67 protein-coding genes, 1 tRNA gene and 2 pseudogenes (1 of these 70 running past the window's edge) are annotated in these 56,958 nt (G+C 38.2%); 60 read left to right on the forward strand and 10 right to left on the reverse strand.

The window, feature by feature from the left end; translation table 11 throughout:
• Both ACTJKA_RS09490 and ACTJKA_RS09495 read left to right on the forward strand, forming a co-directional pair.
• Positions 1-957, forward strand: partial view of an AimR family lysis-lysogeny pheromone receptor gene (locus ACTJKA_RS09490; protein ID WP_440607708.1) — the 3' portion only. 159 nt of this gene lie to the left of the window's left edge; the window shows 957 of its 1,116 coding nt (coding positions 160-1,116); its start codon lies off the left edge, out of view; the stop codon is at positions 955-957.
• 23 nt (positions 958-980) lie between these two features.
• On the forward strand, positions 981-1,106 hold the full coding sequence (locus ACTJKA_RS09495) for a hypothetical protein (protein ID WP_440607709.1): 126 nt from the start codon (positions 981-983) through the stop codon (positions 1,104-1,106).
• A gap of 199 nt (positions 1,107-1,305) precedes the next feature.
• Here ACTJKA_RS09495 and ACTJKA_RS09500 read toward each other — a convergent pair whose 3' ends face one another.
• On the reverse strand, positions 1,306-1,704 hold the full coding sequence (locus ACTJKA_RS09500) for a helix-turn-helix domain-containing protein (protein ID WP_440607710.1): 399 nt from the start codon (positions 1,702-1,704) through the stop codon (positions 1,306-1,308).
• Between the two features lie 156 nt (positions 1,705-1,860).
• Between ACTJKA_RS09500 and ACTJKA_RS09505 the strand changes: the two genes are divergently transcribed.
• The 3 genes from ACTJKA_RS09505 to ACTJKA_RS09515 all read left to right on the forward strand — a co-directional run bounded on the left by ACTJKA_RS09505 (position 1,861) and on the right by ACTJKA_RS09515 (position 2,638).
• Positions 1,861-2,064 carry a helix-turn-helix domain-containing protein gene (locus tag ACTJKA_RS09505; RefSeq protein ID WP_269379470.1) on the forward strand — a complete coding sequence of 68 codons (204 nt, stop codon included), beginning with the start codon at positions 1,861-1,863 and terminating at the stop codon, positions 2,062-2,064.
• Positions 2,065-2,163: 99 nt separating this feature from the next.
• A complete protein-coding gene (locus ACTJKA_RS09510) occupies positions 2,164-2,316 on the forward strand; it encodes a hypothetical protein (RefSeq protein ID WP_350385861.1) in 153 nt (50 codons plus the stop codon).
• 76 nt (positions 2,317-2,392) lie between these two features.
• Complete coding sequence (locus ACTJKA_RS09515) at positions 2,393-2,638, forward strand: hypothetical protein (protein ID WP_440607711.1); 246 nt, start codon at positions 2,393-2,395, stop codon at positions 2,636-2,638.
• An 82-nt stretch (positions 2,639-2,720) separates the two neighbouring features.
• On the opposite strand, the gene ACTJKA_RS09520 is transcribed toward ACTJKA_RS09515, so the two are convergent.
• Positions 2,721-2,912: a hypothetical protein gene (locus tag ACTJKA_RS09520; protein WP_440607712.1), complete on the reverse strand. Its 192-nt coding sequence runs from the start codon at positions 2,910-2,912 to the stop codon at positions 2,721-2,723.
• A gap of 71 nt (positions 2,913-2,983) precedes the next feature.
• On the opposite strand from ACTJKA_RS09520, the gene ACTJKA_RS09525 reads away from it, so the two are divergent.
• From ACTJKA_RS09525 to ACTJKA_RS09730, 42 genes are all read left to right on the forward strand, one after another.
• The gene (locus tag ACTJKA_RS09525) at positions 2,984-3,829 is read left to right on the forward strand and encodes a conserved phage C-terminal domain-containing protein (protein ID WP_440607713.1); all 846 of its coding nucleotides are present in this window, start codon (positions 2,984-2,986) and stop codon (positions 3,827-3,829) included.
• Positions 3,771-4,634 carry an AAA family ATPase gene (locus ACTJKA_RS09530; protein WP_440607714.1) on the forward strand — a complete coding sequence of 288 codons (864 nt, stop codon included), beginning with the start codon at positions 3,771-3,773 and terminating at the stop codon, positions 4,632-4,634. The genes ACTJKA_RS09525 and ACTJKA_RS09530 overlap by 59 nt, the downstream gene beginning before the upstream one ends.
• 108 nt (positions 4,635-4,742) lie before the next feature.
• Complete coding sequence (locus ACTJKA_RS09535) at positions 4,743-4,898, forward strand: DUF6906 family protein (RefSeq protein ID WP_164071250.1); 156 nt, start codon at positions 4,743-4,745, stop codon at positions 4,896-4,898.
• Complete coding sequence (locus ACTJKA_RS09540) at positions 4,895-5,428, forward strand: hypothetical protein (protein WP_440607715.1); 534 nt, start codon at positions 4,895-4,897, stop codon at positions 5,426-5,428. Before ACTJKA_RS09535 ends, ACTJKA_RS09540 begins: the two co-directional genes overlap by 4 nt.
• 108 nt (positions 5,429-5,536) lie before the next feature.
• On the forward strand, positions 5,537-5,677 hold the full coding sequence (locus ACTJKA_RS09545) for a BH0509 family protein (protein ID WP_111292412.1): 141 nt from the start codon (positions 5,537-5,539) through the stop codon (positions 5,675-5,677).
• Positions 5,678-5,683: 6 nt separating this feature from the next.
• Entirely contained in the window at positions 5,684-5,866 is a 183-nt protein-coding gene (locus tag ACTJKA_RS09550) for a hypothetical protein (protein ID WP_440607716.1), read from the forward strand.
• 70 nt (positions 5,867-5,936) lie between these two features.
• Positions 5,937-6,146: an XtrA/YqaO family protein gene (locus tag ACTJKA_RS09555; RefSeq protein WP_440607717.1), complete on the forward strand. Its 210-nt coding sequence runs from the start codon at positions 5,937-5,939 to the stop codon at positions 6,144-6,146.
• A gap of 33 nt (positions 6,147-6,179) precedes the next feature.
• Entirely contained in the window at positions 6,180-6,431 is a 252-nt protein-coding gene (locus ACTJKA_RS09560) for a hypothetical protein (protein ID WP_440607718.1), read from the forward strand.
• 27 nt (positions 6,432-6,458) lie between these two features.
• Positions 6,459-6,920: a hypothetical protein gene (locus ACTJKA_RS09565; protein ID WP_440607719.1), complete on the forward strand. Its 462-nt coding sequence runs from the start codon at positions 6,459-6,461 to the stop codon at positions 6,918-6,920.
• Positions 6,921-6,941: 21 nt separating this feature from the next.
• A complete protein-coding gene (locus tag ACTJKA_RS09570) occupies positions 6,942-7,352 on the forward strand; it encodes a hypothetical protein (protein ID WP_440607720.1) in 411 nt (136 codons plus the stop codon).
• 311 nt (positions 7,353-7,663) lie between these two features.
• Positions 7,664-8,998 (forward strand): AAA family ATPase, encoded by a 1,335-nt coding sequence (locus ACTJKA_RS09575; RefSeq protein WP_440607721.1) that lies wholly within the window; start codon positions 7,664-7,666, stop codon positions 8,996-8,998.
• A gap of 13 nt (positions 8,999-9,011) precedes the next feature.
• Complete coding sequence (locus ACTJKA_RS09580; RefSeq protein ID WP_017360268.1) at positions 9,012-9,542, forward strand: hypothetical protein; 531 nt, start codon at positions 9,012-9,014, stop codon at positions 9,540-9,542.
• A 99-nt stretch (positions 9,543-9,641) separates the two neighbouring features.
• Positions 9,642-9,764, forward strand: a complete 123-nt coding sequence (locus ACTJKA_RS09585; RefSeq protein WP_264188799.1) for a hypothetical protein — start codon at positions 9,642-9,644, stop codon at positions 9,762-9,764.
• 14 nt (positions 9,765-9,778) lie between these two features.
• A complete protein-coding gene (locus ACTJKA_RS09590) occupies positions 9,779-10,264 on the forward strand; it encodes an ArpU family phage packaging/lysis transcriptional regulator (protein ID WP_440607722.1) in 486 nt (161 codons plus the stop codon).
• Complete coding sequence (locus tag ACTJKA_RS09595; RefSeq protein WP_440607723.1) at positions 10,261-10,803, forward strand: site-specific integrase; 543 nt, start codon at positions 10,261-10,263, stop codon at positions 10,801-10,803. Before ACTJKA_RS09590 ends, ACTJKA_RS09595 begins: the two co-directional genes overlap by 4 nt.
• A gap of 246 nt (positions 10,804-11,049) precedes the next feature.
• On the forward strand, positions 11,050-11,562 hold the full coding sequence (locus ACTJKA_RS09600) for a hypothetical protein (protein ID WP_440607724.1): 513 nt from the start codon (positions 11,050-11,052) through the stop codon (positions 11,560-11,562).
• A gap of 5 nt (positions 11,563-11,567) precedes the next feature.
• On the forward strand, positions 11,568-12,224 hold the full coding sequence (locus ACTJKA_RS09605) for a hypothetical protein (RefSeq protein WP_440607725.1): 657 nt from the start codon (positions 11,568-11,570) through the stop codon (positions 12,222-12,224).
• A 41-nt stretch (positions 12,225-12,265) separates the two neighbouring features.
• Complete coding sequence (locus tag ACTJKA_RS09610; protein ID WP_440607726.1) at positions 12,266-12,622, forward strand: HNH endonuclease; 357 nt, start codon at positions 12,266-12,268, stop codon at positions 12,620-12,622.
• The gene (locus ACTJKA_RS09615) at positions 12,615-12,935 is read left to right on the forward strand and encodes a transglycosylase (protein WP_081038962.1); all 321 of its coding nucleotides are present in this window, start codon (positions 12,615-12,617) and stop codon (positions 12,933-12,935) included. The genes ACTJKA_RS09610 and ACTJKA_RS09615 overlap by 8 nt, the downstream gene beginning before the upstream one ends.
• Positions 12,936-13,021: 86 nt before the next feature.
• Complete coding sequence (locus tag ACTJKA_RS09620; RefSeq protein WP_111292185.1) at positions 13,022-13,555, forward strand: phage terminase small subunit P27 family; 534 nt, start codon at positions 13,022-13,024, stop codon at positions 13,553-13,555.
• Entirely contained in the window at positions 13,555-15,267 is a 1,713-nt protein-coding gene (locus tag ACTJKA_RS09625; RefSeq protein WP_440607727.1) for a terminase large subunit, read from the forward strand. Before ACTJKA_RS09620 ends, ACTJKA_RS09625 begins: the two co-directional genes overlap by 1 nt.
• An 11-nt stretch (positions 15,268-15,278) precedes the next feature.
• Positions 15,279-15,461 carry a hypothetical protein gene (locus ACTJKA_RS09630; protein WP_342493612.1) on the forward strand — a complete coding sequence of 61 codons (183 nt, stop codon included), beginning with the start codon at positions 15,279-15,281 and terminating at the stop codon, positions 15,459-15,461.
• A gap of 6 nt (positions 15,462-15,467) precedes the next feature.
• Positions 15,468-16,709, forward strand: coding sequence for a phage portal protein (locus ACTJKA_RS09635; RefSeq protein WP_342493611.1), 1,242 nt, complete (start codon positions 15,468-15,470; stop codon positions 16,707-16,709).
• Positions 16,702-17,334: an HK97 family phage prohead protease gene (locus ACTJKA_RS09640; RefSeq protein WP_440607728.1), complete on the forward strand. Its 633-nt coding sequence runs from the start codon at positions 16,702-16,704 to the stop codon at positions 17,332-17,334. The genes ACTJKA_RS09635 and ACTJKA_RS09640 overlap by 8 nt, the downstream gene beginning before the upstream one ends.
• 40 nt (positions 17,335-17,374) lie before the next feature.
• On the forward strand, positions 17,375-18,556 hold the full coding sequence (locus ACTJKA_RS09645) for a phage major capsid protein (protein WP_440607729.1): 1,182 nt from the start codon (positions 17,375-17,377) through the stop codon (positions 18,554-18,556).
• A gap of 10 nt (positions 18,557-18,566) precedes the next feature.
• Complete coding sequence (locus ACTJKA_RS09650; protein WP_057079386.1) at positions 18,567-18,866, forward strand: hypothetical protein; 300 nt, start codon at positions 18,567-18,569, stop codon at positions 18,864-18,866.
• A gap of 24 nt (positions 18,867-18,890) precedes the next feature.
• Positions 18,891-19,292: a collagen-like triple helix repeat-containing protein gene (locus ACTJKA_RS09655; RefSeq protein WP_440607730.1), complete on the forward strand. Its 402-nt coding sequence runs from the start codon at positions 18,891-18,893 to the stop codon at positions 19,290-19,292.
• Positions 19,293-19,306: 14 nt separating this feature from the next.
• A complete protein-coding gene (locus ACTJKA_RS09660) occupies positions 19,307-19,648 on the forward strand; it encodes a head-tail connector protein (RefSeq protein ID WP_099682788.1) in 342 nt (113 codons plus the stop codon).
• Positions 19,584-19,949, forward strand: coding sequence for a phage head closure protein (locus ACTJKA_RS09665; protein ID WP_440607731.1), 366 nt, complete (start codon positions 19,584-19,586; stop codon positions 19,947-19,949). The genes ACTJKA_RS09660 and ACTJKA_RS09665 overlap by 65 nt, the downstream gene beginning before the upstream one ends.
• Positions 19,942-20,325 (forward strand): HK97-gp10 family putative phage morphogenesis protein, encoded by a 384-nt coding sequence (locus ACTJKA_RS09670; protein WP_322535922.1) that lies wholly within the window; start codon positions 19,942-19,944, stop codon positions 20,323-20,325. Before ACTJKA_RS09665 ends, ACTJKA_RS09670 begins: the two co-directional genes overlap by 8 nt.
• On the forward strand, positions 20,322-20,690 hold the full coding sequence (gene gp17 / locus ACTJKA_RS09675; RefSeq protein WP_440607732.1) for a tail completion protein gp17: 369 nt from the start codon (positions 20,322-20,324) through the stop codon (positions 20,688-20,690). Before ACTJKA_RS09670 ends, gp17 begins: the two co-directional genes overlap by 4 nt.
• Positions 20,691-20,701: 11 nt before the next feature.
• Positions 20,702-21,328, forward strand: a complete 627-nt coding sequence (locus tag ACTJKA_RS09680) for a major tail protein (RefSeq protein WP_110487084.1) — start codon at positions 20,702-20,704, stop codon at positions 21,326-21,328.
• Positions 21,329-21,366: 38 nt separating this feature from the next.
• Positions 21,367-21,702, forward strand: a complete 336-nt coding sequence (gpG, locus tag ACTJKA_RS09685; RefSeq protein ID WP_017367767.1) for a phage tail assembly chaperone G — start codon at positions 21,367-21,369, stop codon at positions 21,700-21,702.
• Positions 21,703-21,704: 2 nt separating this feature from the next.
• Complete coding sequence (locus ACTJKA_RS09690) at positions 21,705-21,899, forward strand: hypothetical protein (RefSeq protein ID WP_034665790.1); 195 nt, start codon at positions 21,705-21,707, stop codon at positions 21,897-21,899.
• Positions 21,900-21,914: 15 nt separating this feature from the next.
• A complete protein-coding gene (locus tag ACTJKA_RS09695; protein ID WP_440607733.1) occupies positions 21,915-25,931 on the forward strand; it encodes a phage tail tape measure protein in 4,017 nt (1,338 codons plus the stop codon).
• Entirely contained in the window at positions 25,931-26,764 is an 834-nt protein-coding gene (locus ACTJKA_RS09700; protein WP_440607734.1) for a phage tail domain-containing protein, read from the forward strand. Before ACTJKA_RS09695 ends, ACTJKA_RS09700 begins: the two co-directional genes overlap by 1 nt.
• A gap of 12 nt (positions 26,765-26,776) precedes the next feature.
• Positions 26,777-28,498, forward strand: a complete 1,722-nt coding sequence (locus tag ACTJKA_RS09705; protein WP_440607735.1) for a phage tail protein — start codon at positions 26,777-26,779, stop codon at positions 28,496-28,498.
• A gap of 38 nt (positions 28,499-28,536) precedes the next feature.
• Positions 28,537-30,489, forward strand: a complete 1,953-nt coding sequence (locus tag ACTJKA_RS09710) for a right-handed parallel beta-helix repeat-containing protein (RefSeq protein ID WP_440607736.1) — start codon at positions 28,537-28,539, stop codon at positions 30,487-30,489.
• Positions 30,490-30,491: 2 nt separating this feature from the next.
• Entirely contained in the window at positions 30,492-31,766 is a 1,275-nt protein-coding gene (locus ACTJKA_RS09715) for a phage baseplate upper protein (RefSeq protein WP_322535917.1), read from the forward strand.
• A gap of 17 nt (positions 31,767-31,783) precedes the next feature.
• Positions 31,784-32,083 carry a hypothetical protein gene (locus ACTJKA_RS09720; protein WP_440607737.1) on the forward strand — a complete coding sequence of 100 codons (300 nt, stop codon included), beginning with the start codon at positions 31,784-31,786 and terminating at the stop codon, positions 32,081-32,083.
• A 213-nt stretch (positions 32,084-32,296) separates the two neighbouring features.
• Positions 32,297-32,716, forward strand: a complete 420-nt coding sequence (locus ACTJKA_RS09725) for a phage holin family protein (protein ID WP_111292142.1) — start codon at positions 32,297-32,299, stop codon at positions 32,714-32,716.
• Positions 32,717-32,762: 46 nt separating this feature from the next.
• Positions 32,763-33,572, forward strand: a complete 810-nt coding sequence (locus ACTJKA_RS09730) for an N-acetylmuramoyl-L-alanine amidase (protein ID WP_440607738.1) — start codon at positions 32,763-32,765, stop codon at positions 33,570-33,572.
• Positions 33,573-33,671: 99 nt separating this feature from the next.
• Here the strand turns inward: ACTJKA_RS09730 and ACTJKA_RS09735 are convergent, their stop codons facing one another.
• From ACTJKA_RS09735 to ACTJKA_RS09750, 4 genes are all read right to left on the reverse strand, one after another.
• On the reverse strand, positions 33,672-34,139 hold the full coding sequence (locus ACTJKA_RS09735) for an SMI1/KNR4 family protein (protein ID WP_251218873.1): 468 nt from the start codon (positions 34,137-34,139) through the stop codon (positions 33,672-33,674).
• Positions 34,140-34,178: 39 nt separating this feature from the next.
• Positions 34,179-35,972, reverse strand: coding sequence for a T7SS effector LXG polymorphic toxin (locus ACTJKA_RS09740; RefSeq protein ID WP_440607739.1), 1,794 nt, complete (start codon positions 35,970-35,972; stop codon positions 34,179-34,181).
• Between the two features lie 304 nt (positions 35,973-36,276).
• On the reverse strand, positions 36,277-36,936 hold the full coding sequence (locus ACTJKA_RS09745) for a hypothetical protein (protein WP_322535910.1): 660 nt from the start codon (positions 36,934-36,936) through the stop codon (positions 36,277-36,279).
• A 189-nt stretch (positions 36,937-37,125) separates the two neighbouring features.
• Positions 37,126-38,100: a hypothetical protein gene (locus ACTJKA_RS09750; protein WP_322535909.1), complete on the reverse strand. Its 975-nt coding sequence runs from the start codon at positions 38,098-38,100 to the stop codon at positions 37,126-37,128.
• A gap of 157 nt (positions 38,101-38,257) precedes the next feature.
• Between ACTJKA_RS09750 and ACTJKA_RS09755 the strand changes: the two genes are divergently transcribed.
• The 10 genes and pseudogenes from ACTJKA_RS09755 to ACTJKA_RS09800 all read left to right on the forward strand — a co-directional run bounded on the left by ACTJKA_RS09755 (position 38,258) and on the right by ACTJKA_RS09800 (position 45,848).
• The gene (locus ACTJKA_RS09755) at positions 38,258-39,781 is read left to right on the forward strand and encodes a recombinase family protein (RefSeq protein ID WP_440607740.1); all 1,524 of its coding nucleotides are present in this window, start codon (positions 38,258-38,260) and stop codon (positions 39,779-39,781) included.
• A 34-nt stretch (positions 39,782-39,815) separates the two neighbouring features.
• Positions 39,816-39,902 (forward strand): annotated as a pseudogene (locus ACTJKA_RS09760) (hypothetical protein); the annotation flags it as partial.
• Between the two features lie 149 nt (positions 39,903-40,051).
• Positions 40,052-40,492: a MarR family winged helix-turn-helix transcriptional regulator gene (locus ACTJKA_RS09765; protein WP_007501606.1), complete on the forward strand. Its 441-nt coding sequence runs from the start codon at positions 40,052-40,054 to the stop codon at positions 40,490-40,492.
• Positions 40,493-40,499: 7 nt separating this feature from the next.
• Positions 40,500-41,318, forward strand: coding sequence for a glutamate racemase (racE, locus tag ACTJKA_RS09770; protein WP_099496659.1), 819 nt, complete (start codon positions 40,500-40,502; stop codon positions 41,316-41,318).
• 101 nt (positions 41,319-41,419) lie between these two features.
• Positions 41,420-42,481 (forward strand): GerMN domain-containing protein, encoded by a 1,062-nt coding sequence (locus tag ACTJKA_RS09775; protein ID WP_125589917.1) that lies wholly within the window; start codon positions 41,420-41,422, stop codon positions 42,479-42,481.
• Positions 42,482-42,632: 151 nt separating this feature from the next.
• The gene (gene rph, locus ACTJKA_RS09780) at positions 42,633-43,361 is read left to right on the forward strand and encodes a ribonuclease PH (protein ID WP_007501599.1); all 729 of its coding nucleotides are present in this window, start codon (positions 42,633-42,635) and stop codon (positions 43,359-43,361) included.
• A 10-nt stretch (positions 43,362-43,371) separates the two neighbouring features.
• The gene (locus tag ACTJKA_RS09785; protein WP_144716601.1) at positions 43,372-43,974 is read left to right on the forward strand and encodes an XTP/dITP diphosphatase; all 603 of its coding nucleotides are present in this window, start codon (positions 43,372-43,374) and stop codon (positions 43,972-43,974) included.
• Positions 43,975-43,988: 14 nt separating this feature from the next.
• Positions 43,989-44,513: a YfcE family phosphodiesterase gene (locus tag ACTJKA_RS09790; protein ID WP_008345914.1), complete on the forward strand. Its 525-nt coding sequence runs from the start codon at positions 43,989-43,991 to the stop codon at positions 44,511-44,513.
• A 120-nt stretch (positions 44,514-44,633) separates the two neighbouring features.
• Positions 44,634-44,707, forward strand: a tRNA-Arg gene (locus ACTJKA_RS09795).
• A gap of 127 nt (positions 44,708-44,834) precedes the next feature.
• Positions 44,835-45,848, forward strand: coding sequence for a tyrosine-type recombinase/integrase (locus ACTJKA_RS09800; protein WP_440607741.1), 1,014 nt, complete (start codon positions 44,835-44,837; stop codon positions 45,846-45,848).
• A gap of 198 nt (positions 45,849-46,046) precedes the next feature.
• On the opposite strand, the gene ACTJKA_RS09805 is transcribed toward ACTJKA_RS09800, so the two are convergent.
• A complete protein-coding gene (locus ACTJKA_RS09805; protein ID WP_440607742.1) occupies positions 46,047-47,192 on the reverse strand; it encodes a DUF3800 domain-containing protein in 1,146 nt (381 codons plus the stop codon).
• An 824-nt stretch (positions 47,193-48,016) separates the two neighbouring features.
• Here ACTJKA_RS09805 and ACTJKA_RS09810 point away from each other — a divergent pair.
• The gene (locus ACTJKA_RS09810; RefSeq protein ID WP_048003343.1) at positions 48,017-49,357 is read left to right on the forward strand and encodes a helix-turn-helix domain-containing protein; all 1,341 of its coding nucleotides are present in this window, start codon (positions 48,017-48,019) and stop codon (positions 49,355-49,357) included.
• 164 nt (positions 49,358-49,521) lie between these two features.
• Positions 49,522-51,117: an RNA-directed DNA polymerase gene (locus ACTJKA_RS09815; protein ID WP_048003344.1), complete on the forward strand. Its 1,596-nt coding sequence runs from the start codon at positions 49,522-49,524 to the stop codon at positions 51,115-51,117.
• Positions 51,118-51,480: 363 nt separating this feature from the next.
• Here the strand turns inward: ACTJKA_RS09815 and ACTJKA_RS09820 are convergent, their stop codons facing one another.
• Together ACTJKA_RS09820 and ACTJKA_RS09825 are read right to left on the reverse strand one after the other, a co-directional pair.
• Positions 51,481-52,908, reverse strand: a complete 1,428-nt coding sequence (locus ACTJKA_RS09820) for a HEPN domain-containing protein (RefSeq protein WP_048003345.1) — start codon at positions 52,906-52,908, stop codon at positions 51,481-51,483.
• 329 nt (positions 52,909-53,237) lie between these two features.
• Positions 53,238-54,779, reverse strand: a complete 1,542-nt coding sequence (locus tag ACTJKA_RS09825; protein WP_053070151.1) for an HNH endonuclease — start codon at positions 54,777-54,779, stop codon at positions 53,238-53,240.
• A gap of 878 nt (positions 54,780-55,657) precedes the next feature.
• Between ACTJKA_RS09825 and ACTJKA_RS09830 the strand changes: the two are divergent.
• A pseudogene (locus ACTJKA_RS09830) lies at positions 55,658-56,259 on the forward strand (recombinase family protein).
• A gap of 293 nt (positions 56,260-56,552) precedes the next feature.
• Here the strand turns inward: ACTJKA_RS09830 and ACTJKA_RS09835 are convergent.
• Positions 56,553-56,720 carry a hypothetical protein gene (locus ACTJKA_RS09835; protein ID WP_230677061.1) on the reverse strand — a complete coding sequence of 56 codons (168 nt, stop codon included), beginning with the start codon at positions 56,718-56,720 and terminating at the stop codon, positions 56,553-56,555.
• Between the last annotated feature and the right edge of the window lie 238 nt (positions 56,721-56,958).

A 56,958-nucleotide genomic window follows, 5' to 3' on the forward strand; every position in this document is an offset into this window, starting at 1 on the left:
GAAATAGCTTTTTGGATGGTCATAGAAACAGTGAGGAAAATTTTACCTAGTAAAGAAAAACAATTGATGAAAGAATACTCTAAAAGTGGCTTCGATAAGAAATACATTTATAGTGCTTTGGAATATTATTACAGCAATCAGATGTTTAATGAAATAAGGTATATTATTGATAATTATTCTTCTGTAGCACCAGACGCTTGTAATGCGTATCTCTTTGCTTTGAATTTTAGAGAATCATTTAAACCACTTGATCACCAAAGAGCATTAAAAAATCTTAATTCAAAAACTATAGAAGGTAAAACATTACTTGAAATATTTGAATCATATGTCTATTACAATATCGGAAAGTACGATTTGAGTTTGCTTTCAATTGATAGAGCCAAGGAATTTTTAAAAGGAATAAATGATCCATTTCTAAAGAAGAGCTTTAAAGCAAGAATTGATGAAATTCTTGCAAACACGTACCTTAAACAAGAAAATAATATTGAAAAAGCAAGAGACGCTGCAATGTCTTTAATGAATACAGGTATTAGCAAAAGCCATATCATGACCGCAACATATTTACTTGGCTTATCCTATTTTTTTGAGTCGTATAAGAAATCATTAAATTACTACAAGCAACTTTTGAAATTATATGAAGAGTTTCCAGAGAGAGAAAAAGAAGTTATCCAAAACAAAGAAGAGATTGCTATTCTTCAATATTACTGGTGTAAAAAGGTTGATGAAGATTATAATGTTACAAATTTCACACAGGTTCTAAGTGAAGGCAATTCACTTAGTTTGTATTACTTAGATAAATCCTTACGCCCCTATGCATATTTATTTGATGGAATTAGAGAGGTAAGGACAGATAAAATTTTATTATCTTTACATTTTTTTTCTGAACAGCGTGATTACTTTAGAGCAAATATCCCGAAAATCCAGTTGAAAAAAATGGATTTAGATCTTACACTTTAAAGGTCAAAGAGGGAGGTGAAAGTATGAAAGTATTGACTAGCTTATTTATAGTAACAATTTTTCTTTTACCAGCCGGAGTGCAGGACGCTGATATGAAGAGTGAAAAAGAAATGATTTTTCAAACAAAAGAAGTAAGAGTAGGGATGTAAAAAAAGACGTTACCAGAAAAATGGTATCGTCTTTCGTGTTTTAAAGAGGTGTTTCCTGTTTTGGGAAAACAACAAAACAGGAAACACTAGTTAAATTAGGGGGGAAGTATATTGTCTAGTTACGAACAACTTATTGAAAAAATAGAGAGAGAAATATCTAAGATAAAGAAACTTGAAGAAGAAAGCAAAAAAAAATAAATTATTCTTTTCCTTTTAAATAATTTTCTCTTAATTCTCTTAGTTCCTTTAGGCGATCAATTACATAATTAATTTCTTCTTTTGTGATTTTAGAGCCGTTATCATGAACAATGTTTAATTTTTCAAGGTCGTTTATATTAATATGTTTGCTTGAGAATAATTCGTTCTCTTTTTCAGTAAAGCTATTTATGCTTTCTTCATCAAAAAATAAATATGAACTATGTACATCAAAATAATCTGCTATTTTATTTATAACTTTAACGGAGGGAATTTGTGAGTTATTCTCAATTCTAGATAAATAGCTTTGAGATATACCAATTTCTTTAGCTGCCTCTTCTACAGTTTTCTTCTTTTTTAAACGTAGACGCTTTACAGCAAAACCAATTTTTCTATTCTCCATTTTTAAACCACCTTTGATCGTAACAGTTTAACCAAAATTACATAATAATTATAGCATACTGACTTTCCAGACGGGAATATTTCTTTTGGAAAAGACTTGCCAACGATATTCCTGTGTGGTATATTCATTCCTGACAGGAATATCAGGAGGTGCTGTGTGATTGATCTTAATGAACTAGCTAAAATGTTGAAAACGAAAAGAAAAGAGAGTGGTCTTTCTCAAGAAGAATTCGCAGAAGTTATGGGTTTTACGGGTTCTTATATATCGAGACTAGAAAACGGAAAAATTTCTCCTACTTTTAAAAGCTTAGAGAGAATTTCAGAACAAGTTGGCATAAAAGCCAAGCTTTTTTTTGAATAGTTTAATACCTGTCAGGAATAACGTTTGCGTTTTTTAATATTCAAATTTGATGGGTAGTCCTACTGTCCACACTGCATATTATGTGTCGAGGTGATTTTTATGGCTAAGAAAAAGCAAAAGAGGAAAAGCAACCTGTTTATCGGAGAAGTTTACTTTGGAACAGAAGACAGAGAAAAACTTTTTACTGAGGCTGTGGCTCCTTATTACACACCAGTTAAAAAAGAGAAGAACAAAAAAAATAAAGAGGCTTGAAACTTTTGTTTCACCTTTTTTTGAAGGACAAGCTCTTTCGGAAAAGTTATTTAAGAAACCATAAGGAGGTTTTAACATGAACGAAAAACCAATGAAATCAACCCCTGCTGCAACAGAGGCTGATTCTAAACTTTTCAAATGCGTAGGTATTTCCAGTTACGAAATTAAACAACGAACGATTGGAGAATTTGATGTTACATCTGTTCCACAAAGTACATTAAATGTGGAGTTCTTATTCATCAGTAAGAATTTAGGTGTTGAAAAGTATAATCAATTTCTTAAAGACTTAAAAAAATTTATTGATGAACAAAATCAATCATAATTTCTTCTCAGCTGTGACAAATGATGAACTTCGTAAAAGGAGGCAAAGAGGTGTAAGTCATGTTGCTAAATTTGGCAGTTAATTAGAAAGAGAAATTACCAGATTCTATACGATCATTCAATTCATCATCTTGAGAGTTACTAAATTGTTTAAATGCTGATTTATACAACTCTAATCTGAATTTCACGATATCGTCTATTCCGACTCTCTCATCCGAAATAGCATTAACAACTGCAATTGCAAAATCATGCGCTTGTTCTTCTTTGCTTTTCATAGTTACACCTCCCTTCCTGAGAGGTATAATATACCATTTTTATCTAATTATGTGAAATGAAAGGAGTTTTTATGGCTAAGTTCAGGCATGTTCAAACAACTTTCTGGCAAGATCCGAAAGTGACAGAGGAAATGACACCAGAAGATAGATATTTTTTCTTGTATCTCATTACTAATCCGAATACGACTCAGATCGGAATTTACTCGTTAACTAAGAAGCAAATGGCTTTTGATTTAGGGTATTCAATAGAGTCTGTAAACAGTTTAATGGATCGTTTTGAAAACCACCACAAACTCATTGTTTATAACAATGAGACAAGAGAATTGGTTATTAAAAATTGGGCTAAATACAACTTAAATAAAGGTGGAAAGCCCATGCTTGATTGTGTGTCTAAAGAGCTTCGCGAAGTGAAAGATAAAGGTTTGATTAGTCTAATATACCCGCTAATTCAAAATGCCAGTATTCGTGAAATATTTGATCGATACGTCAACGAAACGTCACACGATACGTCAACGACAAGTGGACAAAAAGAAAAAGAAAAAGAAAAAGAAAAAGAAAAGAAAGATATATTGTCGGGAAACCCGACTGCGGATAAATCAGAAATCCCATTCAAACTCATAACGGATCTTCTCAATCAAATGTCAGAGAAAAATTACCGTCACACCACACCAAAGACACAGCAACTAATAAAAGCAAGATGGAACGAGGGATTCAGATTCGATGATTTTAAAAAGGTTATCTTAGCAAAATGCTATGAATGGCGTGATAACCCTGACATGAGTAAATTCCTTCGTCCCGAAACACTTTTCGGAACAAAATTCGAAGGTTACTTAAACAACAGTGATGAGGTGATAAAGCGTGCACAGCATAAAGGCGGTGGCAGCCGAAGTAACCGACAAAATGACCTTCCATTCTGATTACTGTAATAAGCACACATACACTCGTGGCAGTGAAGATGTTGTAAAACCTGTCCGAATGATGGTCATGAATGGGAAAGTAATTTGCCCACGATGTGAACTGGAAGAAGAGTCAAAGAAATTGCAAAAAGAATTAGAAAGTCAAATTGAATATAGCCAGCGACAGAAAAAATTTAACACGTTGGAAAAACGCAGCATGTTCAGGGATCGAACTGTCTCACAAGCAACATTTGAAAATTACAATGTTGCTGAGCCAGAAGAGACCAAGAATAAAAACCGCATGATGGATCTTGTTAAACACTTGCAACAAGGTGAAGTGTTCAACATATTTTTGCAGGGCCATCCGGGAGTGGGGAAGAGTCACCTTGCATATGCAGCACTTAGAGAACTTAATGTGCCTCCTGATCCCGACAACCCTAAAGACAAAGGTCGATCTTGTTTGTTTATCAATATGGAAGATGCTGCTACGGCAATTAAAGATTCATTCAGCAACAAAGAGAGCAAGTACACAGAAGCGTATGTGACTCAGTTGATGGGTGAGGCCGATTATCTCGTGATAGATGACATCGGCGCAGAAACAGGGTCAGAGCATTCGGATAGTAAAGCCAGTGATTTCATTCATCGTCTCATCTACAAAGTAACATCTGCTCGGCAGGATAAAGTGACGATTTATACAACAAACCTTACTAGCGAAAAGCTGTATCAAATGTATGACAGCAAGCTAGTATCACGCATCACCCAAAAGCAGCAATACATCATTTTTAAAGACACATCGGACAAGCGTAAAGAAGTATTGCCGTTCTAAGGGAGTGTAAAACATGAGCAAAATCACATCTGAGAAGGTTGATAGTTTAATAGATCAGCTGGAAGTAAGTCTGAACGAATACAAAAAACATAAGGAGGCGCGCTGAATATGAAAAAAGGCGGCAGAAAACCAACACGCACAGAAAGAAAAATCCTAGTAGTGAATGGGTTAAATCCTCGTTACTGGCACGTGGAAAAGAATCTGGCAGCATCCATGCATATTGTGCATAAAGAAGTTGGACGGAGAAAGGAAATTGCGAAATGAGTGTCACTAGAATCATTTTGGATCATGTCAATTTTGAATGGACGATTGTTGGCCTTAAACGTTTTCTTGATTACTGGTACGAAGGCAGGTCGATTGAAGAGATGGCGGAGTTATTTAACCGACCATCAGAAGAAGTGTTAATACTGATGATTGATTTTAGCAAGCGTGGAAAGATCAAGGAGCGACCGAACGGTGTCGGCGCAAACGAGCCTATGTATATCAAAAAATGCACAATGAGCTACAAAAAAAGGGATTTGCGAAAGTTGTTTGAACAACAACCGGTTTACTTCGCTTGCCCGCAAAACGATTTTATATGGTGTGAAAGGGACATCGTAGCTTTTCGGAAGATGTGGAAGGACCATGAGCCGATTAGACACATCGCAAATCGTTTAGCACGCAATGTTGATGACATCCTGTTGCTGATACTTGATCAAGCAGAGTTGGGAAAGATCGAACCACGTAAAGGTGGAGTTTTTGGAAAGGAAGACAAGCAGCATGAAGAAAAAGAGCATCTTGTTGCTGCCATTTGAGAAAGCAACGGCAAGACAACTCGAAGTCATCGCGAGATATGAAGAGTGTCCGAAACAGCTCAAGACAGCAGCCGTGCGCCACCTCAAAAAGAGAGGAGGCATCAAGTGATGACCAGTGATGACAGAGCTTTAATGATCGAGTGGTTGAGTCTTGCAAACGGCGCTTATGGGCGTGAGCATTGTGAAAAACTGTCTGACGAAGAACTCGAAAGAATCTATAATCTCAACGTTCCGCAGCGTGACGAATAAAAGGAGGTGAGCATATTGGAAACTGTAGCGAATCCATACAAAGCAGGTCCAGTGAAAGCGTGGGTTATGTCAGAAGATGAGCTTGCAGCTTACAGGCAGCAACATCCACCCAAGCCATATAAAAAGAGACTCAAACGTAAAGACTGGCGTTGGCAGCGCACAGATCAATCCGTCGAGTCTCAGCGGTAAGAATTCACATCAGTTCAATGTGAGTAATTAAGCTTAGGAACCTTAATTATATCACATTGGAGTGAAGATTGTGAATAGACCACAGACTATCTCATTAATAAAAAACGAGCCTTTCACAACATTAGTTGAACAAGGAAAAGTACAAGTGATCGTGCTGGACGGGATCAACAACACAGCGCATTACATAGAGGCTCCCGAACACGGTCACACAATCATTGAAACGATTAAAGGAAGTTTTGAACGAGTTAGATTTGATTTCAGTTATAAAACTAAACCATAGCAGGGGTTCTTCCCCTGCGGGGGAGGATATACCATGAATTTACCTAAACATGTCGAGCTTTCACAGGCAGTCAAGGCCTGCAAAAATCAAGCGATGACAATAGATGATGCAGCTGCATATATAGGAGTGCCTAAATTTTTTGTACCAGTGCTTGCTGATTATTGTCCTGATCTGATCATAGAGGGAAATGTCGTCATGGCAAAAAGGGAATCAAACGGGCCTGTCATTCTCACGGTGCTTGGTTTCATGGCAATTATCGTGATCGCTGGATTACTTGGAAATTAAACGCCTAGCGGCTTAGGAGGAAACAGTATGAGTGAACATGTGTTAAAGGAATTTGAAACGCTTAGGGAAGCGGTTGAATTTATAAAAGACCAACTGAAACAAACGGATGAGCGAAACACAAGAAACCTAAATGTAATTCGAACCTTGGACCCTAGTTCAGCATCAGAATCTATGGAGGAAGGTAACATGCACGATGAATTGTTTCTACTGTATTCGCTCGATGATGGCGATTCTTTCTTCGTCTTTGAATCAGATTATGATTTAGAAAGTTGGCTGGAAAGTGATGCATGGGATGATTGGAACTTATGGGAACGTAAAGATATTGAAGGATCGTTGAATGAAGAGTTAATGATATGGAAGTTTCATAGAGATATTTGCAAGGAAAAGTGGGAGATACTTTACAGAAAATCAAAACCATTTATAAACGGGTGGTCAAGACAGCGCAAAAACATTGAATTTCGAGCAGTTCCATCATTCTCATTAAATTAAATTGAAAAGGGGCCAATGACAATGAAAAAACTACTAATCACACTAACTATTTTTGTTGCTGCGGTGCTATATGCGCCGTCTGTTGCGGCAGTAACGAGCGGATATAAAACAATTGGAGGGCATACAGTCAGCGTATCGACAGATGCCAATTCATACACACCGAGAGCCAAAAGCATTGATGTCACGGCACGTAAAACAGGCAATGAAACAGTATACTACCGCTTCACGCTTCAAAAGAGGGTGAGCGGCAAATGGAAAGATCAACGGTTTAGTCTTGTTGGATCGTTCAAGACCGCCACACCAGCAAAAGAGTTTTACACCGTCAATCATACATCCGGTACGCACCGGATTAAGATGACCATATACAAAAACAGCAATTGGACAGGCGTTAAAGGTCATATCTACACGCCAGCTTTTGAGGTGAAGAAATGAACATTGATCCAAGACAAGCATTTAGGGCTTTCATGAAATATCAACGAGATAACGGAGAGGAATAATTGAATTAGGACTAAACGAAGAAGACATTGAGAAGTTTTTGTACGATGTGGAAGACGACATTCTTTTCCACTCTGAGTTAGATGATTTTCTGAAAGAGTTCATTGAGGAATTTGGAGAGAATATAGGTTTAAGGTTACACACGGTAGGTGATACTATCCTAAAGCATAAAAAGGTATAGTTCTTCATACTGTTATAAGAAGTGAAAACATAAAATGAGCTAAAATTATTTGAAAAGGTGGTTTATTATGGTAGAATCAATTTTGGGTGATACTCATATGAAAATTAAAGAAGTTCATATTTCGAATTTCAAATCATTTAAAAAGTCCTCCTTTTATCTTAAAGATTTCAATATGATATTAGGGGCTAACGGATCAGGTAAATCCAATTTTTTTCAAATAATAAAATTTTTGAGAGATATTGTTGATCATGGTCTGGAAAATGCAATTGCATTACAGGGTGGAAAAGAGTATTTAATGAATACAACAATTGGTGATTCAAAATCAACTAAAATTGTATTGAATTTAGTCCCTTATGGTGGAGAAATTATTAAAGAGCAAAAAAATCAATCTATAGTATGTGATATACAAACCCTTACATATTCTATAGACCTGTCATTTAAAGGGGAAGAAGTTACTGTTAAAGAATCATTAAATCAATCCTTTAATATTGAGATTGCTAAAAGAAAAAAAACAAAAATGGAAACTATTGAAAAAATAGGTGAAGGAAGTACAAAGGTTACTTTGATTAACGGAGTTGATTATCATCAAGATTTAGATCTACCAGAAGATTTACTCGAAGAATATGAAATCAATGATGATAGATTTAAACTGACTGAATACTTCTACTCGTTAAAAAAAGGAACAAAAAGGTCGAAGGATTTTAACGCAATGTTGTTAAAAAATCCAACTGTATTTTTTGGTGCTACGCATAATCTGAGAGATACAATAGCAAATTCCTCGGTTTATTACATAGATACTAACGCAGCCAAAAAAGCTGTACAAGTTATAGGGAAAACATCCCTAGAAGAAGATGGTAGTAATCTTCCGTTAATACTTCATAATATTACAAAAGATAAAAAAAGATCTGAAAGATTAACTGATAAAATTGGACAACTAATTCCATTTATTAGTGGTGTAAATGTTGAAAAACAACCTGATAATTCAGTTTTTTTTCAAGCCGAGGAAACTTATCAAAATGAAACTACATCACGTTTTCCTGCATCACTTTTATCTGATGGAACTATAAATATAACTGCCCTGATAGTTGCTTTATTTTTTGAAGAGGATAAAGATATCTTATTTTTTGAAGAACCGGAAAGGAATATTCATCCCCAATTATTATCAGGTATTTTAAACTTAATGAAAGAAGTTTCGCAAAAAAAACAAATAATTTTAACAAGTCATAACCCTTATATAGTTAAGGATGTAGATCCCGATAATGTAATTTTTATCAAAAGAGGTGCCGATGGCTTTTCTAAAACAATAGCCCCTTCAAAAAATGAAATTTTCAAAACATTCATTAGCAATGATCTTAATCTAGAGGATATTTTTGTGAACGATATGATATTTGAAGAGAATTAGGAGAGAGTTATAAATGGGGTATATGAAGCTCATAGTTTTTGTTGAAGGCTTTTATGATAGGTATTTCTTTAGAGAAATTATTCAGCCATCATTACAGAGTAAATATAATCAAATTCAAATAATAGAATATGCCAATGATGACTTAATTAAAGTAGATAACTATCTAAAAACTTTAAATCAAATGAGATCTAAAGGATTTGACTACATCTTTATTGCTGATATGGATAACTGTTGTGAATACAAGCAAAAGAAGCAAAAATTAAAAAATAAGTTTAAAAATGTAGAGGTTGAGTCTATATTTTTAGTAATGAAAGAGATAGAAGGATGGTACTTATCTGGATTGGATGAAAAAAATAAACAAAAATTAAAATTTAAACCAAGGCAAGATTGTAATAATATACTTAAAGAAAGCTTTGAAAGTTCAATACCTAATGGTAAAACAAAGAATGATTTTTTGAGTGAAGTAATTAAAGTTTTTAAGATAAGCGTTGCTAAGAAACAATCCCCCTCGTTCGAATATTTATGTCAAAATTTAGGGTTATAACAATAGATGTCCAAGACGGAGAGCCTGCGGACACTGATCAACACCTTTTACGGGTGCTGGTTGGTGTCCGTTTTTTATTTGTCTGAACGGAGGATGAACATGAAGAAGGAAAAGCCCAAGAAACAGCCGCAGAAGCTCACTGACAGAGATTTAAGAGAGTTGATGGGGCAAAACATGCAAAGACTGAGAAGAGCCAAAGGCGGGGCCATGCGTCGAAAATAAAGGGAGTGATTGGGATGACTAATAAAAATGATAAGAATCCAAACGAACAAACAGATCAAATGAATTTAGATATCCCTCAAATTGACGAGGAAAAAACAAGATTCAAGATGGAAAGAATGCTAGAAAAGTATAAGATGTTAAGGCTTCAAACGCCAGAAGACTTCCTCCCAAAAATCACAACAACATTTACCATTACGCCGCCGAGCTTCTCAAATCAGTTCCATTCTTCTACTGAGGAAGCAGCTCTTAAAAAAATGGATTGGGAGATTGAGCGGGAAAAATACATGAAGCGAATCGAAAGGGGCATTAATCGTCTTACGCAAAAAGAGCGCTGCATTTTAGTTATGCTCTATATGCAGGATGAAGAAATGTTTGATTATGAAATTTATGCGGATATGGGCCTCAGCCAAAGGAATTATTATCGCATTAAAAATAAAGCATATTATAGACTAGCCTTTGCTTTGAGAGAAGAAGTGTATAAGCAGGGGGGGAAATCATGAATTATGTCCAACCAATAAGGGACCTTGATCAGATCCATTATATAAAGAAGTATTTAGGTGAGAGGAATAAACGAAACCTGTTGCTGTTTGTGGCGGGAATCAATTTAGGCTTGCGTATATCCGATCTGCTGGAATTGAGAGTGAAGGATGTAAAAAAACAATATGTGTCGCTAAGAGAACAAAAAACAGGTAAGGCAAAAAGAATCAAAATTAACAAGACGCTTCGAAAAGCGATAGATCAATATATCAAAGACAAAGATGATCAAGAATACCTTTTTAAAAGTAGAGAAGGACTCAACAAACCAATCAGCCGAAGCAGTGCATATAACATTATGAGAGAGGCAGCGGACTATGTCGGACTTGATAGTATAGGTACTCATACGCTTAGAAAAACATTTGGTTACTGGAATTATAAAAAACATAAAGACGTTGCCTTATTACAAGAAATATTTAACCATTCTAGTCCTGACATTACATTGAGATACATTGGAATTACACAAGACGCTATGGACAAAGCAATGGACGATTTCGGCTTATAGACTCATCTGTTCTAATGGCAGGGGGTCTTTTTTTTCGTTCTTTTTCGTCAATTAACCATAATGAGAAAATGTCCAACTCATTTTAAGGGAATAGCTAAAAAGCAAGAGGGGCAAAGGATACAGCGATTTATCCAGTTGGACAGACTATTAGATATGGTGAATTGGTGGATAATGTGGATAAAAATGTTAAAGTTATAAGTGTTGTTATTTAAAATTTTTAATATAAATCCAAGAGGTGTTGAAAAAATGGAAAAGGAAGTTTTAATTGCAGTTATTGGAGGAGGTGTAACCCTACTGGTGGGAATTCTTGCTGCATTAACTAGTTATGGGGTTGCAAGAATTCAAATAAAAAAGAGTGAGGAAGCTTTTGAAAAAAAGCGTGAACAAGAAATAATTGAACGCAAACAATTAGAACAAGTTGAGCTCGACTATAGAAAGAAAATAATTGAAAGGTTTATTGATTTTGAAATCTGCAAGAACTTTAAGTCAATTAAACATCAGAGATTTGAAGACGCATTGATCAATGGGAATTCTGCTTTAGATCATATTGTTTTTGACGAGAGTCACTTAGTATTTACCGAGTTCAATGAAGTCAAATACGATTTAATTAAGTATAAGAGTGACAAGATTACTGAAGTGGTAGAGATCTATGATGCTTTTCGTGTTATTAGTAGTAATACTGGGTATGTTGCCCGAATGAGTAGTGATGAAGTTGAAATATTAAAGAGAGGTTATCAACATTGTTTGGATAGATGTTAAGTAGAATGGCACACTTTTGGCACGATCTTGGCAAAGCGTTTTGTTTGAGAGCGGTTATGATGGTATTAGGTGATAAATTGAGAGCGGCTTCCATTTCGGAGGTCGCTTTTCGTTCGACAAAATTTGCGAAAGGTTCTAATTACCTATCTTCTGTCGATATAAAGTTGGGAGGGGATTTCATGAGTGAACAAATAACAGAAAAAATCCAACTTGTAAAAGAGAAAATGAACATCAAGAATAAAGAAATTAATTCTAAAAAGGAGGAATATGAATCTTTAATAGATATTCAAACTAATGAAGTACGGAGAATTCTAAAAGAAATTAAGCCCTTAATAGATCATTTTAGAGATAAAAAGTTCGCATTTAACAACAAAAAATTGCAATTTCATTCATATGAGGGTCCAGTAGTTGGAGTTGATAAAGATATTGATGAATATTATGTTCTAAGCTCTAATGGAATTATCAATGGATACAACATATACTCTAATGAGAAAACCAAACCGAATATTGCATTAAGTAGTTTTTTGTCAGTTCATTCATTTGAAACACTGTTAGAAAGCTTGTTAGAGACATTGGATATCCAGGATCGCATCTTAGGTGCTTATCAAGATAAAATTGAAGATGCTAAATCATCATTAAAAAAATATCATATATCTTTCTAGCGCCCCTAAAAGGGTGCTTTTTTGTTTGGAGGTAGACTCTAATGAGAAAGTCATTGAAACCATGCAATGAACCTGGATGTCCTCAACTAACGCGCGCGGGATATTGTGAGCAGCATAAGACATCAAAAGCTTTATATGATCTGTTCCGTGAGTCATCGTCCCGCCGTGGGTATAATAGCCAATGGCGTAAAGCGCGTGAAGGTTATTTAGCAAAGCATCCTTTGTGTCAATCTTGCATGCTACAAGGCAAACGTATTGCTGCTACAGTTGTGGACCATATCAAACCGCATAAGGGAGATAAGAAACTGTTTTGGGATTCTTCTAACTGGCAGCCGCTGTGTACGTCCTGCCATAGCAGGAAGACCGCTAAAGAAGATGGAGGGTTTGGGAATGGATAATCAAACATGCGTGTGTGATCAATGTGGAACAACATTCATTATTAAAAGTTGTTCTAGGATTAGAAAGATTGGCGAAGGGATTAAACAACATCTTCTAGTTTGTCCGAGGTGTAAAGCTGAATACACATCTTATTTTACAAACGAAGCGATCAGACGTAAGCAAAGCAGAATCAGAAAACTGTTTGTTGTCCTTCGGAGTGCGAGATCAGAAAAGTTACTCGAAATGTATAAAAAGAAAATCAAAGAAGCGCAAATGGATTGTCAAAAAGACATGGATCAACTAAGGCAGGAGATGGAGGCCCCCCTACCTTAAATCCCTAGAAACGATTTGCCGTAGACCGCGTCTCCCTCAACATTTTGAAAAATTCCCTAAATGAAAATTCAGAAGGAGGTGAGGGGATGGCAAGACCGAGACAACCAGTTGACTTGTTGCTAGTGAAAGGGAAGAAAAACCTTACCAAGAAAGAGATTGAAGAAAGAAGAGAGCAGGAAATTAAGGCACCAGATGACAAAGTGAAAGCTCCTTCTTATTTATCAAAAGATTTAAAAAGAGAATTCAAAAAGATAGCGGACGAGCTAAAAAACATCGGAATTATCACAAATTTAGATGTTGATGCGCTTGCCCGTTTTTTATTTGCTAAAAAATTATATTTACAAGTAACTGAACAGTTGCTTGAGCGTGGACCTATGAAAAAGGTGATAGTCAGAAACCTAGATGAAGAAGGTAACGTGATTTCAGAAGAGGAAAAACTAGTTCCAAATGATGATTATTCAGATCTTCTTATAAATCAAGACAAACTGTTTAAACAATGCAGACAAGCATCAAGTGATTTAGGATTAACCATTTCCTCTCGCTGTAAACTTGTCATTCCGAAGAAAGATGATGGGAAACCGAAGTCAAAAGAAGAAGAACGCTTTGGAGGTCGCATGTAATGATAACGCAGGAATTGACCGCTGAGCTTTTAATTGAGCGTGTATGGTCATATTGCGAAAAGATTCAATCGGAGGATATAAAAGCAGGCAAGAAGCACAAGTGGGCTGTCCAAAGATTCATTAAAGACGTAGAGCGGCTAGCAGATGAAGATTGCCCGTATTATTTTGACGCGGAAGCAGTCCTTGATTTCTATGAATGGGCCAAGCAATTCAATCATGTCGAAGGGATATTAGCAGGTAAGCCAATTGAACTTACAGACTTTCAGTTATTCATTGCTGCTAATATCTACGGCTTTTACAAAAAAGAGAATGGCGCTAGACGATTCAGAAAAGTATATATCCAGTTAGCTAGGAAAAATGCAAAATCGCAACTACTGGCTATCATGGCTTCGTATGAGATCTTTCCAACCCAAGAAAAACATCGTGTGTTTATTGCGGGTTGGTCAAGAGAACAATCAGATGAAGTATATCAAGCCATTCTTGAACAGCTTCATCATGCGCCAATACTTCGAGGGAAATATTCATCAGCTAATGGAAAGGTGAAGAAATATACTACAAATTCCATTATTCAACCACTTTCAAGGGAAGCAAGAAAAATGGGGGATGGAAAAAACCCATCTTTAGGTATTGTGGATGAATACCATGCACATGAAACAAGTGAAATTTATGATGTGCTTGATAGTGGTATGGTTGCAAGACGTAGTCCTTTGATGGTTGTCATCACGACTGCCGGATTTAATCTAAATAGTCCCTGCTTTAAAGAGTATGAATACACATCCAAGATCCTTGATCCTGGTATAGACGTGGAGAATGATGGCTATTTTGCAATGATTTGCGAGCTAGATCCTGACGATGACATAAAAGATGAGTCCAACTGGATCAAGGCAAATCCGATTGTAGCAACTTACCCAGAAGGGATGGAATCACTTCGGTCAGCGTTAAAAGTTGCATTAGATGTGCCTGAAAAGATGAGAAGTTTCCTCACAAAAAACATGGATCGCTGGGTCGACCAAAAAGACAACGGCTATATGAAAATGTCAAAATGGCGGGCCTGTCATGGTGAAATACCTGATCTAAAAGAAATGGCGATCTATCTTGGTTTAGATCTATCTATGACAACTGATTTGACTTCTGTCGGGTGGGTTGGTGTTCTTGATGGTTTTTATTATGTCGGCCAGCATTCCTTCATTCCAGAGGAAAAGGCAAAAGAGAAAATGGCTACTGATAAAGTGCCTTATGATTTATGGCGTGATCAAGGTTGGATGACATTCACACCAGGGGAAGCGGTTGATTATCAATTTGTTGAAAGATGGATTATTGAATTTGCCCACGTCAACAAATTAAGGGTCATTGAAGCTGCTTACGACAAATGGAATGCGCTGCACCTTGCACAACGGCTTGAGAGTAAGGGATTTAATATGGTTGAGCTGCCGCAAAGGATTCAGCATCTTTCTTTACCCACAAAGGATTACAGACAAAAGGTATACGAGGGAAAGGTCATTCATGGGAACGATCCACTTCTAACTTTTGCATATAATAACGCAATCATTAAACAAGACGCTCAAGAAAATATCATGTTAGACAAAGCGAAATCACCGCAAAGAATAGATCCAGCTGCAGCCGTTATGAATGCTTTTGCTAGGGCCATGTATCACGATATGGGTGCAAACGTTGACTTAAACAAACATTTTTCAGGAAATTTCAGTTTTTAGGAAGTGAGAGAGTGAAAAAATTTATTGTTTTTTTAAAGATGATTTTAAATGACTTGCTGTTTATCGGAGGGTGCATCTTTATTCTGCTGGCAGCGTATCGGATAAATACAAACATCGGTCTATTTCTGACGGGTGTATTTTTTATGTTTTATGCCTACTTGCTGTCAAGTCACGCGCGGCAGAAAGAGAGGTGAAAATAAATGTTTATAGACCGATTCTTTGAAAAGCGTTCAGGCTCAACAACATTAGACGGTTTCAGTCAGCTGATCAATCTATTCGGAGGTCGAGAAACGGCAAGCGGTGAAAGAGTCAGTGAAAGCAATTCACTTGTGCAACCAGACATTTTCGCATGTGTTAACGTACTATCAGATGACATCGCAAAGCTACCGATACACACATTTAAAAAAGAGAGTCAAGGAGTCAACAGAAACCCTAATCATCCATCAGCCTATATGATCTACGCAAGACCAAACCCGTACATGACAGCATATGTATGGAAAAAGCTGATGATGACGCATGTCCTCACATGGGGAAATGCCTATTCGATGATTGAGTTTGGGGCTCACGGTTTCCCTGAAAATCTTTACCCGTTGCGGCCGGATGCAACTAAAGCATACATCCATCCCGACTCAGGGAGGCTATGGTACCAAACCAACGTTAACGGAAGAACGATGGAACTATATGAACACCAGGTGCTTCATTTTAAAGGTTTATCAACGGATGGCATTCACGGTAAGTCGCCTATTGGGGTAGTGAGAGAGCATATAGGCGCTCAAGCAGCTGCAACAAAATATAACGCAAAACTATATAAAAACGAAGCCACGCCGCGAGGCATTCTAAAAGTACCTTCTTTCTTGGATGAAAAACCAAAAGAGAACGTAAGAAAAGAATGGCTGCGGGTCAACCAGGGTGAAAACATAGCCATTATTGATAATGGACTAGAATATCAATCTATTGCCATGCCGTTGCAAGAAGCGCAGTTTGTAGAATCTATGAAATTCAATAAAGCACAAATTGCCATGATTTATAAAGTTCCGTTGCATAAACTCAATGAGCTTGATAAAGCCACATTTTCAAACATTGAGCATCAATCCTTGGAATATGTAAAAAACACATTGCAACCGTGGATCGTGAATTATGAACAAGAATTAAATATTAAGCTATTTACTGACAATGATCAAAAAGCGGGCCATTATGTAAAATTCAATGTTGATAGTGAGCTGCGCGGCGACAGTAAAACTCAAGCAGAGTATTTTAAGACCATGAGCGAAGCGGGTCTTTTAAATAAAAATGAGATTCGCGACTTGATTGAAAGAAATCCTATCGAACATGGCGAAAAATATCTATCTAGCTTGAACTATGTGTTCCTTGACTTTATGGAAGAATACCAGCGGCTTAAAGCTGGTTCAGCCATGAAGGGAGGTGACAGCAAGAATGAGTAAAGAAAAAGAAGTGCGGCTGCTCACGTCGCCAATTGAGATCCGTTCCGACGGTGAAGGACAAGCCGAATATGTGGAAGGCTATGCTTTGAAGTTTGAAAAATGGTCCGAGCGTTTGGGCTGGTTCAAAGAAATTATCAGCAGGAACGCTTTAGAATCTACCGATCTATCAAACGTCATTGCACTTTTTAACCATCGAGAGGATTTTCCTCTAGCAAGAAACACCGTTCCAGGAGAATCAGGACGGCTTGAATTAGAAATAGATGGTATAGGTCTTAAATTCAGATTTAAACCGTCAGACACGTCATATGCCCGCGATCTCATGGAGAATATACGCAGCGGCGTTATTAATCAATGTTCTTTTGCTTTTTCGTTGGATTACAACGGGGACGAACCCGACGAATGGAGAATTAACGAAAACGAGGACATATACGAACGAAGAATAAACCGAATTCACCGCATTTATGACATTTCTCTAGTAACGACACCTGCATATAGCGATACCGAAGCTGTGGTAGGTGCTCGAAGCATGGAGAAAGTAGAAGAAATGAAAGATCAACGAAGCGCACCAACAGATGAAATTTTAAAAATTGAATTGGAACTTTTAAGCCTTGATCTTCCCGAATAAGGCTTTTTTGCGTTCCGTTCTATGAGGAGGAAAAATAAAAATGACAAAAAAAGAAATTGAACTGCGTCAGCGGTTTACGCAAAAGAAAGAAGATGCTGATAAAGCACTAGCAGAAGGAAAAACAGAGGAAGCGCGCCAGCTTCTCGATGAAGTGAAGGAGCTTAAGAATCAAATTGAATTGATGGTAGAAGGAAGATCACTGAACGTGCCGGATTTACCTGGCGGTGAAAATTTTGTGCCGGAGCTAGAACGAAACCCAGAGGGACGGAAAGGAGCCGAAGGGGATAAAGAAGAAAGGCAGCAGCAATACCGCAAGACTTTTCTAAAGAAATTAAGAGGAAAAAGACTTACCGATGAAGAGCGTGACCTTTTGGATAGTGAGGAATTCAGAGCAATGTCAGGCAAAAATGATGAAGATGGCGGGATTTTGATTCCTGAAGACATTGGAAGGCTAATCCATGAACTTAAACGAACTTATGAACCACTAGAGCAATATGTAACGGTTGAACCAGTTACGGGCCGTTCAGGATCACGTTTGTTAGAAAAGAATTCTGATATGGTACCGTTTGCCCGTCTTGAAGAATTAGAAGAATTACCTGAGTCCGATCAGCCAAAATTCACAAAAATGAATTATGCTATTGAAGATTTTGGAGGCATCATGACCTTATCAAATTCAATGTTAAGCGATTCTGATCAAGCGATTATGAGATATGTCGCTAACTGGTTTGCAAAAAAATCAGTTGTTACCCGTAATAGCCTGATTTTGAATGTAATTGAATCTTTGAAAAAGGTAGAGATTGAGGGATTGGATGGAATTAAAAAAGCTTTAAATGTCACACTTGATCCTCTTGTATCCCCAGGATCTATCGTGATGACTAACCAAGACGGATACAACTGGTTAGATACACTTAAAGACGGAGAAGGTAAATATTTAATGCAGCCGGATCCTACAAATCCAACAAAAAAACTTTTTGACGGCCGACCTGTTGTAAATATTTCTAACAAAGTCTTGAAAACACAAAAGGGTAAAGCGCCAATCATCATCGGTAATTTAAAAGAAGCGATTGTTCTATTTGATCGTCAGCAACAATCAATCGCTTCTACAGACGTAGGGGCGGGAGCCTTCGAAACGAATACTACGAAAGTCAGAGCGATTGAACGAGAAGACGTCAGAAAATGGGATGACGAAGCGGTAGTATTTGGACAAATTACGATCCAATAAGGAGGACACGATGGGATATACAACAAAAAATTACACCACTGATGGCGGGGATCGAACTGTCATTGGAGGTGTATTAGAGTTTGCAGGAGGAAAGATCGTCAAAGACGGCGAGGAAGTGAGTGTAGGAGGCGGCGGATCATCTGCACCAGGAAGCGTGACACATGAAATGCTTGCTGAAAAAGCTGTCCGTTCGGCAAACATCGGGACGGGAAGCGTCATGCCGGAGCATCTTAATTCGTCTATTGAAACTAGACTCAAGGGAATGGAAGACGAAATAAAAGAGCTGAAAAGCAAACTGAGCAAAGAATAAACAAAGGAAAGGAATTGATTTAACATGGCAAAAGATTTTTTGAATGAAAGTAATGGAGTATTAACATCTGCAGAGGCGGACGCTGATGGTAAACCTATCACGGCTGTTTATGTAAAAGGAAACAGCGAAGAAAATCCTCTTTACATTCAAGGGATGCAAGGTGAACAAGGTCCTAAAGGTGATACTGGTCCTCAAGGTCCAAAAGGCGATCCAGGAGAGCAAGGTCCTAAAGGTGACAAAGGAGATCCTGCAGTAATTGAAACTGGGTCTATTAAAAACGATCACTTAGGCGATGGATCTGTGAACTCACGGACAATCGGTAAAGGAAGCGTTAAATGGGACAATATCAATTCAGAAGTGCAAAAAATGATCACAGATTTAGAGTCGCGAGTCGACAAACTAGAGGGTAAAGAAAATACTGAATAAGTAGGCGGTCTTCTATGGATTTAAAAATGCTGAAAGATGAATATTTAAAAATTGATACCGATCAAGATGACGCCTTGCTTAAATCCTTAATTACTGCAGCAAAGGGATATATCAAAAATGGTATAGGACGTTATGTGGAAGGAAATGCACAGTATGCGCTTGTAACAGGCATGCTTGTTGCTCATTGGTACGAAAATCGAGGGGTGTATGAGTCAGGCGTTTCCGGCTCATCCATCCCTTTTACTATTCGGGATCAACTAACCCAACTTCGCTATGTGGAGGCAGAAGAGGATGAAGAAGATAAGCGAGTTGAATCGTCGCTTAACCTTTCAAGTAAAGAAAAGGGTACAGGATGACGAGCTGAATTGGAATGAATCCTATGAAAATGTCTTTGAGACATGGGGTTCAATTGAAGGATTTTCCGGCACAAAATCAGATACGCTTGTTGCCGGTGCGTTAGGCGTTAAGTCACCAAAGAAAATAACAATAAGATACCGGGAAGATGTTACGCAAGATATGCGTATTCGTCATCGAACGGGAACCAATGACGCAGGAGAGCCAATATATCGCACTTTCGATGTAATGGATTTCAACGACATCGAAAATAAAAAGAAGCAACTTGAAGTCACATGCAATGAGGTCGACGTAAATGGCTGATATGGATATTGATGGATTTGATGATCTAACGAGATTTTTCAACAAGATAGGTGACGATATCGAAAAAGCTGAAAAGATTGCTCTTAAAGCTGGCGGCGAGGTGATAGCAGAGCATCAAAAACGGAACGTGAATAAAAGTTCAAAAAATCAACCTCACATGGTCGATAACATCACGGTTTCAGCTGCAAGAGAATCCAAAGACGGTGAGCTGTTTGTATCGGTTGGACCAAATAGAAAAGTCGCATACAGAGGACGGTTTTTAGAATGGGGCACGTCTAAAATGCCGCCGCATCCATTCATTGAAAAAAGTGCAATCGAAGGGGAGGGACAAGCTGTGAAGATCATGGAAAGAATTATCACGGCGCCTATTAAATGAGCTTTGATGCAAAGAAAGAATTGAGTGCAGCGTTAATAAAAAACGATGAATTAAAGCAGCTTGTCACGGGTGGTTTTCATAACCTTGTGGCCGATGATGTGGCCGCATTCCCCAGGGTTGTATTTTCAGAGATTACAAATAGGGATCAGGAATACAGAGACAACCACTCCGCAGCAAGTGAGGTTCGATTCCAGTTAAGCATATTTTCAAAAGCAGACACACGGAAAAACGAAACAGAAATAGCGAAACAAATAGATCGTCTTATGAAAGATTTAGGTTACGGAAGATATGATTCAGTCGATCTTTACGAAACAGATACAAAAATCTTTCACAGAGGCATGAGGTACGTCAAAACATTTTTCTAGGAGGGAAACAGATGGGGAAAACAATCTACGGATTAGACATGTTTCATTATGCTGAACTTATTCAGGATGATGACAAAGGACTTGAATATGCAAAGCCTGAAAGACTGCCAGGAGCTGTAAACGTCAAAGTCGATCCAAAATCAGAGCAGTCTAAATTTTGGGCTGATAACGGCGTCTATGATTCATTTAACAACATGGGTGACATTGACCTTGAGGCTGAACTAGCAGATTTACCTATTGAGGTACAAAATAAGATTTTCGGTCACAAGGTCGAAAATGGGATTTCTTTTGCCAGTTCTGATGACAAGGCCATTTTCTTGGCTTTCGGCTTTAGAGCAAAAACATCTACAGGCGGGCATAGGTTTTATTGGTTCTTAAAGGGATTACCTGAATTGCTGGCTAATGAAAATAAAACCACAGAAGGTAAAGCAGATCCTGAGACAGCAAAATTTAAAGCAGGTTTCATGACGCTTCAAAATAAGAAAGGTAAAAATCGTTGGAAGGCTCAAGCTGAGTTCGACGAAGGCTTTGACCCGGATGAATGGTTTAAACAAGTTGTATACGACGGTGCGTCGTTTTCAACGGGAAAAGATACAGAGGATTCCACAAGTTCAGTAGACATTGGAAAGGGCGTTTAATAACGCTCTTTTTTATTTTGTAATCGGGAGGCAATAACATGGAAGCATTGACAATAGATCTACATTTAAATGGAAAGAAAAAGAAGTTCTCGACACCTAACTTTATCACAGGTGCCTTGTTTAGAACGGCTGTAGAAATCGTGGAAGACTTTGAATCGAACGATCCTGAAAGATTTCATACGAGTGCTCAAACCGAGTTCATTTGTAACGTGTTTGGAAACAAGTTTACTGCAGAGGAATTCGATACAGGTATTGACGCACGTCTTTTGACCAAAACCATCTTTGCGACCGCACAGTATGTCATCGGGAATATCGCTGAGGCAAGCAATATATTGAATCCTGAAACCGCAGAGGAAGCAGAGCCGGGGGAGTAAGTTTGTCCGATGCTGTCCTTGATATGTATAACGCATTAGAGGACATTGGCTTTACTCAAAATCAGATAGACGAAATGGACATTGTCTATCACTTAAAACGCCTTGCACGAAGGAAAGAAGCGAGTAAAGAAAAGCCAAGTAAGAACGCTACAGCATCGGATAAGCCTTTATACATTGATCAGATACCTGGACTGTAAAAAGGTGGTGAGGGATTGAGCAAAGACATTAAAGTAAAGCTGTATTCTAATTCGTCCCAATTTAACGGGGAAATGAAAGCAATTGCCGTTCAAATGAAGAACATAAAGTCTGAATTTGAAAAGAATCGGACTGCCGTCGGTGTGTGGGGTAATGAACTGAAAACGTCGCAAACAAAAGTCAGAACCCTTTCACAGCAATTAGATCAGCATAAAATGAAGGTCAAAGCACTTGAAAGAGCTTATGCAGATTCAGCCGTTAAGAAGGGGAAGGACGCTAGAGAAACCCAAAATCTTGCCCGTCGGTTGAACTATGCAACAGCTGAAATGAATAAAACGCAAAATGCGTTAACACAAACGACCAACAAAATTAAGAAGATGGAAGCTGAAATAAAACGAACCTCTTCTTCGCTTTATAAAATGGGCCAAAGAATGAATACAGTTGGCAACAAAATGAGAAGTACCGGTGCTTCGGTAGCGATGACTACCGGTGTTGCTTTCGCTAGCTTGGCCCTCCCACTGAAAGATGCTGTGGAAGTGGGCATGTCATTTGAAACGCAAATGAGCAAAGTTAAAGCTATTTCAGGGGGAACAGCTGCAGAAGTTGAAAAGCTGAAAAACCAGGCTAAAGAGTTGGGGGCAACAACTGTTTTCACTGCCAGTCAAGCAGCAGACGCACAAAGCTTCCTGGCGATGGCCGGATTTAAAGCAAACGACATTTATGCAGCGATGCCAGGTATGTTGAATTTAGCAGCAGCAGGTCAACTAGATTTAGCCGCCGCCGCCGATATTTCTTCTAATATGATGCAGGCTTTTGCAACGAAAGCATCGGAAGCTGGGCACGCATCTGACGTAATTGCATACGGCGCAGCAAATGCAAACACGAATGTGGAGCAAATGGGAGAGGCCATGAAGTTCCTTGCACCTAACGCCAATTCACTTGGTTGGGGCCTAGAAGAGTCAGCGGCCGCAGTCATGGCGTTTGGTGACGCAGGTTTACAAGGGTCTATCGCAGGACAAGCCTTTGGTACGTCTTTAATTAGGTTAGCGACACCAGCTAAAAAAGCTCAAAAAGAAATTGATAGATTAGGCTTTGCGTTCTTTGATGCGGCGGGAGATATGAAGAGTATGCCGGAAGTTGTGGCCGAAATGGAAAAGGGCATGAAGGGTATGACGAAGGAACAGCAAGCCGCAACCTTAAAAACCATTGTCGGCGCTGAATCTTATAAACATTGGGCTATTCTTCTGCAAAAAGGCAGCAAAGCACTGAAAGAAAATACTAAAGCCTTAAAAGAATCAGACGGTGCCGCAAAAAAAATGGCCGACACAATGCTTGATAATGCGCGGGGCAGTATCATTGCTTTCCAGTCTGCAGTTGAAGGGGCAAAGATTAAGCTTACTGAAAGTCTACTTCCTGCACTTGGGAACCTAGCTGAAAAAGGAGCAGACATCGTTTCCATGTTTAACAAAATGGATTCTGCCACAGCTCAAACGGTTGCTAAAACTGCGTTGTTTGCTACGGGAGTTTTGGGGGCCACAACAGCAGTTGCAACGCTGACGATGGGTATCGGTGCGCTCTTAGCATTTACGGGTCCGGTGGGGCTTGCCATAGTTGGTGGAACGGCTTTACTAGGAGGCATTGCCGTTGCGACGTATGCTTACAATGAGCAGCTGAAAAATCAAAAGAAACGCCAAGAAGAAGCAAAAGAATCGGCTCTTCTATATGGTGAGGGCGTTTCTAAAGCGACACAAAAGGCAGCCGGTTCATATGTGAACCTACGCGAAAAAGCTACGTCGCAATTGTTCCAACTGACACAGGTTTCAGGAAAAGAAGCCGAGAAGATGGCAAGCAATCTATTGTCTACTTATCAAAAAATGTCCACTTCACTTATTAAGGAGTTAGAAGGATTTAAGACTGATGCAATAGCAGTTCTCAAAGGACTATTTGAAGACCAGGAAAAAGAGACAAAGAAAATCGGAGAAGATTGGACAGATCAATTAGTTGGTAACATCGACAAGGATGTTCAAAAAGCACGAGAGAAAATGCGCCAACTTGAAAAATTGAAGGATGAAACAGGTTTATTATCATCAAATATGAATGCTTCACAAAAGAAACAATTTGATGGCATTATTTCATTCTTTCAACAGGCGACGAGTAAGTTTGCGGCCAATCAAAAAGACGCATTGGCTATTCAACAGAGGGTTTCCGAGAGTCAAAACAAGCTCTCTTTTAAAAATGCAAAAAGCTACAATGATCAAATCACAGAGCTATACAAAGAAGGTCAGAAAGCAGCGAAAGAAGACCGAGACTATAGAATTAAAGTCTTGGATGAAGCTATTGTAAAAGATGCAAAAAATGCTGAAAGATACAAAGCGTTAAAAGCGAAAACGAATGCCGATTACCAAAAGGATCTTGCTAAGAACCTAGAAGCGTATAAAAACAATTCAAAAGCGTTATTTGATCAAATGGCTCAAGACGGGAAACTGCTGGACTTGGAAACAGGAAAAGCCCTTGAAAAGCAAAAAGAGTATTCCAGTAATTCAATGGGGATCTTTGTTGAAATGGAAGAAAGTGAAGCAAAGTACCAAGAACGATGGGCCGAAAAACAAGTAGCATTCTTACAAAAACTTGGAGACAGCAAAGAAGAAGCATTAGAAAAAACGAAACAAGCGCTTATAGAGTTTAACGAGGGATTGGGCCGTTCTACAGAAGAGTCAGCGAGCAAAGCAAATGAAGCGATTGAAAAGATAGAAAACGAATTCAACCGTGCAACATCTGCCCGTGAATCAGGAAAGAAAATGGGCGATGAATTCGCAGATGGCATAACAGCTGCGACGCCTAACACGTTAGCAAGTGGGTCGATCCTTAAACAAACACTGGATCAAAAATTGCGAGAAGAAAACGGCACCCCTAGAATTGCAGGACAAGAAAAAGGTCAATCGTTTAGTGAAGGTATTAATTCGTCAAAAGTTAACGTATCTAACAGTGGTACAGTTCTGCAGCAAGCACTAAAACAAAAGTTAAGTGAAGGCAATGCAGGAGCTAAAACATTCGGCTCACAAAAAGGCCAATCATTTAGCGCAGGTATAAGCTCAACAAAAGGCAGCACAAGCACTGCAGCAAGTAGCGTAAACCAAACAGCGTTATCAAACCTAAACAAAAATACCACTCAAGCTACTCAAGCAGGAGAGACAAAAGGGAAAAGTCATAGTGCGGGAATAACAAGCACAAAGGGCGCCAATACGTCTGCAGCATCATCCGTTAGTGCGTCAGCAACAGCCCAACTTGCCAAAACAACCGATGGCGGAGGCGGACAAAAAGCAGGGAATCAATTCGCGTCGGGCATTCGTAGCCAAGCCGGAAACGCTAGTAATTCGGGTAGCACCGTAGCACAATCAGGAAAACAAGGCTTATCAAGCGTGAAAACAACTGGCACAGGTGCCGATTTTTCTAAAGGTTTTGCTAACGGTATTCGTAGCATGGGGGGCACAGGCGGTACGATATGGAAAGCTGCATGGGCCATCGGTAAAGTTGCAATACGTTCGCTGAAAGATTCCATACAATCAAAATCACCTGCAAAGAAGACCATTGCAGAAGGTGTGAACTTTGGCGATGGGTTTATCATTGGGCTTGGAGAAAAAGCGCAGGACGTGAAAAAGAGCACTGCAGCTATGGCGCAAGGTGCTATGACGTCCTTTAAATCTGAAATTAATAGAATGGCGTTTAACATCCAGGGGGCAGCAGATGAAATAAACACGATGCGAGCCGAACTGACCGTGAGAAATGAGATTGATACGCCTGTATTAAACCAAAAGCTAGATGCCCTTATTAGTCTTCTATCAAACAATTTACAAACGAACAATGAAAGCGTAAGTGCTGCAGGGCAAACAATCAAAATCCATCCTGCGCCTGTCATTATTGGCGGTGAGCATTTAGCAGACATCGTTTTTAATCAAGGAGACACATCTATTCTAGACAAAAAGAGCGCTCAAAAATATGAGCAGAATGCCTATAAAGGAGGGCTGAAAAGATAATGGATCTGTATATTGATTTCAGAGATGGTTTAGGGGAGCAACCTTTGTCAGGGTTACTGCCCTATTTTAAGTTGCTTAGCTTTGCACCTGACGCGCCAAGCACTGACAGGGAGCTTGTACAGTTAACGAGGTTTAACGGACTTGTACCGACGCAGCACCCGCGCGACATAGTGTACAAAGAAAGGTCTATCAAGGTTGAGATATTGCTTGATGCTAAAATCGCGGCAAACTTTTATCAGTATAGACATGAGTTTTATAACTTGGTTGTTCAGCCCTCTTGGTATTACATTTCTTGTGATCTTCTTCCTGGGAGGCGTTTTGCGGTTACATGTGACGGAGGGTTTCAGATACCGAAGGAAAAGCAAAAAAACCAGGTATCTTTCCAAGTAGATTTTAACAATATCACAGGGTTAGCAGAGTCAAAAGGCACTTCTTTAAGCGCACAAAACTTTTCTAGTGAAAGATGGTTTTCAGGAATGGGTATCCAAAGGCGCGACGATCTACAGTACCGTTTTAAAAACAAAAAGCGTTTCAGTGTGTTCAATCCTGGTTTACCCATTAATCCAATGCAGCATGATTATAACGTGCTGCTAAACGCAAAGGGAAAAAACATAACGATTATCAATCACACGAATAACGAAAGATTGAAAATAGAAGCCGAACTGAAAAAGTCACAGCAAGTCAGAAACCTGAAACAGTATACCGTTGTCGGTAATAAAAGATTGAAAACGTCGGGAAGGCTACCGTCCTTAGATAAAGGCATGAACGAGTTTGAGATACAGAACACCAATGATTTTGAAATTGTATTCGATACAAGATTTTATTTTCCGTAAAAGGGGGATGTCATGGCTGCAGCAGATTTTATAAAGAAACTAGCACCAGGAGCGCAGAAAGTCTATAAAAAATATAATGTCCTAGCGAGCCTTGTCATTGCTCAAGGGTGCTTAGAAAGTGGTTTCGGATCAAGTGGTCTTTCTAAACAAGCAAATAATTTGTTTGGAATTAAAGGGACATATAACGGTAAATATGTTCTCATGTGGACAAGCGAACAAGATAAGAAGGGGAACGTTACAAGGATACAAGCGAAATTTAGAAAGTATCCATCTTACGCGGAGAGCTTAGCTGATCTTGGGAGTCTATATACTCGTTTGAGTCGCTATAAAAATGTGGTAGGTGAAAAAGATTACAAAAAGGCTACTGCAGCAGTTTCAAAAGCTGGATACGCCACGGATATCAACTATGCAACAAAATTAAACAGTATCATTTTTACTTACAAACTCACACAATACGACACCTTTGATGATGCGCCAGATGAACCAAGCGAACCTGAAACACCACCTAAACCGACATATCCAAGCAAGGAATATCAGGGAAAGGACGTAGAGTTAAACGACGGACTACCTTCTGATATTGATTTTAGGCAGCTGCATGTCTCAACCAAAGACGGCAAGGAACTTGTGGAAATCGTGGGCGCAGTATTGGAGCTTCAAGACGATACAACAGGTAAGAAGAGTTTCACATTTACCCTTCTACGGACTGAGGATAATGGGGCAGAATTTGATTTGCTTGTTCCAGGGAACATACTGTATTTAGACGAGAAAGTATACAACCATCAAAAGTATTACATTACAGACATTGAGCTTGATCAGAGCAGGAAAAACGTGCTGCAGAAAAAGGTAACGGCCAATCATGTGTATACTGTTCTTCTTGTAAATAGCAGAGTCGAGGAAAAAACGTCAAAGAAACTGAACATCAAAGAAGCCCTAGACATTGCACTTGCGGACACACCTTTTCAATATGTTCTCAAAGAAAAAGAATCAGCATTTGATACGGTTGATCAAGACGGCTTCGGCGAAAAGAATAGAATCGAATTAATGGATCAGATCGTTGATGATTATGAAATAGAGCTTGATGTAAACAACTACGTCATCTATGTATATAAAAAGATGGGAAGAGTAGTAGATTACACTTTCGACAGCCGATACAATATGCCAGGCTTTAAGTTGAAGATCAATGATCAAAACACATCAACGCGCGCTTGGGGTTATGGGGCAGAAAAGAAAGCTAAGAAAAGTGATACTAAAACGAACGAGGATGAAAAGGAGAAAGAGCCTGAATACGAATTTGAGCCTATCCTATACATCCATCCTGATGAAGATAAGTTACTTATTGAGGGAAAGCCGCGCTGGGGTGAGCCGATAAGAGACGACACAGTAAAAAAGGCAAGCAACATGGTATCTGCTTTGAAAAAGCACGTAAATCCATATCCTGACGTGGTCGTTGAGGCAGAATACCAGTATATTTATGAGCCAGCACTACAAGGAATAGAAGAGGATTTTTGGAAGGGCGACACAATACATGTCATTGCTGATACGGCGAACGGGATCACGTTTGAAGACGATGTAAGACTAGTGTCTGTCACCTATAATCCCCTTAATCCTTATGACAGCCCTAAAATGACTTTTGCCAACTTCCGAAAAGACATTCAAGATTATCAAGTAAGTCAGGCGCGGCAGATTAAGCAGCAAAAAAGATATATAGATCAGTTGATGAGAACGCTCAATTAAGAGCGTTTTTTCTTTTGGAATTGAAAGGAGTGAATAGATTGGTCCGGCTTAAAAAGGATTATGACACAACCCGTAACTCGGTCTACGAATCCCAATTGCGTGGGGATATGAAGACAATTGAAAACGAGCTTAATAAAAACGCTACAGAATTATACTCTCATAAGAACCATGAAAAAGCGCACTCTTCTAATCAGATTAAACATGGGCTATTTACTGTTGCCAACAGGATTGACAATGTGTGGGCTAGATTGACAAATCTTGTATTGAACCATGATGGCAAGGACGTAAAAGAGGTTGTAGATATACGAGTCGCAACGGACGCTAGTATACACAAGACGGCTAAAGATCGCCTAGACTACGAGTTTGCAATCATGAATAGTCGATTTGTTTATAAAAACGCACTTACCTTCGGTGTTGATCCAACAGGTAAAAAACCTTCGGCGGCAGCTATTCAGAAAGCGCTGGATGAGATACACCGTCAAGGCGGTGGGCAGTTAATCATTCCCGACGGAATATATTTGATTGAAAAACGAATGGTCGTTTATGAAAACACACGGGTTACAATGGCGCATAACTGTGTTCTACTGCGTGGTTGGGCTGGCGGATTTTTTATTAATGGGTTACCAACGGATCATTTCAAAGGCTATAACGGGCGAGGTAATATCATCATAGAAGGCGGTACACTTGATGGGAACTACGCCAATATAGGCAAATATCCTACAAATGCAATGGACTCAATCATCTTAGGTCACGCGTCTAACATTATAATTGATCGCGTTATTTTTAAGGACACGATCACGGCTCATGCCATTGATGCCAATGGAATTAATAATTTACAAATAACAAATTGCAAGTTCCGAGGCTTCATTGATTTAAGTCCTGCTAAAAACAGACCTTATTCTGAGGCAATCCAGTTAGGAGAATTTACGAAAGCAGGAATGAATCAATTTGGTGCATTTGATGGAACACCGAACAAAAATGTATTAGTGGCTCATAATGAATTCGGTAAATCCGACCTGCTTGGTGCATGGGGGTGTGGTTCAGGAAACCATTACACAGTTTATGATGTTTTTCAAACTGATATTACAATTTTCGACAACACCTTTGAAGACTGTGGCTTCGCTGGAATTAGAACATTCAAGTGGGGTGAAGTGAAGATACTTGATAACAGATTCAAGCGCTGTCGTGATTGTGTTAGGATCACGCAAGCAAACGGAGGTATTGAAAGTTCTAAAAATATCGACGGAACTCAGAAGGATCGACCACAAAGTGCTCAAAACGTATTGATACGAGGAAACGATTTCTACGATTATCGAGACTATGCAATCCTGACTTTCGGGCAGATTTATAAAAAGGAAATTGCATGGAGTGATGGCATTAGAATACTCGGAAACTATTTCCATCTCAAAGCGCAGAGCAATGGTCAACATAAAAATGAACAAGCAATTAAACTTGTACATGCTAAAAATGCACGTATATCTGAAAACAGATTGTACGGCGGTCGTCGTGGAATATGGATCGAAGGGTGTTTTAATACATTTGTGGAAAGCAACGAGATTTCTAATATGGATACAGAGGCAGTATTCATTGAAAAAAGCAGAGATAAAACATCCACTGTAACGAAATCAGCCCACGTTACAATAAGCAGAAACGAGATTAACTCTACAGGTCGAAATGGGATATATGTACAAAATTGCGATTACTTTGACATTTGCGACAATAACATTTTCAACACCAATAAAGAGCAGGATAAAGCAAAAGGTCGTGGTGGTATCTACGTTGGCAGCGGATACGACGGACGAATCGAAAACAACCGAATTCGAGGAGTCGAAAAATCATTTGCGATACTTGTAGACGCTAAAGCAAGGGAAGTTAACGTTGCTAATACTAAGGGGACAGGTAGAGTCATTGTTCAAGGTAGCAACTTCAACGGATATTATGGTACTAAAAATGACGATTACATCCGAAAAATTGTCACAAAGGAGGCGTGATGATGGTAACTAAAAACGGGACATTGTCTTTTGATGTAAATGCCTATTCAAGTTCAAGCGTCTCAACCAGTATTAATTTTTGGACACAGGATCGTCAGACTGCTCGGTTGATATTCAAACTCACGAAAGATGGCGTGCCGTTACCTCTAGCAGCTGTCACAGGGAAACTTGTATTAGTGATGTCTGACGGCAGCCGATTCATTAGGGACGTAACGATAGTTGATAGAGTGAATGGTCACGCCGAATACGTTTTATCAGACAAAGAGGTCAAGCATTATGGAAATGTACAAGCTGAGCTGAATTTGTATTATACAAATGATCAATCTATGTCTGTCCATCAGTTCTCTTTCAAAATATCTAAGTCTCTTATAGATCAAGAGATTGTGCCGATTACTGAGTATTATGTGGATGAATTTGAGGCGTTAAGAGAGAAAATAAACTCGTTGTATGAAGAGTCTATACAAACGATTGATGATCTGAGGGCCAAGTTCGAGGACTTGGAAAAAATCGAAACTAAACAAGGCGCGCAGTCTAAAGCAGATGCAGCACTTGCAGCAGCAAAAGAATATGTTGATCCGCACCTTGGAAACAAAAAGATTCACGTAACAGAATCAGACAAAAACAAATGGAATAATGGCCAGATCTATAAACTAACGCAAGATTCAGGGACACGAAAATTGATACCTGATGGTGCTGACTTATTAACATTGCCGCCGGGGTTGTATTACGGGATTAACAACAGACTTTTAAATAATCCCGATCCATCTGATATTGGGTGGTTTAATTATGACATATCGGAAAGTAATTCAGATCGAAAAATGATTATAGCTGTAGCGAGCTATAAAAACACGATGTGGTTTAGCACTGTTCACGGTGATGTTTTCAGAGGTTGGAAACGAGTCCTCACAGACGCTGATACTGTTACTTCGTGGAAGGTCCCCTCCCTATCCAAAGGTTGGAAGCAATATGTATCATCAGACGGCATTCCGCACACATTACGTTACTCAAAAGATGCTTTGGGAGTCGTGGAGATCATTGGGTCTATTACTGGTGGGGTGATAGGTAATGATGTCGAGGCATTTACACTGCTTGATGGATTCTTGCCCATGCAGCCAATGCACTTTATTGGTATCGCATCCAGTTTGGGAACACCGGGTGTACCACAATATCACCGAACCTATATAGGTACTGACGGTCGAGTTTGTGTTCAATCTTGCTCGAATACGGTGAATCCCAATGAATTTATTACGTTTGGATTCCGTTTTAAAGCAAAGTAACAAAGGGAGGTGCGAATATGATCTGGGTTTATAAATATGATGAAAATTACATTTGGCAAGCTGGTAAAGATATTTTAGTAGATGTAGAAAACGGAGAAAAAATACCCAAAGGCTATACAGATAAACAGCCGCCAGATGGGCTATTTATTGCAAAGTATGATCCCAATAAAGAAGAATGGTTTGAGGCGGCATCTAAAGAATACATGGATAGTTTGCAGCCTGATCCACCGCCACCAGATGATGTAGCGCTGCTAAAAGAACAAGTCGCTCTCCTTACATTGCAGCTTTCGCAGCTGCAGAAAGGCGGGGCATCATGATTTATCCAACGGCGGCCGACATAAAAGTATTTTGGGATTGGGGCGTTTTGAAATCATGAGGGAATACGTGTCATTGAAAGTGATAAGTAAAACAGAATTTGAAGAGATCACAGGATTGAAGTTTGAAAAGCCTGCTGTCTCTGTGGATTTAGGTTCAACAGCATCTTAACAGGTGCTTTTTATTTTGCCTTCTTAAAGGAGGTGATTAACGAAATGGAGGAAACGATAGTGTTTATTAACTTTGAAACTTTAGATTTAGCGAAGACTTATTTATTTGGCGGAGTGAAATTTTTAGACTTGCTCTTGCTGCTAAGCGTCATCGACGTGTTGACTGGAATTATCAAAGCTTGGAAAGTTGGCAAACTACGCAGCCGTACAGCATGGTTCGGTTATGTTCGTAAAATGCTTAGTTTTGTTGTCGTGATTGTGGCTAATATCATTGATCAAATTATGGGACTTAACGGAGTGCTGACCTTTGGTACAGTGCTTTTTTATATCGCCAATGAGGGGTTGTCTATCGTAGAGAACCTTGCACAGATCGGCGTTAAAATTCCGGCTTCCATTACAGACCGTCTTCATGTGATCGAAAACGATAGTCAAAAAGATGAATCAGAAAAGAAAGCTGCTGAGTAATCGGCGGCTTTTTTCTATATAAAACAATTTGAAGGAGTAGATGAACATGACAAAGAAAATTATGCTTGATCCGGGACACGGCGGACATGATCCAGGCGCAGCAGCAAACGGGTTGAAAGAGAAGGATCTTGTATTAAAGATTGTAAAGAAAACAAAAGCGATTCTTGAAAAGGTATACGGGGCAACAGTTAAGCTCACAAGATCAACTGATGTTTATATTGATCTGTCCCAAAGAGCAAGACTAGCAAATAATTGGGGTGCTGATTATTTTGTGTCTATCCACATCAATGCTGGTGGAGGAACGGGTTTCGAGACGTTTCGTTTTGATAAACTATCTGCAGCATCTGGCACTGGAAAGCAGCAAAAGATTGTGCATGATGTGATTCTTAGCAAAATCAAAGATAAAACATCAAACCGCGGAACCAAGTCTAAAAATTTAGCAGTTTTAAGAGAAACAAAGATGCCTGCGATTTTGACAGAGAACCTTTTTATTGATCGAAAAGAAGATGCTGCGTTGCTGAAACAAGAGTCGTTTCTGAATTTGTTAGCCGAGGGACATGCAGAAGGAATCGCGGCGGCTGTCGGTATAAAAAAGGTGTCTTCTTCAAATAAAACAAAGCCTACTAATAAACCAGCGCCAAAAGGCGTTAAAATGGCCGTGGTGAAGCCGAATGCTGACGGGTGGCTATGGGTTTATGATAAGCCTAGTTGGTCAGCGAAACATAAAAAAGTAAAGCCAGGAGAGGCTTTTACAATTGATAAGACTGTGACAGTTAACGGATCAAAAATGTATAAACTTAAATCGGGACTGTACATCACTGCTGCATCTAAATATATTGAAGTTAAAAAGAAGTAAAGAGAAAAGCCCTTCCTTATTGGAGGGGCTTTTTTGTCTATTGTTTTTAGAAGAAGTATATGACCATTTTTTTGAAATTTATTTAAATCTCAAGTCACTTTAAGCATGAATATAATAGTCTGGTTCTTCATCCATTTTCTTCAAAAAATCTTCGAGTGATGTTGCAATTTTCTTTTCAAAATAGTATACAGGACAAATACCGTTCTCTTGTTCTTGGTCTAAATCTAGAGTGATATATGTTCCCTCACCAACTTCAAAAAATACTAACATGTTCTCGGGGTATAGTTCCCTAATGCTTGAATCTATAAAATCGTCCTCATCTAGTAAAAAATCAGCAACACTATGTGGATCCATTAACCTATCTCTATGGGTTTTATCAAGATTACAAATAAATCCATACCCTACTTTTAAATAAAACTCTCTTAGTTCATCAGGAAATTTTTTCCCCACTCTCTTTTCTGCTTCAATAACATCATCTTCTAGGCGATATATAACGTGCTTTTTCTTTTCGTTTTGTGGGTCATCTATGTCTGATACATATTTATTGAAGAATTCAAAATCATACATAATCTCTTTCCTCCATATGAAATTTTATTATAATATTAATCATTTAAACAATTTTTTTTCTGGACCGTCTTTACGATGAATGCCACTTTGATGCTCGTCTGGTCTTTTGGCTGGATGGATGTTATACCATTCATTTGGACCGCCATGCTCATTTTTTATAACATGATGTGCATCATACCTATCACCTTTTTGAATATATACTCGCCCTCTTTTTGAAAGTACCGGTTCTGAATATGTAGGCCATTTTTGACCTGTGTTCTTTTCCCATTCATCAATTAATCCGTCTTTTTTTCGTTGAAAGTCTTGCCTGTGTTTCATTACATCTTCTCTAGGTAATTTATTGGAATAATCATTTTCTTTCAACTCTTTTTTAAGAAGGGTTCTTTGATTATCTGGTATTTTTCTTCCTGTAATACTTTCAACGTCTTTGATATAGTCTTTTACTCCATGTATCTTTTCGGAGTTTCTCGTGCCTTTGACCCTTTTTTCAACAGTCTCAACCCTCTTTACCACATTCTTCCCTTGATCAATCTTAAAAACATATTTCCCGCCTTTAATGATTTTCATCAATGGGATGATAGAGATTGCGGATAGGGCTTGGTCTGTGCTGCTGATGTTTTGGTTCGTTTCAGGGTCTTTGCCTGTGATGGCTCGGTAGCCATCGTAAATGCCGCTGTATTCTAGGACGATGTTTTCGGCGGCTGAGACGACTTCACCATCTAAGATGCGTTTGACGTTTCCATGGCTTCGGCTTGCTGGGATGTGGTCGACTTCTTCGATTCTAACTTTACCATTTGCGATATACGTTCGGATGATTTGTTTATTGGCGTAAACGGTATAACGCCCGCCAATGTAATCAACCTCTGATGGGTCTACGACGACTTCATCTGCGATATCGAACTCTTTGAGTTTTTTGATGCCTTTTACATTGTATAGTTTACCATTGATGACCCGGATGTCTCCATGAATCCGTTTTTTTCTGTTCAAGGCTTCTTTTTGCAACGGGGTAAGCGATGGGTCGTTGGCTTTTACTTCTGTGTGGATGTTTCGACGTGTATCATTGCGAACAACCGTATCCACATTTGAATGCTCTTTTTCATTCAGCTTTTTTAGCATGACCATCATTGGATTTTCATCGGGATTGTCTATTTTTTTATCTAATTCGTTTAGGTTACTACTGATTTTTTTGTCTTCCTCATCTTTGAGAATGGATCCTTTTTGATAACTGGTGATCTCGATTTTTGCACCAGTGAACATCGTGCCTAGAGTGTCTATGTATTCCTTCATTGTTTGGATGGAGTTCTTGGTTTCATTCAAAGCACTTGCTTGTTCTCGGTCAAAGGCATGGAGCGTGCCGATGGTTTTTGAGATGTTCATCCAGGCTTTTTGGTAGCTGGCTTGAAAAGCAGACTCGTCCACACTTGGTAAATCAATGATATGGCTGACCTTGCCGATGGCGCTGCTCGCATCTGACACGATATGAGATACAGCTCGTTCGGCATTTTTTAACCCTTGATCCAGCTCATGTTCGAGAAACGATTGTGAGATAAAGCCATTTTCATTTGATTCAAATGCGTGAAGTGCATTCTTTATCTTTTTGAGTGCACTGCTGTATTCTTCAAGGGTGACTTGAAAGAATTGCAAGAAAGGGATATGACACTCTGCATAAAACGCTCGAATGGCTTCTCCAGCCTCACCCTTTAATGCGCCATCCAGTGAAATGATTCGATTGATTTGACTTTCAAGGGATTTCATATGTTGTGATTGTTGTTTTAACTGTGTCAGGGTTTGATCAATTCCATGATGAAAAGCCTGAACATCTAAGGTTTTCATGGCATTCTCCTTTAATGCTTGGTTACAATCATTAGCGATTTTACCATTATACGGAGATTGATTGGGGGATAAATACTGAAATTCCGTGAAAATGAAACAATTTACATAGGTGATAAAGACTAGACGTTCAAATAACGAGTGTGGAAGAGTTTGAAGGTGTGTGTTATCACAAATAAAGAAAGATAGAAGAAAGACTGCTCTTATAATTAAAATCTCCATAAAATTTAAAAATCTGTTAAAAGACCACCCTATAGCAAGGTGGTCTTTTAACAGATTAGTATTAAAGTGCTTGATGAAAACATAATTATAAGTTTCGCGCTCTCTTCGCTGCTTTATTAGCTTCATGTTGTTTTGCATTTGCTCTATTGAGTTTGCTGTCAAAATGAGACGAATTGATATTATATTGGGCTTGTTTGCCCGCATGTTTATATGCGTAATCAGCTTCCTTTTGCAATTGTCTGGCTTTCCATTCTGCTTCCTTTTTTAATTTCTCTCTACTATTCGAATTATTCGAACCTCCGACAGAAGCTTTCCTATAACTACCTCTGTCAGAAGAAGTACTCCCCCCACTTTTAGACAAGAAAGCCGTAATCAAGAATATCAGATATAGTGTAGCGGAACCTACGTATAGTACAGCTTTCCATAATAATTTGATTAATTTTAGTATGAACCCTATTGCCTTAAGTGTATTTAATTTCGGGAAAAGTCTATCTCTTATTTTGACCAACACTATTACAATAAATAAACCAAGTAATGCTGCGGGAATCACAAGTATCAGACCGGTGGCTCCAAACGAATAGTTGTATGTATATATTGTTTCATTATTAGCATTCAAGAATTTGGTTAATTCTTTATCAGCAATATTATTAAAAATGGTAGTCAAAATCCAAGTGTAAACTATAAAGTGTAACGTCTTATAAAAACTTATATTTCTCCATATTTTCGATTCGTATATTTTATTCATAAGTTACCTCCCGTTTGTTTTATTTTACCAAAAACTCAATGTGTTTTATGTATTATCATAATAAAGTATTATAATAATACCACATTTATCATCTTACTTGTAAGTTTTAAAAGTTCCACTCATCTTATATTTTTTCATTTAGGGAATGTAAGTTCGGTTATAATGAATGAAACCCTTCAAGTCGAAGGGTTATTTTAAAGAAGATACTTTATCAGTGATTATCATATGTTCTCCCGAACGTTCGTATGAGAATTTGGCTAATGTTTCATCTTCATCTATATAAGGGACTTTCCAAAATACAGCTATCTGATTGACTGTATCATGATCTTTACCAATGTTTGCAGCTAAGTCATCACTATACATTTCAACCATGTTATAAGCTGTCTTACTTGTGTTCAATGCATCAAAAGATAAGTAAACAAGAGCAATTAACTTGTTCTTCTCACTCGCACCCATATCTTCGTTAATTTCAATTTTTTCAATCGATGTGGTTTTATAGTTCTCTTCGATAATTTTTTTGATTTCTATTTCTGCATCATCTTTTATTATATCTAACTCATCTTCTTCACTGTTATCTTCAACTTCTTCTGAGGTATAAACTTCATTTTTCTCTTCCTCTGCATCTTTATCTTTAGGCAAAGTTTCCTCCTCGGTTATAACATCAGAATTGTTAATCTTTAAATTTATTTCAGCAGTAGCTTTTAGTTCTGAGTCACCGCTAATCTGTGGACCAGTGAGGTTAGAACCATTGTCTCCTAAAATTTCTTGAACAACTTCAGTTTGTTCAAGAACCGGTAGTGTTTCGACATATACAATATATTTCCCATCATCAAATACTCCGTCATCTTCATTAAAGAATTTATACTCGATAGATCCACCCTTTTGAACAACTGAATTAACTATTGAGTTTTTATGAGAATTTTTGTGTTCAAGACGAATCCTTAATTTCGTACCTTTAGGTAAGTTGCTTTTCCCACTAATGATAATAATTTTATTGTTTGTGATTTCTTTATCCAAAGTGATCTTTACGTTTAATTTTTCTTTAGTTTCAATACTCTCTTCTTTTTTACTAGAGTTACTTGTGGAAGTGTTTTCTGTTTTGCCACAAGCAGATATGAATAAGGCGCATAAAATCAAAAGGAGAAAAGTTTTAATAAGATTCAAAATAGACCCTCCAAAACAAATATTTTCCAATTAAGTCTATCATATTATCGAATTGAAAAGAGGAGAAAATAATTTTTTTCCAAATTAAGAATATTACGGAATTGATGGTCAGGATGTTATAATTTAGTAAGAACAATTCACAATTGGGGTGTGTTATATGCATTTCCGCAAAGAATCAGTTGATGAAATCATCAAATATGACGATTACCCTTATAAGGTCTATACAAGGGTTTCGACAGACCGCGACGAGCAAATAAGTTCTAAGGAAAACCAAATTGACGTTTGCAGATATTGGATTGAGCAACATAATTACGAATGGGATGACCGTTCTGTTTTGTTAGACGATGGTATCAGCGGAACCGTCCTTGAAGATAGGGCAGCAATGAAATACATTTTTTCATTGGCGGAAAAGAAAGAAATAAAGATGGTGATTTTTAAATCTATCACTCGTCTTGCTCGGGATCTGAAAGACGCTTTATATATCAGAGAAATTTTGGTTTCTAATGGGGTTCGAGTAGTGACTCTTGAAGAGGACTATGACTCTCTTTACGAGAGTAAAGCGTCAATGAAATTTGAAATGTCTGCTCTGTTTGCGGAGCAGTTACCTAAGTCTATGTCAGTCAATATAAGTGGTGTACTTGCAGCAAAAGCAAGGCGCGGTGAACATTCTGGTCGAGTGCCCTACGGTTATATGAAAGAGGGTAAACACCTTGTAATTAACGAAAATGAAGCTCAAGTTATTAGATTAATTTTTCACCTCTATAATGACGAGGGCTTGGGCCATAAAAGGGTTACATACGCTTTGCAAGAAAAATGTAAGCTAGGTGAAATACCACCTCCAAAAAAACGTAGTAATTGGCAGCTCACAACAGTTCAAACCATTTTAAGAAACCCTATATATTGCGGTGTGCATATAGCTAATAGGCATACTACAATAAAAGTTGATGGTCGAAAAAAATTCATTCGGAATCCACCAGAAAAATGGACCGTTTACGAAGACTTTTGCCCGCCGATTGTATCAAGAGAGGATTGGGAAAAAGCAAATAATAAACTGACTGTCAATAAAAAAACTAAATTCACACCGTGGAATGAGTTGAGACAATTACTTATTTGTGGTAAATGTGGTTCTAATATGGTGATTATCCAAACGAGCAGAGCCAAAAAAAATGGTGAAAAAACGTATTGGAAATACGTTAAATGCAGTAATTACAGAAGAGCTGGTCAAGAAGGTTGTGTTAACCATGTTCCAATTACTTATGAAGAGGTCAGGGATTTAGTAATTGAAAATCTAATCGAATTCTCCAAGGATATATCACATGATTACAAAAAAAATGCACTTGAACAAAAAGAGAAACAAATGAAGTCTGTTAAAGTAGAGTTGAAATCCTTAGAAACACAGAATAAAAGATTGCTGGAACTTTATTTAGAAGATCAGATTATTTCAAAAGCCGAGTTCCAAACAAAGCGGAATGAAATTCAATCTAATATAATTAAACTTGAACAGAGTTTATTTTCCTTACAGCAGGTCCATGATGAGAAAAGTTCAATGATGGAAATGCAAGCAGTTCTTCGAGAGCTTGAAGACAAAGAGAAAGATTTAAAGCATGTGTTTGATAAGCTCATTGATCATATTGTTATCCACCCAAACGGAAAAATGATTTTTCATTATAGATTTAAATGATCCTGTAAGTTTTACTCATTTGTAAAAGGTATGCTTAACAAATGCCATGCAAAAGCTAGGAGTCAAAGGTCGTTCACAGGCCGTAGTCGAGCTTCTGCGTATGGGTGAGCTAGAGCTCTAACGTCAGCCGGTTTTCCTTCCGCACCAGGGAGGAGCCGGTTATTTCTATATCGTTTCCATGAGTCTCTTCTTGCAATTTCTTTGAAAAACGAGGAAAATAGGAATGTACGTTTTAATCAAAGTGAGATGCTATAGTGAGGTATCAATGAAATGGAAACGAATGAGTCAGGTCATGTTGCAGAAATTGAAAAATCATTGCGCCATATTGCTGCAATCATTAAGCAAAAAGGTAGAGAAATTCTGAATCAATATACGATTACACCTCCTCAATTTGTAGGGCTTCAGTGGCTTTATGAATTCGGAGATATGACAATAGGTGAGCTATCACAAAAGATGTATTTGGCTTGCAGCACGACAACCGATTTAATTGACCGAATGGAAAAAAGTGAACTTGTTGAACGGGTGAAAGATCCGTCTGACCGCCGCGTGGTTCGCATTCATTTATTGCCTGAAGGCGAGCGGATCATTCAAGAAGTGATTGTCAAACGCCAAGAATACGTCAGTGAACTTCTAGGGGCTTTCTCAGAAGAAGAAGCCATCGTTTTCAACCAATCTTTAACGAAACTACAGCAGCAAATGAAAAGAAAATGAGGCGATTTTGTTGGATCAACCAATCGGCGTGATTGATTCCGGCGTAGGCGGTTTAACCGTTGCGAAGGAAATCATGAGACAACTGCCAAAAGAAAAGATTATTTATGTAGGCGACACAAAACGATGTCCATACGGCCCTCGAGCAGAAGAAGAGGTTCTTCAATATACATGGGAAATGACGCACTACCTATTAAGACACCACCATATTAAAATGCTTGTCATTGCGTGTAACACTGCGACGGCGATAGCACTTGATGAAATTAAAGCAACACTTGATATCCCGGTCATTGGCGTGATCCAGCCCGGAGCCCGCACAGCGATCAAGGTCACAAACAATCAGCATATTGGCGTGATCGGCACTGTCAATACGATCAAAAGTGAGGCCTATAAAGAAGCGTTGCTCTCTTTAAAAGCAGGACTAACTGTTCAAAGTCTGGCATGTCCAATGCTGGTGCCGTTTGTGGAAAGCGGTACGTTTTTAGATCATACAGCAGATGAAGTCGTAAAAGCTTCTCTTGAACCGATGAAAGAAAAAGGCATTGATACGCTCATTCTTGGTTGCACGCACTACCCGATTTTAAAAGAACCGATTCAGCGCTTTATGGGCAGTGGCGTCAACATCATTTCTTCAGGAGACGAAACAGCGAGAGAAGCGAGCACAATTCTTTCATATAAAGGGCTGTTAAATGATTCGCAGGAAGAGCCTGTTCATACTTTTTATACAACAGGAGAGCAGCAAAACTTTCAAAATATCGCTCAAGACTGGTTCGGCTACCTGCCAGGGAAGGTCGAAACGGTTTCGCTTGAACACGTATATCAGCAATAACCTACTTCTCATGGAAGTGGGTTATTTTTTTATGAAAAGGGTCTAATCCTCTGAGGGAGCTCGTATACATACTAGTACAAACCACTAGAGGAGGGTGAAGTATGCTGAAAAAAGGAACTACAGCAGCTGTTACGTGTATTGCGTCAGCCATGCTTTTATCAGGATGCGGATTGTTTCAAACAGACCAAGCGAAAACAGAGATTGATCCACCACAAAATGTCACGTTTGTGAAAGAAAATAAAGAAGAGAAACAAACAGCGAAAGAAGGAAAAGAAGAGAAGCAAGCAGATACCGTCATGAGAGAATTATATTTAATTGATAAAAATGGGTATGTTGTGTCTCAATCCATTCCGCTGCCGAAAAACGAAGGAAGTGCGAAACAAACACTTGAATACCTCGTAGACGGGGGACCGATTTCTAACCTGATGCCAAATGGATTCAGAGCCGTGCTGCCGGCGGACACGAGCGTATCTGTCGATATTAAAGATGGCACCGCGGTTGTTGATTTCTCAAATGAATTCAAAAACTATAAAAAAGAAGACGAACAGCGCATTTTGCAATCAGTCACTTGGACATTAACGCAGTTTGATTCGGTAGCGAAAGTCAAATTAAAGATGAATGGCCATGAATTAAAAGAGATGCCTGTGAATGGGACACCGATTTCAGATGATTTAAGCAGAGAGGACGGCATTAATATTCAGCACGAGGCTGCGGCTGATATGACATCGACAAAGCCTGTGACCGTCTACTATTTAGCTGAATCTGACAAACAGACGTACTATGTCCCGGTGACCAAAAGAGCACCAAAAGACGATGATGATCCAATTACAGCAGCCATTGATGAGCTCGTCTCTGGGCCAAGCAAAACAAGCCAATTGCTGACAGACTTTGATCAAGATGTGAAGCTCAATGATGTCCCGAAAGTAAAAGACGGTCATGTGACCCTTGATTTCAATGAATCCATTTTTGGCAGTGCAGATGAAAAGAAAAAGGTCATTTCACAAAAAGTTCTTGATAGCATTGTGCTGACATTAACAGAGCTGCCAGATGTGAAAAGCGTGTCTGTGAAGGTAAACGGAAAGGCAGAGCTTGTGAACGAAAAAGGAGCAGAGCTCACAAAGCCAGTTTCAAGACCAGAACAAGTGAATACAGGTAGTTTTTAACGTCACACATTGATATAATGGAGAAAAAGAGGCATGCACATTCGCTGCCTCTTTTTTATTCCAAGCGATTAGAACGGATCGAGGTTGTCAAAGTTAATAGGAGAACCCCGCTGACACCCGCGCGGAATGTATATTGTAACGGAGGTAAAACATGAGATTAGATGAAAGACAATACGACGAATTAAGAAAAATTGAAATACAGGCAGGCTACATTACGCACCCAGAAGGCTCTGTCTTAATCTCAGCGGGAAATACGAAGGTGATTTGTAACGCATCTATCGAGGACCGCGTACCTCCTTTTTTAAGAGGAGAAGGAAAAGGCTGGATTACAGCAGAATATAGCATGCTTCCAAGAGCAACGGCTCAAAGAACGATAAGAGAATCATCTAAAGGAAAAGTCACAGGACGTACAATGGAGATCCAGCGTTTAATTGGACGAGCTCTGCGCGCAGTCGTTGATTTAGAAAAGCTTGGTGAACGCACCATTTGGATTGATTGTGATGTCATTCAAGCAGACGGCGGAACACGCACAGCTTCTATTACAGGTGCATTTGTTGCCATGACACTAGCGATTCAAAAGCTTCAATCAGAAGGCGTTTTGAAAGAAAATCCGATCACTGATTATTTAGCTGCGATATCCGTCGGAATTGATTCTAAACAGGGACTTCTGTTAGATTTAAATTATGAAGAAGATTCTTCAGCTGAAGTGGATATGAATGTCATCATGACAGGTGCTGGACGCTTTGTTGAACTTCAAGGCACTGGCGAAGAAGCGACATTCTCAAGAGAACAACTAAACGGACTGCTTGATTTAGCCGAAAAAGGTATCAAAGAATTAATTGAAAAGCAAAAAGCAGTGACAGGAGAAGTTATCGAATAAAGAGAAGGGTTTGATCAGGATGAAAACTGCCATCATCGCAACGCACAATGCGGGCAAAGCGAAAGAATTCAAAGCCATTCTTGAGCCAAAAGGATTCACGGTCAAAACACTAGCAGACATCGGATTTACGGAAGAGATTGAAGAAACAGGACATACCTTTGAAGAAAATGCGATCATCAAAGCCGAGGCCATTCAAGCCAAAGCAGGTGAAATGGTGATTGCAGACGATTCGGGTCTGTCAATTGATTACCTTGGCGGAAAACCTGGCGTCTATTCAGCGAGGTATGCGGGCGAGCATAAAGACGATGCCGAGAACGTGGAAAAGGTGCTAAGTGAGCTGCAAGGCATTGAAAAAGAAGACCGCACTGCTAGATTTAGATGTGCCCTTGCTGTCAGTATACCGGGGAAAGAAACAAAAACGGTAGAAGGATCAGTAGAAGGCTTTATCGCAGAAGAACCGATCGGCGAAAACGGCTTCGGATACGACCCAATTTTCATCGTCAAAGACAAAGACCAGACGATGGCCGAGTTATCACCAGAGGAAAAAAACAAGATCAGCCATCGAGCGGTCGCGCTTCAAAAGCTTTCATCATTGCTAGACGCAAATGAATAAGGGGGAATGAAGCCATGAAGATACTCATCATTAGTGACAGTCATGGACTCACAGACGAACTTCAAACCATTGCTAAACGGCATGCGGCTGAAGTGGACATGATGATTCACTGCGGAGATTCAGAACTCGAAACGAACCACCCAGCACTCGAAGGATACAAAGTCGTCAAAGGAAATTGTGACTTTATGGGCGATTTTGAAGAAGAGCTCCTGCTCCCACTCGACGGAGGCGGAAAACTATTTCTCACTCACGGACATCTGCATGGCATCAAACAATCCTTGCTTCAAGTCTACTACCGTGCAGAAGAGCTAGGCGCAGACATTATCTGCTTTGGCCACTCGCACATCCCTGGCAGTGAACTGCTAAGAGGAAAACTCCTCATTAACCCAGGCAGCGTGCACCTGCCAAGAGTGCGCAAAGAGCGCAGCTATGCTATACTGACACTAGATGGAAGCGAAGCAAACGTACAGTTTTTCACGGACGAAGGTCACGTCATACAAGACCTCGAAAACACTGTCACATTGGAAGGTATTTCATAAGGGTGCAGCATTTGCCCCTTATGAAAAAACTTTCGAAAAACCGTTGACTTTAAAGAACAATAGTAATATAATGAATCTTGTCGCTGAGGTAATACACCACAGCACACTACATAACAACATGTCCCAGTAGCTCAGCAGGATAGAGCAACGGCCTTCTAAGCCGTCGGTCGGGAGTTCGAATCTCTCCTGGGACGTACTAAATCGGGTACTAAAGCCCGTCAACTCAACCTCTTATATCGTTTAGTGAAACGGTCAGTATAACGGTCATTTAAGAAATTACACCGTATATCGACTTACTAACGATATAGGAGGTTTTTTTGTATGACCAAAAGAAAAGGTTTATTTGATGTAAAAGTTGATGTGAGAAGTTTATTGGAAGATTTTCCTGTTTCTACTTTAACCCATTCAAAATCTAAACCAATAATGGAATGTTCTGGGCATCATAGTGATACAATTTTGATTTCAAAGGCTCTAGATGTTATTACGAGGCAAATGAAGGTAAGTGGCAATAGAAGCCGTACCATAAGCGATTATGTTCTGCATGTAGAGCATTTTCAAAGTGTAACTAATGTAAAATATGTTGGAAATATTACAGCTAACAGCATTTATCAATGGTTGGATAGTATGGAGGTAAGCAATCAAACCAAATTAACACGTCTTAAATGCCTAAAAGCTTTTCTCTCCAGGTGTTTTGACAATCGATGGATTGAGATGAAGTTTTGGAAGACCATAAACATTAAGGTAGACCAAAAGGTTAAAGAAGGTGCTACAGAGCATGATGTTAATGTTCTGCTCTCTTTATTAGACCTAAGCAATTTCGTCCAGCTAAGGGACGCTACAGCCGTCCTAGTAATGTTTAAAACAGGTATCCGAATAAATACATTGGTTCAGCTTGAGGAACGACATATCGACTTTGATAACAAAGTGTTGAATTTAGAAGGCAGCGTCATGAAAAATCACCAACAAATTAAATTGCCTTTTGATGAACTGCTAAAAAAGTTGTTACAAGTACTAATAAAGCAAAATGCAGTCATTAGAAGAGGGTATGGCAAGAGCAACAGCCTGTTGTTTATTACTAAGTACGGTGATATTATCTCAACATCTCCAACGCATAACAACATTCAGAAGCGGCTAAACAAATATGCTAGTATGTACGGATTGAAAAACATTAACCCTCATGCACTAAGAAGGGGGTTTGCTAAGTCTCTGTTAGACAAAGGAGCAAATGTTGCTGTAATCTCCAAAGCGCTGGGACATAGTGATATATCGGTCACAACTAAGTATTTGCATTTCGATGTTGATGAAGTAGCAAATAATTTACGCACTTATCTATAAGCAGTTCTCCAATTTAAAGGTGAGACAGAACAAGGAGAGAACCACTCTGAATTTTGAGTGATTCTCTCCCTCTATTTGTTGTTTTGTAATAAAACTCTCCATAAATGTGACAGGCAAAACATAAAATATAAAATTCTTATTTTGCATACATTTCAAAAAAGCTACTTGCTCACCTTATAAGACTTCAAAAGAGGTGAATTAAGATTCAGAACTTTTTAGTAAAGAACGACTTTTTCTAATGTCTTCAATATACTCTACATTAGCGCTCCCTCTTTGTATATCTGTTGAAGAAAGAGGAATTCTTGCGATTGTTTGCATTGTCTCAAAGACATCAGAGATTAGCTGTCCTCTGCTGAATTGAGTGATATCACCATTTAAAATTATAGCGTTAGTCAAATTTTTGCATTCTCCAAATATTTCTTTATCGGGTTTGTCAATTCTTTGTTTCATCAGCCAAAGGGCGATATCAACAAGCTGTAGTCCGTTAGATGAGTCGGATGTTTGAAAGATAATTTCATCTTCTAAAAACGTCTCTACTTCATTAATATCTGTCATCCATGCAAATTGATCAACTGAAGGGGAGAATCGTCTGAAATAACTAAAGGCTTCCTCAAAATATCTAGCGAATTGGTTTTGTTCATCATGGATAAAAGTCTTAATTTGCGCATTAGTTGCTTTATAGATGCTGTGCATACTGTTTAGGATTTGAGTAAATGCCATAATATTGGGAGAATCTAAATTGCTTTTTTTATCCTCAAGAAACTTTTCGGGATTATTCTTAGCCCAACTGATAGCATCTAAAAGTAGTTCCTTTAATCTCCAATCAGTTGTTTTCATTTCAATATTCCACAGTACATTAGATAGAATTTCTTTAAATACTTTGATATCACCTGAACCATAGATAGTCCAAAACTTTTTGCTGTTTTCTGGACTTATGTGTTTAGACAATTCCAAAGCCATTGTAAGCCTTAGTGACCGCTGTCCATAATGCATGGGGGAAACAGCGTTATTTACTCCGCTGTCCAGGATGGTATTTACAAATTTCATTGGTGCTACATGCCCCTTTTCTATGCGTGTGAAAATAAAGCGAATCTTAGAAGACATAATAAATTCTGTAATGGCTTTTGCAACTTCTTCGATCTTTCCAAAACCAAGAGCGTTAGCGTGGAGTTCTTCAACCCCTAGCTTTTCTTTACAGAAATTAACTAATTCCTTTGCTTCTATATCTAGATTATTAGGAGATATGATAGTACCTGTCCAAAAAAAGGGTTGCCCTTTATCAAATAAGTTTAATCCTGAATTCCCTGACTCATCTGTATATGCATATAAGCTTTGTCCTGTCATTTATCTTCACCTTTCCATCTTTGTCTTTCTCTACGAATCTATGTTACGGATAAAAGAAGAAAAAACTAGGGGAATAGAATAATAAACCAATGTTGTATTATTATATCAATGATTGTGAAAAAATACCATTAGTAGAGTTAAGTGTAGGAAGTAAGACTTCAACCAGCGCCCTAATCCACACCAACATAGTGTAAGAATGTTCGATCCGAGACGCATATACTTTTCTGCTACTCCATGAATACAGTTTACCCTCACCAATATTTTCAAGGTGTATCCAATGCACCACGGAATTCCTCATTAAGTCTATATGTATATTCCCCAATAAAACAATGCGTTTCCTCGAAGCCAATTCTATTAAGTATAAAAAAATCATCTTTTTCCGAAAAAAGTTCTTGACATGGAGTTTTAAATTTAATCATGAGAAACGTAAGCTTTTTTATGACGGTTCAAGATCTAATTTCTCGATTTCTCGATTTGTATAATGAAATTAGAGCTGATTCCAATTAATAATCGAAGTTATTCAATGTATATTGTATGAAAGATGAGTAGAGAAATTAGCAAATTTGTTCCTGACTGTAGGGAAAAGATCAGCAAAAATAGAACAAAATATTCCTAAGGCTGAGGAATGAAAGGTGAAAAATTCGCTCACTACTTGCCTACTAATAACAGAGAAACAATAAATAAGACAGAAACAAATAATAAGAAGAGGCGCTTCGCTTTTTGGTCGCTTCGCTTATTTGCTGTTCTGGTTGCTTGGATTTTCTATGATTAACGATTTGGAGTGACGCTACTATTTAAATTCACGAAAAGAGGAAAAATACTTTATGTTTGAACAAGATAACCAAGGAACGTTTGTAAAATTTGACAAAGAAGCATATAAAAGAGATTCGATGGATTTATATCTTTATGGAGTTATAAAAACTTTTGAGAATAAGGCAGGGTTTATTTCAATATCAGTAAAGCAACTGATGGAATATACGAACTTAGGAAGGTCACTAGTATGTAAGATTGAACAATCATTAACTAACTTAATAGAACAACAACTTATTACAGTGTATGATGCAATTGATTTTAAAAACTATGTTGAGATTAATAAAGTCAAATCTTCTGATATGCTTTACATTAGAGTGAATGAAACCGAATCAGTTAAAGATCAGTTTATCCAAGTTTTCACGGATGAAATATTGAGGTTTATGAGTATAAAGATGAAGGGTACGAAAGCTGCTATGTTCAAACAGTTCCTATATATTATGAAATTTGTTAATCAGGGTAACGGGTATAGAAAGATAAGTTTTCCAAACATAGCAACAATTTCTGAAGAGACGGGTGTTTCAGACAGATCTGTAAAAAACTATACAAAGACTTTGGAAGAACAAGGCTTCCTGTACAGTAACATATTGATTATGGAAAAAGAGAAAGTTAAGAAGATCTATAGTAGACCACAGCATTCTCAGGATGTTGATGACGCTATTGCTGAGTGTATATCAAATAACACAAAAAAGATAAGTATTAAAAAGGGCAATACTCAAAGTGTTAAAACGAATACAGTTCAAGATGTTAAAAAATTTAAAGCTACAATGAAAAAGCCTGAGCTGCTTCTTGAGTTAGATATACAAATAAGAGATACCTTCGAAAAGTATGATGGTGAATTTAATGACCAAGTATTATCTAATCTTCAAAAATATCAGGAAAAACATGGAGTTCAAGTGATAGTTAAATCTCTTCATATTGTGATGGATAGAAAAATAGGATTAAAAAATCCAACTGGCTTTATGTTAAAACGGTTAGCAGATGGTGATGTTATTAAAGAAGCTGAATATCGTATTAAACGCTCTAAGGAGCTATCAGAGCGGTTGGATAGGGGTGATAGTGTAGTTTCACCAGTTGACTATAAAGAGGCTTGGAGGGAAAAGAAGAAGAAAGAGAAGCAAGAAGGAAGAGAAGTATACAATCAAAGGGACGAAAGAAAATTTCAAACCGAATTGGTTAAAGAACAGAAAGCAAAGTCTAAAGAGCAGCGACAGAATCAAGTTGAAATTTCCCCATATAGGACAATTTGGCAAATTGAGGGCTTTAAAAGCCGAGATGAATATGATAAGGCAAAAAAGAAAGCAGAAGAAGAAGAGAATATGAGAATGTTATTGGCTAGTGTGAAAACAAGCTAATAATCGAAGGGTATGTTAGTCATACTCTTTTTACTTTGTACAGTAATACTTAATGAAACTCGTCTTTTATTTTGTCTACAAAAGTATATTGTATTAAAAATTAAAGAGGATATTATACTTACTTTGTCGAAATTTATACTATTACTTTTTTGGGTGGAGATAATTTGTTAAAGCTAAGTACAGAGTCATTAGACTGGGCATTGAAACATATAGAGAATTATGGTGATACCGATATATTCCCACTTCCTTTTGAATATGAAGCCATTAGGCATTTATGGGATATTAGGACAAGAGAATTACCTAACGGTACAACTCTTAAAGAGTACTTAAGAAATCAAGATATATTACAGTGGAAAGTAAGGGACTATAGAAGGAGTCTTACACCAAAACATCAATATGGTTTTCGGCAATCAACCCAGTTAGACCCATTGGATACTTTGGTGTATCTAGCTTTAGTTTACGAGATTGGACATGATATTGAATCAAAGAGAATTCCTGTAGATAGGAACGTAAGTTTTTCTTATAGATTTAACCCAGATGATGAAGGAAAAATGTTTGATTCTGAAATTCATTATGGAAGTTTCTTGAATTATTGCGAGGAGAAAGTTGATGAGTTAATAGGTGATGAAAACATTAAATATGTTGTAGTAGCAGATATAGCAGATTTTTTTCCTAGGTTATACTTGCACCCATTGGAAAATGCTTTAAGTTCTTGTACTACTAAAACTAATCACGCCATTGCAATTAAACGTTTATTAAACAATTGGAATTATAGCATTTCTTACGGAATACCTGTTGGGCAGGACTCATCAAGATTATTAGCCGAACTTACACTTAATGATATAGATGAAGGATTACTAAGTGAGGGGGTTGATTTTTGTAGATATGTTGATGATTTTAGAATATTTTGCTCTAGTGAAAAAGAGGCTTATCAACAGTTAGCACTTTTAGCGGAAATGTTGTTTGAAAATCATGGTTTAACTTTACAACAGCACAAGACTAGAATAGTGCCTGTAGATGAATTCAGAAGTGAATACTTAAAATCTAGAGAGTCAGTAGAAATTGACAGATTATCTGATAAGTTTCTAGAAATACTTCAAGTGATGGGGATAGAAAACCCCTACGGAGATATCGACTACAGTATACTGCCAGAAAATATGCAAGAAGAAATCGATAGTTTAAACCTATTGGCGATTCTTCAAGAACAAATTGACTCGGAAAGTGCCGATTCCAAAATAGTTGGGTTTGTTTTGAGAAGGATGGCTCAATTGCAAAATACAGAAGCGTTAGATTTAGTTCTAGAGAATATTGATAAATTATATACTTCCTTTAAGCATATCTTTGTTTATCTAAATGAATTAGACTTAAATGAGTCGCAAAAGGAGTCAGTAAGTGAAAAGCTAATTAGCATACTTGATGATTCAATTGTTGGTCATTTAGAGTATCATAGAATGTGGTTATTTCAAACTTTTAGCAATGGGCAAGGTTGGAATATCGATAAACTGGCAACATTTTACAATGAATATTTTGATGATACTTCAAGAAGGAAAATAATACTGGCGCTTGGTCGAGCAAATCAACAATCGTGGTTTAAGACAAGGAAGAGAAGTATAATGCAATTGCCTAATTGGCAAAGGAGGGCATTTTTAGCTGCTGCTAAGTGTCTACCTGGAGATGAAGCAAGTCATTGGTATCGCTCAATTTTACCTAGATTGGATGTTTTAGAAGTAGCTGTTGTAAAGTGGGCTATGAGTAGGTAATCTATTAGATGATTACAATTGCATGATTAAAATAGTTAATAATGTGAAAATGAGCCACCGATTTATTGGTGGCTTTTACTTTTGAGATAGCTAATGAGTCGGTGGAATGATACAAAACTAAACATTCCTAAAATGTGTCTGAGGAGTGGTCTAAATGGTATTGGGTGGATTTTTGGAGTGCGGGGTGTGAATTCAAGATAGATTATACTAATAAAACTGTGATTTTATGAAGAATAAACAATCCCCTTATTCCCAAAGCAAAAGGATACTAGTTCTAACAAGAAGTTTGCTATGATTGTGATTCAATATTCTAATCAAGACAAAGAGCCTGCGTTGACCCAAACGTAGACTCTTTGTCATATATTAGTTCTGCAGTTCCTGTTTGGCATTCTCTAGCCATTGGACCACCCAGTCGTTCTGAAGAATAACAGATCGGAGGATATCATCGCCAATGCCGAGACGTTTGCATAAATGATAAAAGAGGACTGTGTGCATACGCTTGTTGGCAAAATATAACTCCCACTCTTTAAAATAGTACTCTGGTACGTCACCGATGTGAGTATAATAATCTCTTGTATTGGTTATGTCCCCTGCAAATGCTTTTAATTTCTTTGTGTCCTCAAACATTACATTTTGCAGATCCAAATCAAGCTTAAGTAGTGTTTCCCTGACTCTTCGCTGAAAGCCAAAGTGATGTGCATATTTTAGAGTGCTAATAAGTTTCTGTTTTAAGTTTTGATCCGTGTTTTTAGGAATTGCCTCAATCATCTGCTGTTTAATCGGCTCGTACGTTTCATCTGTTATAAACTTTCCTGCATCGCCAGAGGTGTCCCTGTGAAAGCTCTCTATCGATTTGGCGTAGTCTAAAAATTCGTTTTCCCAGTCCGATCCTACATTATACAAATTACGAAGGAAAATTCTTCGGGATGATTTCATCTCCTCGTCCAAGAACCAGTTAGAGAGTACATCAGCAATGTTATCTTTAATCAGGTGGTAAGTGATATAACGATCGGTGGCACGAATTTTCTTTTCCTGGAATTCACGCATAGGAAGAATAAAAATTTCAATTTTTTCCCTTAATCCTCTTTTGCCATTGATTAGATCTCCCTTTGCAGTAATGCGTTTCGGATAAACAGGGCGGTTCATCAACAGGGTCAACATGTTCTGTAGTTCACCTGTAATTTCTAAGTACCAATCTAATCCCCGTCCCTCATTAGGCATGATATCCAGTGAACTTGTATGTTCGTATGTCTTTTTTTTATACTTCTCACTGCTAGTGTTGAAATGATAACCTGCCTTGATGGTTGCACCAATGGAGTCTACCATGGCTTCAAATACAGGAGGAAAGGTGTAGGTCATATCAGCCTTAGTAAGTATCCCTTCTTTCTCCATATAATCTTCTGAAAATGGATGATGTCCCATCCATTCTTCCAGATAAGAATAATTAATGGAGGCAGAGTGAAACAGCATTTCCTTCTTATTGGTAAAGTGTTTTCCAATCAGCAACTGGTTAAAGGTTAGCTGGGTGGACGTAATTCCAGACATTTTCATTTTTGTCTGAAAACCGTTATGAAGCGTGATATTTCCTTCCTCAGTCTGCCCAAGGATAAAATCAAATTTATCTGTTTTCTCTTCAAAGGGGAAACCCTTAGTTAATGTGCCAAACAACTTCAAATCTATCCCGTCCAAGCCAAAGTTTAAAATCCCAGCTATTACATGTTCAGGATTAGAGGGCAACCACCAATAGCCTCTTATTTCAAATTGATCGTAGATGCTTAATTTTTTTGCCATGATAATTCCTCCCCAGCCTTTTTTATTTCTTCTTAGCTTGCTCGATAGACTTGATTATCCTACTGGTTGTAAATCGAAGTGAATGAACATAGGGCTACCATCCTTTCACAACTGAAAAATCTTTCAAACAGCAGTAATGTCCAACATGCATACACAACTGTGATTTCAACACCTCGATAGGTTATCTTTAACAATTCAACAGACCGAATAACGAATCTTTCTTCAACTAACCTTTCCGTTATTCGGATAAGGAAATATAATACCTATGTACATATCTTAAAATCATGAAAGAGCGAGTATACGTCTACTTCGTACCAATATGTTGTATTTCAAAAGTTAATGCTCCCATAGATTGACTTGATTGTCTTTTCTTGCAACCTTCTATTTATCTTTTCTTTCATAGAATTAAAGATAATATCATGGTGATATTGGACACACTTCTCAGACAGTAAATGATTTACCATAACCAATTTTGCTAGGTGAAGAGAGTTATTCTCATCCACATGCAAGATAGTCACTCTGTCCCTTGGGTCTATCGTAATAATTCCCATGTCCATTAACGTGTGATGGTTCGGACAAAGTACAATCATATTAACCTCTCTATCCACTCCCTTATGTTTAGACAGAGGTTGAATATGATTCACCTCGGAATATCCGACGCCATTTATGTCCACTAGTGCTTCCCCACAGATTTGACAGCAATTCCTATATCGCCTCTTTAAATCCCTTACCCTCTTCGTATCCCGCTTTCTTCTTTTTAAAAACTCAATGATTAGAATATCTTCATCAGTTTCAGTGTCGTCATCCGATGAAGATTTGGGAAAAAAATCACTTTGTTCCTCGCTTTCCGTATCTTGGTCGGCATTGAAGTCACTAGGAGAATCCGAGTCGAATGGATTGAACCCTATGGACTCTTTTAGTTCCTGATACTTAACGTACTGGTAGAAGGACTCTCGCACAAATGTCCGCTCCCACCCAAAAGTTCGAATGATAGATTCTAATGCCTTACCATCCGTTTGTATCAGTTGATGAAGTATCGTATTTATATATAGGTGAGTAGGATATAAGTGTGGATCGATATCCACTTTAAAAGAGATGTACCTTAGCATATAAGTCATAAGGGCAATGATTTTGGAGGGCTTATCTACTACACCATTCGACTTTACACCCGCTATGTCAGGCTCAACTTCTAACTCCCTGCCATTCCAATACTTCTCAAAGAATAGTTGAGTTGTAGCTTCAGATGATGAATTAGCATGCTTCATTCGTAGGTCATAGTATCCCTTAATAAATTTCGCCAGTTCCCCTGTCAGCACTATCCACGGAACGCTCTCGGTCTCATAAACATTCTTCACTCGAATGGTATCACCATTCACTTGAATGTCCCCAAGGGTCATGTCTATAATGTCCTGTGTATTGTAGCCCGCTCCCAACCCCACTGCCATGCATGCCATAATGGTTCGGCTAGCGGTTTCGTTATGTAGATGCACGTAGAAATCCTCATTAAACAGTTGATAGAAGTCAAATCCCTTCGGAAGGTAGTTGGCTTTTGGTTTCCTACTGTTTCCTTCTAAGTTCATATCCTTTGGTACTTCGAGCGGAAACACCTTTCTTTCGCTTATCGGCAAACTTAAGACTTTTCCTTGAACAAATGTATAGAACTTTTTCAAGGTAAAATAATATCCACTTAGATTTCTATCCAGTGTTTCAAAAAAACCTACAAGATTACTTTCACTTATGGCTTCCTGTGCATCTGTATTCCCTCCAACAAAGGCTATAAATCGGTTGATTTTAGGTCTATCTTGTCCCCATGTCCTGTTCTTTTCATCGGTGTTCTCTCTAAACAATTCAACTGCTTCTTGTATCTCCAACTCACTCTCACTCTCCTATGTGTGACCCTTTCTATTAAGCGTATAGTCTATTCTTCATATTAACATATTATTCCACTCTGTGCCTGAAACATATTGGTTTTCATATTGAAGTAACTGCCCCGTTATTCCATAATAAAAAGCCGCCGAAAAATGGCAGCTGTAACTGAAGTAAAATCGCTCGTTAGTTGAACAAGAACCTTTAGTTTTTATGACATCGTAGCATCCAACTATCAATTTAAAAGAAGAAAACAAAATAACCCAACAATGTGCCTGCGCTACGTCTTAGCGACATAGGTAATTTGTAATTTCATTTTCCACCTAACCCGCCCCATTAGCTTAAGTACATTCTTCCACAATAGATCTAACTTACAACAACACGCTAAACGCTACCATGATGTATATTCTTACATACAGCCCGATGACGCTCATTAATACTAGTGGTGACGTTTAAAAGCGTCTTAGAACTGAATCTGAGGGCATAATATAAGACTCTAGTGGATAAACGAAACCAACCTCATCCACAAACAAGCACTCGGTAAATATTCGACACGACATAAATAATTGATGGATTTTAGTACGGTAAATTGATGAGTCAACCAATGATTTACTAATACGTTTCGATAACTTCCTCGATAAGAGGTGTCTTAACCCATTGAGTGTACTTTAAGGAGAGATAGCTGTTCTTGTCAGTTGTATCCGATAAGCTACACGTATCAAAAGGTACACTTTCTGCAACGCATTTTGTGAAACGGTCGAATAAGGGTTCTAATAGTCTCATATGGTATAAAATCCAATTATGATACGTATCATAATTATCATTACCCTTTTGATACATACTCAGTAAGATAAGGGTATCAGATAATAAGGTGGAGTATATCATAGATAATAAAGAATTCGGATATGTGCGAGTAAGCAGTAAAGACCAAAATGAGGCACGACAACTTGAAAGTATGTATGCTCTTGGAATTGATGAGCGAGATATTCACATTGATAAGCAAAGCGGTAAGGACTTCAACAGACCTCAATACCAAGCTTTAAAGATGCGTTTGCGTAAAGGAGATACATTATACATTCATTCCTTAGATAGACTTGGTCGTAACAAAGATATGATTCTAAACGAGTGGAAAGATATAACACAAAACATCAAAGCACATATTGTTGTAATTGATATGCCATTATTAGATACACGTAAATACAATGACAAAATCGGTTCTTTTGTAGCTGATTTAGTATTACAAGTTTTATCATGGGTTGCTGAAGAAGAAAGAACTAAGATTAAGATTCGCCAAGCTGAAGGTATAGCTTCAGAAAAGCACAGGGTAAACACCTTGGTAGACCCAAAACTTCTATTACATCTGAATTTGAAGAGGCTTATAAGCAATGGAAAGCTGGAAGTATCACGGCAGTTGAAGCAATGAAAAAATCGAATATGACTAAGGCTACATTTTACCGTATGGTTAAAGAATATGAAGCAAGTTAAAGTGACTTACTAACTAAGGACTCTCTTTTTATTTGATTTGGATATTAAAGGCATGATGATAAATATATCAAAAAAGATTAAAACATTGTGTGTGCAACCAGCTATGCCCCCCTACATTATCACATTTTCATGGGGGTGTTGGGCGGGGAATGAGGGAGGCTAGTGCATCTCCACATCCAAAATTCATATACTTCATTATCTTAATGAAATATCGATTTTATTTATTATCAAAACCAGCCTTATCTGATTTATGATTTTGTTGGACAAATAATCAATCTCTATCCCATTCTTTGTTACAAGTCAGGACATTTCCATTTAATAATCCGATCATCTTTGATACTACTGATACCAATTTTTCGTGTGAAATGGGCATAACCATATACTTTCTGCGATTCTTTAGGAATAGGTTCTCCTTGCAAATCAGCATTGCAATATGGACAACATTCTTTGTTATCTCTCATGAAACCACTCCTTTAAATAAATACCTTTACCTTTTCAATAGGGTTGTTTTCTACCATATGAATGCTTGAATTATAAAGTGTAAGCAAATATAATAGGAATTAAGTCAATCGGTCTAAGTTCGAAAAGTGACCGTTATACATGAACGTGAACGAATAGCGATATATAAAGTAGCTCAGCAGGATAGAGCAACGGTCTTCTAAGCCGTCGGTCGGGAGTTCGAATCTCTCCTGGGACGTA

This window comes from Bacillus sp. 22190 (assembly GCF_052045575.1).
Lineage (GTDB): Bacteria > Bacillota > Bacilli > Bacillales > Bacillaceae > Bacillus > Bacillus altitudinis.

Coding starts and splice junctions, on each gene's coding strand:
- ACTJKA_RS09705 (WP_440607735.1), top strand. CDS start 26,777: ATGGCTGCAGCAGATTTTATAAAGAAACTAGCACCAGGAGCGCAGAAA.
- ACTJKA_RS09525 (WP_440607713.1), top strand. CDS start 2,984: ATGGCTAAGTTCAGGCATGTTCAAACAACTTTCTGGCAAGATCCGAAA.
- ACTJKA_RS09720 (WP_440607737.1), top strand. CDS start 31,784: ATGATCTGGGTTTATAAATATGATGAAAATTACATTTGGCAAGCTGGT.
- ACTJKA_RS09800 (WP_440607741.1), top strand. CDS start 44,835: ATGACCAAAAGAAAAGGTTTATTTGATGTAAAAGTTGATGTGAGAAGT.
- gp17 (WP_440607732.1), top strand. CDS start 20,322: ATGAGCTTTGATGCAAAGAAAGAATTGAGTGCAGCGTTAATAAAAAAC.
- ACTJKA_RS09665 (WP_440607731.1), top strand. CDS start 19,584: ATGAAGAAGATAAGCGAGTTGAATCGTCGCTTAACCTTTCAAGTAAAG.
- ACTJKA_RS09540 (WP_440607715.1), top strand. CDS start 4,895: ATGAGTGTCACTAGAATCATTTTGGATCATGTCAATTTTGAATGGACG.
- gpG (WP_017367767.1), top strand. CDS start 21,367: ATGGAAGCATTGACAATAGATCTACATTTAAATGGAAAGAAAAAGAAG.
- ACTJKA_RS09575 (WP_440607721.1), top strand. CDS start 7,664: ATGGTAGAATCAATTTTGGGTGATACTCATATGAAAATTAAAGAAGTT.
- rph (WP_007501599.1), top strand. CDS start 42,633: ATGAGATTAGATGAAAGACAATACGACGAATTAAGAAAAATTGAAATA.
- ACTJKA_RS09670 (WP_322535922.1), top strand. CDS start 19,942: ATGGCTGATATGGATATTGATGGATTTGATGATCTAACGAGATTTTTC.
- ACTJKA_RS09645 (WP_440607729.1), top strand. CDS start 17,375: ATGACAAAAAAAGAAATTGAACTGCGTCAGCGGTTTACGCAAAAGAAA.
- ACTJKA_RS09660 (WP_099682788.1), top strand. CDS start 19,307: ATGGATTTAAAAATGCTGAAAGATGAATATTTAAAAATTGATACCGAT.
- ACTJKA_RS09515 (WP_440607711.1), top strand. CDS start 2,393: ATGAACGAAAAACCAATGAAATCAACCCCTGCTGCAACAGAGGCTGAT.
- ACTJKA_RS09565 (WP_440607719.1), top strand. CDS start 6,459: ATGAGTGAACATGTGTTAAAGGAATTTGAAACGCTTAGGGAAGCGGTT.
- ACTJKA_RS09560 (WP_440607718.1), top strand. CDS start 6,180: ATGAATTTACCTAAACATGTCGAGCTTTCACAGGCAGTCAAGGCCTGC.
- ACTJKA_RS09775 (WP_125589917.1), top strand. CDS start 41,420: ATGCTGAAAAAAGGAACTACAGCAGCTGTTACGTGTATTGCGTCAGCC.
- ACTJKA_RS09625 (WP_440607727.1), top strand. CDS start 13,555: ATGATAACGCAGGAATTGACCGCTGAGCTTTTAATTGAGCGTGTATGG.
- ACTJKA_RS09650 (WP_057079386.1), top strand. CDS start 18,567: ATGGGATATACAACAAAAAATTACACCACTGATGGCGGGGATCGAACT.
- ACTJKA_RS09545 (WP_111292412.1), top strand. CDS start 5,537: ATGACCAGTGATGACAGAGCTTTAATGATCGAGTGGTTGAGTCTTGCA.
- ACTJKA_RS09585 (WP_264188799.1), top strand. CDS start 9,642: ATGAAGAAGGAAAAGCCCAAGAAACAGCCGCAGAAGCTCACTGACAGA.
- ACTJKA_RS09595 (WP_440607723.1), top strand. CDS start 10,261: ATGAATTATGTCCAACCAATAAGGGACCTTGATCAGATCCATTATATA.
- ACTJKA_RS09725 (WP_111292142.1), top strand. CDS start 32,297: ATGGAGGAAACGATAGTGTTTATTAACTTTGAAACTTTAGATTTAGCG.
- ACTJKA_RS09495 (WP_440607709.1), top strand. CDS start 981: ATGAAAGTATTGACTAGCTTATTTATAGTAACAATTTTTCTTTTACCA.
- ACTJKA_RS09620 (WP_111292185.1), top strand. CDS start 13,022: ATGGCAAGACCGAGACAACCAGTTGACTTGTTGCTAGTGAAAGGGAAG.
- ACTJKA_RS09580 (WP_017360268.1), top strand. CDS start 9,012: ATGGGGTATATGAAGCTCATAGTTTTTGTTGAAGGCTTTTATGATAGG.
- ACTJKA_RS09735 (WP_251218873.1), bottom strand. CDS start 34,139: ATGTATGATTTTGAATTCTTCAATAAATATGTATCAGACATAGATGAC.
- ACTJKA_RS09570 (WP_440607720.1), top strand. CDS start 6,942: ATGAAAAAACTACTAATCACACTAACTATTTTTGTTGCTGCGGTGCTA.
- ACTJKA_RS09820 (WP_048003345.1), bottom strand. CDS start 52,908: ATGGCAAAAAAATTAAGCATCTACGATCAATTTGAAATAAGAGGCTAT.
- ACTJKA_RS09655 (WP_440607730.1), top strand. CDS start 18,891: ATGGCAAAAGATTTTTTGAATGAAAGTAATGGAGTATTAACATCTGCA.
- ACTJKA_RS09510 (WP_350385861.1), top strand. CDS start 2,164: ATGGCTAAGAAAAAGCAAAAGAGGAAAAGCAACCTGTTTATCGGAGAA.
- ACTJKA_RS09520 (WP_440607712.1), bottom strand. CDS start 2,912: ATGAAAAGCAAAGAAGAACAAGCGCATGATTTTGCAATTGCAGTTGTT.
- ACTJKA_RS09700 (WP_440607734.1), top strand. CDS start 25,931: ATGGATCTGTATATTGATTTCAGAGATGGTTTAGGGGAGCAACCTTTG.
- ACTJKA_RS09680 (WP_110487084.1), top strand. CDS start 20,702: ATGGGGAAAACAATCTACGGATTAGACATGTTTCATTATGCTGAACTT.
- ACTJKA_RS09615 (WP_081038962.1), top strand. CDS start 12,615: ATGGATAATCAAACATGCGTGTGTGATCAATGTGGAACAACATTCATT.
- ACTJKA_RS09730 (WP_440607738.1), top strand. CDS start 32,763: ATGACAAAGAAAATTATGCTTGATCCGGGACACGGCGGACATGATCCA.
- ACTJKA_RS09835 (WP_230677061.1), bottom strand. CDS start 56,720: ATGAGAGATAACAAAGAATGTTGTCCATATTGCAATGCTGATTTGCAA.
- ACTJKA_RS09605 (WP_440607725.1), top strand. CDS start 11,568: ATGGCACACTTTTGGCACGATCTTGGCAAAGCGTTTTGTTTGAGAGCG.
- ACTJKA_RS09740 (WP_440607739.1), bottom strand. CDS start 35,972: ATGAAAACCTTAGATGTTCAGGCTTTTCATCATGGAATTGATCAAACC.
- ACTJKA_RS09805 (WP_440607742.1), bottom strand. CDS start 47,192: ATGACAGGACAAAGCTTATATGCATATACAGATGAGTCAGGGAATTCA.
- ACTJKA_RS09635 (WP_342493611.1), top strand. CDS start 15,468: ATGTTTATAGACCGATTCTTTGAAAAGCGTTCAGGCTCAACAACATTA.
- ACTJKA_RS09715 (WP_322535917.1), top strand. CDS start 30,492: ATGGTAACTAAAAACGGGACATTGTCTTTTGATGTAAATGCCTATTCA.
- ACTJKA_RS09590 (WP_440607722.1), top strand. CDS start 9,779: ATGACTAATAAAAATGATAAGAATCCAAACGAACAAACAGATCAAATG.
- ACTJKA_RS09610 (WP_440607726.1), top strand. CDS start 12,266: ATGAGAAAGTCATTGAAACCATGCAATGAACCTGGATGTCCTCAACTA.
- ACTJKA_RS09600 (WP_440607724.1), top strand. CDS start 11,050: ATGGAAAAGGAAGTTTTAATTGCAGTTATTGGAGGAGGTGTAACCCTA.
- ACTJKA_RS09810 (WP_048003343.1), top strand. CDS start 48,017: ATGTTTGAACAAGATAACCAAGGAACGTTTGTAAAATTTGACAAAGAA.
- ACTJKA_RS09790 (WP_008345914.1), top strand. CDS start 43,989: ATGAAGATACTCATCATTAGTGACAGTCATGGACTCACAGACGAACTT.
- ACTJKA_RS09755 (WP_440607740.1), top strand. CDS start 38,258: ATGCATTTCCGCAAAGAATCAGTTGATGAAATCATCAAATATGACGAT.
- ACTJKA_RS09640 (WP_440607728.1), top strand. CDS start 16,702: ATGAGTAAAGAAAAAGAAGTGCGGCTGCTCACGTCGCCAATTGAGATC.
- ACTJKA_RS09765 (WP_007501606.1), top strand. CDS start 40,052: ATGGAAACGAATGAGTCAGGTCATGTTGCAGAAATTGAAAAATCATTG.
- ACTJKA_RS09500 (WP_440607710.1), bottom strand. CDS start 1,704: ATGGAGAATAGAAAAATTGGTTTTGCTGTAAAGCGTCTACGTTTAAAA.
- ACTJKA_RS09745 (WP_322535910.1), bottom strand. CDS start 36,936: ATGAATAAAATATACGAATCGAAAATATGGAGAAATATAAGTTTTTAT.
- ACTJKA_RS09535 (WP_164071250.1), top strand. CDS start 4,743: ATGAAAAAAGGCGGCAGAAAACCAACACGCACAGAAAGAAAAATCCTA.